General features: G+C 32.8%; 47 protein-coding genes (1 of these 47 only partly in view). 6 read left to right on the plus strand and 41 right to left on the minus strand.

Annotation, left to right across the window (positions count from 1 at the left end):
* From ACODH8_RS07965 to ACODH8_RS08010, 10 genes are all read right to left on the minus strand, one after another.
* Nucleotides 1-263: the 5' end (the start) of a type IV pilus twitching motility protein PilT gene (locus tag ACODH8_RS07965; RefSeq protein WP_332466291.1), read on the minus strand. Its footprint begins 916 nt before the window's first position; only the first 263 of its 1,179 coding nucleotides appear in the window; its start codon is at nt 261-263; the stop codon falls past the left edge of the window.
* A 25-nt stretch (nt 264-288) separates the two neighbouring features.
* A complete protein-coding gene (locus tag ACODH8_RS07970) occupies nt 289-1,980 on the minus strand; it encodes a GspE/PulE family protein (RefSeq protein ID WP_332466292.1) in 1,692 nt (563 codons plus the stop codon).
* 18 nt (nt 1,981-1,998) lie between these two features.
* The gene (locus tag ACODH8_RS07975; protein ID WP_332466293.1) at nt 1,999-2,580 is read right to left on the minus strand and encodes a hypothetical protein; all 582 of its coding nucleotides are present in this window, start codon (nt 2,578-2,580) and stop codon (nt 1,999-2,001) included.
* A gap of 1 nt (nt 2,581) precedes the next feature.
* Nucleotides 2,582-3,178: a hypothetical protein gene (locus tag ACODH8_RS07980; protein ID WP_332466294.1), complete on the minus strand. Its 597-nt coding sequence runs from the start codon at nt 3,176-3,178 to the stop codon at nt 2,582-2,584.
* Complete coding sequence (gene pilM, locus ACODH8_RS07985) at nt 3,175-4,215, minus strand: hypothetical protein (RefSeq protein ID WP_332466295.1); 1,041 nt, start codon at nt 4,213-4,215, stop codon at nt 3,175-3,177. The genes ACODH8_RS07980 and pilM overlap by 4 nt, the downstream gene beginning before the upstream one ends.
* A 15-nt stretch (nt 4,216-4,230) precedes the next feature.
* The gene (locus tag ACODH8_RS07990; protein ID WP_332466296.1) at nt 4,231-5,004 is read right to left on the minus strand and encodes a prepilin peptidase; all 774 of its coding nucleotides are present in this window, start codon (nt 5,002-5,004) and stop codon (nt 4,231-4,233) included.
* An 80-nt stretch (nt 5,005-5,084) separates the two neighbouring features.
* The gene (locus ACODH8_RS07995; RefSeq protein ID WP_332466297.1) at nt 5,085-5,549 is read right to left on the minus strand and encodes a pilus assembly FimT family protein; all 465 of its coding nucleotides are present in this window, start codon (nt 5,547-5,549) and stop codon (nt 5,085-5,087) included.
* A gap of 498 nt (nt 5,550-6,047) precedes the next feature.
* On the minus strand, nt 6,048-6,629 hold the full coding sequence (gene yihA, locus ACODH8_RS08000) for a ribosome biogenesis GTP-binding protein YihA/YsxC (RefSeq protein WP_332466298.1): 582 nt from the start codon (nt 6,627-6,629) through the stop codon (nt 6,048-6,050).
* 93 nt (nt 6,630-6,722) lie between these two features.
* On the minus strand, nt 6,723-8,333 hold the full coding sequence (locus ACODH8_RS08005; protein WP_332466299.1) for a glucosaminidase domain-containing protein: 1,611 nt from the start codon (nt 8,331-8,333) through the stop codon (nt 6,723-6,725).
* Nucleotides 8,334-8,537: 204 nt separating this feature from the next.
* Nucleotides 8,538-10,343, minus strand: coding sequence for a glycerophosphodiester phosphodiesterase (locus ACODH8_RS08010; RefSeq protein WP_332466300.1), 1,806 nt, complete (start codon nt 10,341-10,343; stop codon nt 8,538-8,540).
* Between the two features lie 335 nt (nt 10,344-10,678).
* Between ACODH8_RS08010 and ACODH8_RS08015 the strand changes: the two genes are divergently transcribed.
* Nucleotides 10,679-12,016: an FAD-dependent oxidoreductase gene (locus tag ACODH8_RS08015; protein ID WP_332466301.1), complete on the plus strand. Its 1,338-nt coding sequence runs from the start codon at nt 10,679-10,681 to the stop codon at nt 12,014-12,016.
* Nucleotides 12,017-12,049: 33 nt separating this feature from the next.
* Here the strand turns inward: ACODH8_RS08015 and ACODH8_RS08020 are convergent, their stop codons facing one another.
* On the minus strand, nt 12,050-12,904 hold the full coding sequence (locus ACODH8_RS08020) for a VOC family protein (protein WP_332466302.1): 855 nt from the start codon (nt 12,902-12,904) through the stop codon (nt 12,050-12,052).
* Nucleotides 12,905-13,043: 139 nt separating this feature from the next.
* The gene (locus tag ACODH8_RS08025) at nt 13,044-13,877 is read right to left on the minus strand and encodes a hypothetical protein (protein WP_332466303.1); all 834 of its coding nucleotides are present in this window, start codon (nt 13,875-13,877) and stop codon (nt 13,044-13,046) included.
* Nucleotides 13,878-14,395: 518 nt separating this feature from the next.
* Here ACODH8_RS08025 and ACODH8_RS08030 point away from each other — a divergent pair.
* Nucleotides 14,396-14,968 (plus strand): LysM domain-containing protein, encoded by a 573-nt coding sequence (locus ACODH8_RS08030; protein ID WP_332466304.1) that lies wholly within the window; start codon nt 14,396-14,398, stop codon nt 14,966-14,968.
* 454 nt (nt 14,969-15,422) lie between these two features.
* On the opposite strand, the gene ACODH8_RS08035 is transcribed toward ACODH8_RS08030, so the two are convergent.
* The 21 genes from ACODH8_RS08035 to ACODH8_RS08135 all read right to left on the minus strand — a co-directional run bounded on the left by ACODH8_RS08035 (nt 15,423) and on the right by ACODH8_RS08135 (nt 43,488).
* Complete coding sequence (locus ACODH8_RS08035) at nt 15,423-16,004, minus strand: hypothetical protein (protein ID WP_332466305.1); 582 nt, start codon at nt 16,002-16,004, stop codon at nt 15,423-15,425.
* 167 nt (nt 16,005-16,171) lie between these two features.
* Complete coding sequence (locus ACODH8_RS08040; protein ID WP_332466306.1) at nt 16,172-18,631, minus strand: heavy metal translocating P-type ATPase; 2,460 nt, start codon at nt 18,629-18,631, stop codon at nt 16,172-16,174.
* A gap of 20 nt (nt 18,632-18,651) precedes the next feature.
* The gene (locus ACODH8_RS08045) at nt 18,652-19,077 is read right to left on the minus strand and encodes a CopY/TcrY family copper transport repressor (protein ID WP_332466307.1); all 426 of its coding nucleotides are present in this window, start codon (nt 19,075-19,077) and stop codon (nt 18,652-18,654) included.
* Between the two features lie 126 nt (nt 19,078-19,203).
* Nucleotides 19,204-20,949, minus strand: a complete 1,746-nt coding sequence (locus tag ACODH8_RS08050) for a sensor histidine kinase (RefSeq protein WP_332466308.1) — start codon at nt 20,947-20,949, stop codon at nt 19,204-19,206.
* Nucleotides 20,946-21,653: a response regulator transcription factor gene (locus ACODH8_RS08055; RefSeq protein ID WP_332466309.1), complete on the minus strand. Its 708-nt coding sequence runs from the start codon at nt 21,651-21,653 to the stop codon at nt 20,946-20,948. Before ACODH8_RS08055 ends, ACODH8_RS08050 begins: the two co-directional genes overlap by 4 nt.
* A gap of 81 nt (nt 21,654-21,734) precedes the next feature.
* Nucleotides 21,735-22,637 carry a phosphate ABC transporter substrate-binding protein PstS family protein gene (locus ACODH8_RS08060; protein ID WP_332466310.1) on the minus strand — a complete coding sequence of 301 codons (903 nt, stop codon included), beginning with the start codon at nt 22,635-22,637 and terminating at the stop codon, nt 21,735-21,737.
* Between the two features lie 253 nt (nt 22,638-22,890).
* Nucleotides 22,891-24,138 (minus strand): ATP-dependent Clp protease ATP-binding subunit ClpX, encoded by a 1,248-nt coding sequence (gene clpX, locus ACODH8_RS08065; protein ID WP_332466311.1) that lies wholly within the window; start codon nt 24,136-24,138, stop codon nt 22,891-22,893.
* 170 nt (nt 24,139-24,308) lie between these two features.
* Entirely contained in the window at nt 24,309-25,592 is a 1,284-nt protein-coding gene (gene tig / locus ACODH8_RS08070; protein WP_332466312.1) for a trigger factor, read from the minus strand.
* A 105-nt stretch (nt 25,593-25,697) separates the two neighbouring features.
* Complete coding sequence (locus ACODH8_RS08075; protein WP_332466313.1) at nt 25,698-26,618, minus strand: tetratricopeptide repeat protein; 921 nt, start codon at nt 26,616-26,618, stop codon at nt 25,698-25,700.
* A gap of 82 nt (nt 26,619-26,700) precedes the next feature.
* Nucleotides 26,701-26,934: a YkuJ family protein gene (locus tag ACODH8_RS08080; RefSeq protein ID WP_332466314.1), complete on the minus strand. Its 234-nt coding sequence runs from the start codon at nt 26,932-26,934 to the stop codon at nt 26,701-26,703.
* 99 nt (nt 26,935-27,033) lie between these two features.
* Nucleotides 27,034-27,900, minus strand: coding sequence for an NAD(P)-dependent oxidoreductase (locus ACODH8_RS08085; protein WP_332466315.1), 867 nt, complete (start codon nt 27,898-27,900; stop codon nt 27,034-27,036).
* 104 nt (nt 27,901-28,004) lie between these two features.
* The gene (locus tag ACODH8_RS08090) at nt 28,005-30,881 is read right to left on the minus strand and encodes a SpaA isopeptide-forming pilin-related protein (RefSeq protein WP_420517661.1); all 2,877 of its coding nucleotides are present in this window, start codon (nt 30,879-30,881) and stop codon (nt 28,005-28,007) included.
* Between the two features lie 150 nt (nt 30,882-31,031).
* Nucleotides 31,032-32,942 carry a SpaH/EbpB family LPXTG-anchored major pilin gene (locus tag ACODH8_RS08095; RefSeq protein ID WP_332466318.1) on the minus strand — a complete coding sequence of 637 codons (1,911 nt, stop codon included), beginning with the start codon at nt 32,940-32,942 and terminating at the stop codon, nt 31,032-31,034.
* Nucleotides 32,929-34,434, minus strand: coding sequence for a SpaH/EbpB family LPXTG-anchored major pilin (locus ACODH8_RS08100; protein ID WP_332466319.1), 1,506 nt, complete (start codon nt 34,432-34,434; stop codon nt 32,929-32,931). Before ACODH8_RS08100 ends, ACODH8_RS08095 begins: the two co-directional genes overlap by 14 nt.
* Before the next feature lie 3 nt (nt 34,435-34,437).
* On the minus strand, nt 34,438-37,260 hold the full coding sequence (locus ACODH8_RS08105; RefSeq protein ID WP_332466320.1) for a SpaA isopeptide-forming pilin-related protein: 2,823 nt from the start codon (nt 37,258-37,260) through the stop codon (nt 34,438-34,440).
* A gap of 403 nt (nt 37,261-37,663) precedes the next feature.
* A complete protein-coding gene (locus tag ACODH8_RS08110) occupies nt 37,664-38,686 on the minus strand; it encodes a lysylphosphatidylglycerol synthase transmembrane domain-containing protein (protein WP_332466321.1) in 1,023 nt (340 codons plus the stop codon).
* Between the two features lie 14 nt (nt 38,687-38,700).
* Nucleotides 38,701-39,909 (minus strand): glycosyltransferase family 4 protein, encoded by a 1,209-nt coding sequence (locus tag ACODH8_RS08115; RefSeq protein ID WP_332466322.1) that lies wholly within the window; start codon nt 39,907-39,909, stop codon nt 38,701-38,703.
* A 15-nt stretch (nt 39,910-39,924) separates the two neighbouring features.
* On the minus strand, nt 39,925-40,947 hold the full coding sequence (locus tag ACODH8_RS08120; RefSeq protein ID WP_332466323.1) for a glycosyltransferase family 4 protein: 1,023 nt from the start codon (nt 40,945-40,947) through the stop codon (nt 39,925-39,927).
* 202 nt (nt 40,948-41,149) lie between these two features.
* Nucleotides 41,150-42,871 (minus strand): phosphoenolpyruvate--protein phosphotransferase, encoded by a 1,722-nt coding sequence (ptsP, locus tag ACODH8_RS08125; protein WP_332466324.1) that lies wholly within the window; start codon nt 42,869-42,871, stop codon nt 41,150-41,152.
* Nucleotides 42,871-43,137, minus strand: a complete 267-nt coding sequence (locus ACODH8_RS08130; protein ID WP_332466325.1) for a phosphocarrier protein HPr — start codon at nt 43,135-43,137, stop codon at nt 42,871-42,873. Before ACODH8_RS08130 ends, ptsP begins: the two co-directional genes overlap by 1 nt.
* A gap of 171 nt (nt 43,138-43,308) precedes the next feature.
* Complete coding sequence (locus ACODH8_RS08135; RefSeq protein WP_332466326.1) at nt 43,309-43,488, minus strand: hypothetical protein; 180 nt, start codon at nt 43,486-43,488, stop codon at nt 43,309-43,311.
* 186 nt (nt 43,489-43,674) lie between these two features.
* Here ACODH8_RS08135 and ACODH8_RS08140 point away from each other — a divergent pair, with 186 nt between their 5' ends.
* Nucleotides 43,675-45,861, plus strand: a complete 2,187-nt coding sequence (locus ACODH8_RS08140; RefSeq protein WP_332466327.1) for an ATP-dependent Clp protease ATP-binding subunit — start codon at nt 43,675-43,677, stop codon at nt 45,859-45,861.
* Nucleotides 45,862-46,021: 160 nt separating this feature from the next.
* Nucleotides 46,022-46,327, plus strand: a complete 306-nt coding sequence (locus tag ACODH8_RS08145; RefSeq protein ID WP_332466328.1) for a DUF1827 family protein — start codon at nt 46,022-46,024, stop codon at nt 46,325-46,327.
* A gap of 40 nt (nt 46,328-46,367) precedes the next feature.
* Here ACODH8_RS08145 and ACODH8_RS08150 read toward each other — a convergent pair whose 3' ends face one another.
* From ACODH8_RS08150 to ACODH8_RS08160, 3 genes are all read right to left on the minus strand, one after another.
* Nucleotides 46,368-47,945: a peptide chain release factor 3 gene (locus ACODH8_RS08150; protein WP_332466329.1), complete on the minus strand. Its 1,578-nt coding sequence runs from the start codon at nt 47,943-47,945 to the stop codon at nt 46,368-46,370.
* A 179-nt stretch (nt 47,946-48,124) separates the two neighbouring features.
* Entirely contained in the window at nt 48,125-49,501 is a 1,377-nt protein-coding gene (locus tag ACODH8_RS08155; protein ID WP_332466330.1) for a hemolysin family protein, read from the minus strand.
* An 87-nt stretch (nt 49,502-49,588) separates the two neighbouring features.
* Nucleotides 49,589-50,725, minus strand: coding sequence for an AI-2E family transporter (locus ACODH8_RS08160; RefSeq protein WP_332466331.1), 1,137 nt, complete (start codon nt 50,723-50,725; stop codon nt 49,589-49,591).
* A 132-nt stretch (nt 50,726-50,857) separates the two neighbouring features.
* Here ACODH8_RS08160 and ACODH8_RS08165 point away from each other — a divergent pair, with 132 nt between their 5' ends.
* Together ACODH8_RS08165 and ACODH8_RS08170 are read left to right on the plus strand one after the other, a co-directional pair.
* The gene (locus ACODH8_RS08165; protein WP_332466332.1) at nt 50,858-51,289 is read left to right on the plus strand and encodes a GNAT family N-acetyltransferase; all 432 of its coding nucleotides are present in this window, start codon (nt 50,858-50,860) and stop codon (nt 51,287-51,289) included.
* Between the two features lie 16 nt (nt 51,290-51,305).
* A complete protein-coding gene (locus ACODH8_RS08170) occupies nt 51,306-52,430 on the plus strand; it encodes a hypothetical protein (protein ID WP_420517662.1) in 1,125 nt (374 codons plus the stop codon).
* A gap of 73 nt (nt 52,431-52,503) precedes the next feature.
* On the opposite strand, the gene ACODH8_RS08175 is transcribed toward ACODH8_RS08170, so the two are convergent.
* The 5 genes from ACODH8_RS08175 to ACODH8_RS08195 form a co-directional block, all read right to left on the minus strand.
* The gene (locus ACODH8_RS08175) at nt 52,504-53,040 is read right to left on the minus strand and encodes a DUF402 domain-containing protein (RefSeq protein ID WP_332466334.1); all 537 of its coding nucleotides are present in this window, start codon (nt 53,038-53,040) and stop codon (nt 52,504-52,506) included.
* Between the two features lie 102 nt (nt 53,041-53,142).
* A complete protein-coding gene (mutY, locus tag ACODH8_RS08180; protein WP_332466335.1) occupies nt 53,143-54,333 on the minus strand; it encodes an A/G-specific adenine glycosylase in 1,191 nt (396 codons plus the stop codon).
* The gene (gene recX, locus ACODH8_RS08185; RefSeq protein ID WP_332466336.1) at nt 54,326-55,123 is read right to left on the minus strand and encodes a recombination regulator RecX; all 798 of its coding nucleotides are present in this window, start codon (nt 55,121-55,123) and stop codon (nt 54,326-54,328) included. Before recX ends, mutY begins: the two co-directional genes overlap by 8 nt.
* A 114-nt stretch (nt 55,124-55,237) precedes the next feature.
* On the minus strand, nt 55,238-56,140 hold the full coding sequence (gene galU, locus ACODH8_RS08190; protein WP_332466337.1) for a UTP--glucose-1-phosphate uridylyltransferase GalU: 903 nt from the start codon (nt 56,138-56,140) through the stop codon (nt 55,238-55,240).
* Nucleotides 56,141-56,310: 170 nt separating this feature from the next.
* A complete protein-coding gene (locus tag ACODH8_RS08195; RefSeq protein ID WP_332466338.1) occupies nt 56,311-56,850 on the minus strand; it encodes a recombinase family protein in 540 nt (179 codons plus the stop codon).
* Nucleotides 56,851-57,074 lie beyond the last annotated feature (224 nt).

Genomic DNA, 57,074 nt, shown 5'->3' on the forward strand with positions numbered 1-57,074 from the left:
TCTAATTCATCAATTAATTCACCATTAATTCTAAAAACTGGTGACTTATGGACGACTAAATGAATATCTGAAGCTCCTTTTTCAATTCCCCGCTTAAGTAATTCATCAATGCCTTTCACTCTTTGAACGCTCTTTGATTGACGCTCACTCACAAACGCAGGTGTTTCTTTAACTTCTTCTTTCTGAAGTAAACTATCCATTGAATAAGATTCAATAGTTGTGGATTCTAATTCTTGTAAAAGAGATGCTAATTCTTCATTCATAACTTAACCTCATTTCTTTTCTTCACTAAACTTCTTTAACTGATTGAAGGATTTCTGCTACAGTTGTGTGTCCTGCTCTAACTTTTCTTAATCCATCCACTAACATCGTGCTAAAGCCTTGATTTACTGCAACTTCTCGTAATTTACTTAACTCTACTTCACTAGAAATCAAGCTTCTCAAATTATTAGACAGCTTTAAAACTTCTTGAATGGCTAAACGACCATCAAAACCAGTATAGTTACAGTAATTACAACCTGCTCCCACCCACTGATGGTTACAAGAAACACCTTGTCTTTCAAATAGATCTTTTTCTTTTTGAGTTAACTCTTCTTCTTTTTTACAATGTTCACACGTTTTTCTGACTAATCTTTGCGCAACAACTGCTGACAACGCATTGGAAACTAAGAAAGGAGCAACTCCCATATCAATCAAACGAATAATAGAACTGATTGAATCATTGGTATGAAGAGTACTGAAAACTAAATGACCAGTTAGTGACGCTTGAATAGCCATCTCAGCGGTTTCTGCATCTCTAATTTCACCCACCATAACAATATTAGGATCTTGACGTAAAATCGAACGTAACCCAGAGGCAAATGTTAAATCAATTTGTTGATTCACTTGAACCTGATTAATCCCTTCAAGTTGTTGCTCAACAGGGTCTTCAACTGTAATAATATTTGAGCCTGGATGGTTGACCTCACTTAAAATAGAGTATAAAGTAGATGTTTTTCCTGATCCTGTTGGACCTGTAATTAAGACTAATCCATAAGGAGCCTCAATATTTTTTCTTAGCACCGATAAGTTATTTTCTGAGAAACCTAATTTATCCAAGTCTGTCGTACCACCTGATAAATCAATCACACGCATAACAATTTTTTCACCATGAATGGTTGGTAGTGTCGAGATACGTAAATCTAGTAAATGAGACTTTGTCTGAATTCGAACGCGGCCATCTTGAGGTAAACGATTTTCAGAAATATTAAGATCAGACATGATTTTAATACGAGAAATAACCATCGGCATAATAGATAAATTAATTCGCATTAATTCAACTAAGGCCCCATCAATTCTGATTCTAACAACCATCTCGTTATCCAGTGGGTCAAAATGAATATCACTGGCTTTTCTATCAGCTGCTTCTTCAATAATCGAGTTAACTAATTTAACAACGGGACCATCATCTGACGAACTTGTTGTATCTGTGACAATGGTTGTTGCTTTTTTCGTTACATTAGTTGAACGTTGGAAATCAAGTTCTCCTTCTAATTTACGTGAAGTTGAATAATTAGTTAGGATTGCTTTTTTGATATCTTCTCTAACCGCGATGACTGGTTCTACTTTTCGTTGTGTTAATAATCTGACATCATTAAGGACTGTGCTATTTAAAGGATTAAACATAGCTACCTTAATCGTCTCTTCAGATATCTCTACTGGAAAAATCATGTGCTGTTGAACCACTTCTTTTTCAAGAGCTTTGGTAGCTGTTGGATTGGCTTCAACATTTTCTAAGTCAATCAACTCTAAACCAGTATAAATAGCTACTAATTCGGCAAACTGGGCTTCAGTCATGTAGTTTAAATCAATCAAAACTTCTTCCTGTGTTTTATCCATGGTACTCATTTTTTTAGCTTTTTCAATTGCTTCTTTTGGCAAATCCACCATTGATAAAAAGAATTTCTCAAAGGTTACTCGTTTTCTTGTTTTACGTTCCATACACTCACCCATGCCTTTCTAATCTTTTACTTCTGTTGTATCCATATCTACGTAGTACATATAAAAAATGATCGTTGCTGAGGTCGTATCACTAACACCTCTTGTCGCTCGGTAATCAATCGACTTGATTTTAGCCACTCTTTTTTTGTTGTCTTCAACGTCTTTTATAAATTTTTCTAAGTCATCATCAGAATCAGCAATCACATCTAATGTAACGACTTTTCTTCTAATCACTTCATTACTTAATTTTTCATCTCTAAAGTAATCTTCTTCCTCCATGACGATGTTATTCACATCTACATTGATTTTAGAAAATTTCTTTTCAATAGCCGTTAATTCATTAGCAATCTCATCTGAAGTTGTAAAGCCTTTTATTTCTTCAGATTTAACTAACTCTGGCATTTTTTCTAGTTTACTTTTAGTTTTCTTCAGAGCAATACTCGTTGCTTGCTCTTGTCTGATGTCATTTCTAAGTTCTTTTTTAGTGTCGTATCTCTTACCTAAAAAGCCAAACTGACCATAAAGATAAACACCCAAGATAAGACAAACTAAGGTACATAAAATAATGATATGATTTTTTAGAAAACGTATTTCAGTCATTTTATTTACCTCCTAAAGTGGGTAAGTTTTCCACTAATAAATTCATGTAAAGAGTTGAATTATAGATTTCATTGCTTGAGGTCATAACAAATTTAGCGTCATCAATCCACTCAACTTTTCTAAAATCTTCAATACATTCTCCCAGTTTACTTAAGCTACTTTCCTCAGTAGAAAAATCAATTCGCATGATTTCTTGAGCATTTTCATTAAACTCAGGTCCTAAGCTATCATTCGCTAAAGCATCCACACTAGTAAAAGTTAAATCATAACTTAACATATTGATGTCATGCTTTTTCATCGTCGTTGAAAAAGTGTCCATAATCTTATTCACATCATACTGAGAAGATTTAATCACAGTTAATTCTTCTTTTATTGATAATGAACGAGACTTTTCTAGTTTATTTACTTGGGCTGTTAACTTAGCTGTTTGTTGTTTTTCATAAGTCAATGTATTCTCAGCTTGTTTAATTTGCGTCGTTAATACAAAATATTGAATGAAAAAACCTAAAATAGCTACTCCAAATAGAATACTTGTTATAATCACAATGACTAAAGGAGCTTTATTTTTGACATATTTTTTGGGTAGTAAATTTATCATATTAGCTCCTCTTTTTTAAGACCTAAGCCAGCTGCTTTATAAAAGCGTTTAGGAATACTTTTACCACGTTTATCCACAATATTTAAGTTAGCTGGGACAACGGGAACGTCTACATGCTCAGATAAAAAATCTGAAACGCCGTAATCAATTAATGGATTTTCTCCCACTAACATCACATACTTGATGCCTGAACCTGAGGACATATTAGAAAAGGTATTAATCATTCGGTTAATTGAGTCAATGGTTGAAAGTAATTTATTTCTTTCATAAACCTCATCAAATGACCACTCTTCAATCCAAGAACGTTTTGTTTGACTAGCCAGTTCTGTCTTCCAATGATCTGGATTGTACTCAGCGTACTGTGTATAAATTGGTACTCCTTTGTGCATGACTGTCATAACCGCTTCACCACAATTAAGCTCTAATAATAAATACATATTGCGCTTCATTTTTTGTGATGAAAAATGTGAAAATAATCGGTGATAAGCAAGAGCTGACATTTCAACAGCATAGGGAATATTATTTGATTCTGTAATAGCATCTCCTACATAAATCAAATCTTTTTCGTTGGCTACGACAATGTTGGCTTCTTGTTCCACTTTCTCACTTTGTTTGCTTTGTTTCTTTTTAAGTTTACCTTTTTCTTCTGGTTCGCTTACTTGTTTTTCTGTCGCTTTAGCAGACAAAATATCAAAAGTCATTTCTTCAAAGGGAACTGAAATACTTGAACCTAGCTCCATAAAAACAGCTTCTCTGACTTTATCTTTATTTAAACTTTCAATAATTTTGGTATTCTTGATTAATAAATTAAAACCAAAATCACTGTAAATAATATAATCTTGTTTTAGTTTATGTTGATTGAATAAAGCTCGCATTTCATCTTTTAACTGGGTTGGTTGCGTTAAAGATGGTTTATAGAGATTTCCTTCGACAATAACTTCATCGTAATTTGTCACTATTAATTGTTCATCTTGTTTTTTCACTGAAGCAAATCGCAACGTGTTTTTTTTGATATCTAAACCAATGTAATTAGCCATACTTCCTCCTTAAATCTACTTAAATAATTGTAATAGCATAAATAACTGATTGGAAAAGTAGAAATACGTTAACCAACCACCAATCGCTAGAAAAGGACCAAAAGGAATTTTACTCCCTTTCTTCATTGCCGCTCCTGAAAAAATAGCGTAAAACAAACCAATAAAGGCTGCTAAAAATAGAGTGATTAATGCACCAAGTGGACCTATGAAAATACCAATTACCGCAAGTAACTTAATATCTCCTCCACCCATACCACCTTTACTAAAGTAAGCAAGTAAAAACATCACACCAAATCCGACAATTATCCCTAAAAATGGATTAAAGTACCAATTTGTAGTTTGAGATATTAACAATCTTTCAAATAAGCCGATAATAAAGAAAGGTAATAGAACAGCATTTGGAATTTTGTTTTCTTCTAAGTCACTAATAGTGATTGTTAATAACAAGTAATAGAAGGTTATTGCGACAATCGTCTCAGTTGAAAAAGCTAGTAAGTAACATGTAGAAACCATCACAAATCCAGACAAAGCTTCTAATAATATATAGCTGACAGGAATCCGATTTTGACAGGTTCGACACTTACCTCTTAAGTAAACCCATGACAAAATTGGAATGAGTTCATATATTTTCAGCTGAGTCTCACAGTTCGTACAGTGAGAGCCAGGTGAAACAATCGACTGCTTTTTGGCTGTTCTTGACCCTACTAAAATAAAAAATGACCCCAAACAACTTCCCAACATAAACAACAAGCCATAAACGACAACATACTCCCAAATACTTACACTCATGTTTCCCCTCTTTTCTTGAAAAAAAGAGCTTGGTAGTCTTTTTACAGAAACCTACCAAACCCTATTTTAATCTCGACTAATTATTTACTTTCGTTTGCTTTTTTATTATACAAATCATCTCTAGTTAAATTTGCTGCTTGATCTTCAGTTACTGTTATACCTTCATTAGGTTTTTGTCCTGCCATTAATCCTGCCGCTGGGATTACAACACTAATTTCACCTGATTTTACATTTTTCTTAAATTCAAATTCAGCTTCTTTACCTTCAGCTACAAAGCTAGTTGATTTAATAACGCCTTCTTCTTTTAAAGTTGTTAAAGTTGTAGTTGTATCTAAACCATTTTCTTCTTGAATGTCATAAAGATTTGCTGAATCAATCATTTGACGTACATTTGTCACTTGAGCATCTTCACGAGTTCTTTGGATTAATTTTGAAATAGAAACTGCTGCAATACCTGCAATAATCGCCATAATAACGACTACTGCTAATAACTCAACTAATGTTAAACCTTCTTCGTCTTTCATAATTTGTTTCATTTTTTTCATTTTGTTGTTCTCCCTTTCTTTTGCAGGTAAACACTCTTTTCTTTTCCATCATTTTTTGAACAATTAAAAATAATATTTGAAAATTAAGAGTAAACGTTATGTTTTAATAATAAAAATAAAATAACTACAATTATTTTTCTTTTATTATTCGTTTACCAATTCACCTTTTTACACTTGAACGATTCATCGACAATAAAAAATAATAGGCCTATAATTTATGTCTTTTTGACACATTTATGATTATAAAACATTTTTCAGTCCATTACAATATTTATTTAAGGTGTATTATTTAAAATAACTATTTTTTAATATAACATTCAACCTATAACAAGCTTTCACCCCTCATTGTTATTATATTTTCAAAAAAGATAATATTTTTATAAAAATAACGCCATTGTTTTATCATTTTTTAATAACTTAACATTTTTTATTAAAATAGCCATCTAATTCAGAGCAAAATAAAAAACCTGTGAAATAGTGTTCACAAGTTTTAAAGGTTTATAAATATTTTTCAATAGCTGCCCAAGCTTTATCTTTTCCTTCTTTGGTTTCAGAAGAGAAAACAATAAAGTCATCACTTGGATCAAAATCAAGTTTTTTCTTAATTGCTGATTCATGCTTGTTCCATTGATTTTTTTTGATTTTGTCACATTTAGTCGCTACAACAATAACTGGGATATTATAGTATTTTAAAAAGTTATACATTTGGATATCATCAACAGTTGGGTCATGTCTCATATCTACTAAAGAAACAACAGCTTGAAGTTGCTCTCTTTCAGTAATATACGTCTCAATCATCTTTCCCCACTTAGCTCGTTCTGTTTTTGATACTTTGGCATAACCATAACCAGGTACATCCACAAAATGAAGTGCTTCTTCAATTAAGTAAAAGTTTAAAGTCTGTGTTTTACCAGGCTTTCCAGAAGTTCTAGCTAAACTTTTACGATTGATTAATGTATTAATAAATGAAGATTTACCAACATTTGAGCGACCTGCTAAAGCTATCTCAGGTATTTTAGTTTTTGGATATTGCTCAGGCTGAACGGCACTGATTACAATTTCGGCATTGTGTACTTTCATCTTTATCGCCACTTTCTTTCTTTTGTCTTTCCTATCTTAACAAAAAAAAGAAGAAATTCCTACTAAGAGGAAAAATTTCTTCTTTTTAGACTTCTAAAAGGCTAAGTAATTTGTTGGATTCATGTAACCAGACCATAACTCTGTATTAATTCCAAAGTGTAAATGAGGCCCTGTTGAATTTCCAGTTGAACCTACATATCCAATCATTTCACCCATATCAACTGATTGATCTAAGCCAACTGCTGAACGATTTAAATGGAAATAACTTGTATATAGTCCATTGGCATGTTCAATGATAATATAGTTACCCGCTGAAGGATCAAACCCTTTAGCTGCAACTTTCCCTTTTGAACTTGCATAAACTGGTGTATTAGCAGCAATTGCTAAGTCAATTCCATTGTGATGCTCTGCCCCGCGATGACCAAAAGGACTAGAAATACTGTATCCTGTTTTTAAAGGAACAATAAATTCAGCTTCTTGTTTTGTTTTAGCATTTCTAATACGGTAAGATGCTACTTTTTTCTGTCCAACAATCACACGTTGATTGTCTTTTAATTCTTTTACTTTTTCTGCTTTATTCCATTTAATAAAATCATCTTTGCTAATTTCATACTTAGCTACAATTGAATCAACTGTATCGTTTTTATCAACTTGATGATAAACAGATTGAATTTTACCAGCATTTTCTAACTTTTCGTCAAAAAATGTTAAGTCATAAGTTTCAATTAATTTATTTAATTTTTTGTCATATAAGGTATCAGTAGCATATCGACCTGTTAAAAACTTAGTTGCGTCTTTATAAGATGTTGTATTTTTCTTTAATGTCCCAACATAATATTTACCATTACCTTTTTCAGTATCTGTTAAAAGAGTTGCATAGTCTTCAAAAGATTCTTTGTAACTTGGATACTTTCTAAATGAATCTTGAATCGTATAAAGTGACCCTTTGCCATTATCTTCTGACGTTAAAAATGAAACTGATTGACCTTTGTAAGATCCTTTAATACCAAAAAGATTATGATTTGGTGCTTGGCTTAATTGACTACTTCCTGAGCCTGTCTCTAAGATAGCTTGAGCAATCATTACTGAAGCATACAGTCCATACTCTTGACCTACTTCACGTGCTTTGTCGCCAATGCTTTCAATAAATTCATCTGTTGATTGATTTTTAATATAAGTTACTTCAGAACTAACTGAATAGTTTGAGGCACTTTCATTTGAAGCAACCACTTCTTTTACTTTATCTGGTTTAACACTTTCCTTTGGCCCTTTATCTGGTTGAGGTTTTGGTTTTGGTTTTGGTTTTGGTTTTGTTTCTTTAATTGGTTTTTCTTTAGTTTCTGTTGTACTAGTTGATGTTTCTGTTGTACTTGATTCTTCTGTTGATGTGCTTGTTTCAGTACTTGAATCTGTTGTTTCTTCTGTTACTTCAGTAGACGAATCGACTGTTGATTCACTGGTTTCTTCTGTTGTCGAAGTACTTGGTTCTGAGATTACTTCACTGGTTGATGTTTCTTCTGTTGAAGTACTTGATTCAGTACTTTCTTCTAAGATTTCTTCATTACTTGGTTCAGTTTCAACAACTTCTTCACTAATATTCTCATTGTTTACAAGTTGTTCTGTCATCCCATAACTAACAACAGGTGATAACAACCCACTTGTTAATACTGCTAACGCAAAAGTCGTTAATCGTTTATTTTTCATCTGCTTGTCCCCTATTAGTCATAATTTGTTCATAGGAAAATTATATCATTTTATAATTAATTAAACTATTATTTAGCTTAATGTCTTCTAAAAATATTTTAGACGCTGTTAATTACCTTAATATCCATTTTTGTTATTAACCCCTCTTTCATGAACATTACCTCAAAAAAAGAGCTTCTCTTAAATTAAGAGAAACTCTTTTAATCATCCTATTCCAATAACAAAATAAACTAATTTATCTGAATAAGTCACATCATCTTTTTCTGTCATAGTCTCATTTAACAATTCCATTTGATCTGTAATGATACCATCTATGCCGTAAAACATCATACGAGACATTGTATCTGAATCATTCGGTGTCCAAGCGTAGACATCTTTGCCTTGAGCATTGGCTGATTTAATGAAATTAGAGTTAAGAGTTGTATATTCTAAAGTAAAGAAATCCATTTCTCCTTCAGGTGGTCCCACAACACTAAATGGCATAATGTAACCGACAACCATGTCTGGTGCTTTTTGTTTTAACTCTTCTACAATATCAAAAGATAAAGATTGAATCACGTGACCTTTTTCTAAAATCACATCACCATATAAAGCGATAAAATTATCAATCATTTCTGGTGTATCATCTTTTGTTGGTTTAATTTCAATCATTAATTTTTGATTCAAACGATGTGCTTCAGCTAAATAATCATCAAAAGAAGCCACTGGTTGTTCTTGTCCATTATCTTTTGCTGTTAATTTAGTTGCTTCTTCAAGTGTTAGCTGATTTGGTTTAACATTTTCACCTGTTAAAGCCTTCATATTAAAATCATGAAAGACAACAAATTGTTGATCTTTTGTTTCTTGAATATCCATCTCAACATAGTCAGGATGAGTTGCTTCACTCGTTTTTATCAAAGCATCTATTGAGTTTTGAACCCCATTCCCATTATCCACTCCTCGGTGAGATAAGGTAACTGGTTTAACAGATGCCGGATGACTTAGAAACTCTGCATTACTCGTTCCAACAACTACTGTTAATCCCACTAATAAAACAATAATCCCAACTGATTTACTTACTTTAATCAAACTAGACTGCTCTTTTTCTTTTTCTTCTACAAACCAAGACAATGTATTTGGTAAATAGTCTTTACGTCCTAGGTAATCAATTGTCACAAAAAAGATTCCTACAGTTGAAAAGACTAAACTAACTAACCAAACGACTTGAAGTGCTGTCATTAAAAAGATGGCTGACCCTAAAGCGTATTTAGGTGAGTTAACTTCAATTAAATGTTGACCAAAAATAATCAATGACGTTGTTAATCCTGAAATAATGGTAAATGACCCCATTACAATAACAAATTGACTTAAGATACTTAAAAAGTTACCTTTTGTTTCTTCCCAAGAAAACTTAACCGACTCTTTAAAAGAACGGTCTTTTAAAATCATCTCAGGTAAAGCAAAGATAAAACGAATTGCTAAGTAAATCAAAATCAAATAGAAAATAATAAACAAAGCAATAAACACAACTCGATTAGCAAAAATCACATCTAAAATAAATACTGGAATTTGGAACTTGGCTAGTAATTCTGAATTAAACTTAATCCCACTTAAAGGAAGCACTAAGAAAAAGTAAAATAAGAAAAACATTAACGCACCAAAACTAATTTTTTTCAGCTGTAAAAAAGTCCCTTTTAATAACTGTTTCAACGAAATTTTCTGTTGCTTCTTAATAAAATAAACACTAAGTAGCAAGAACGTAAACTCGAAAAATACTGAGGTTACTAAGAGCAATAACATGCCTATTAATCCGATAAAAACAAAAGGATGCTCACTTAAAATCATTCCTAAGTTATCGTAAGAAATATAAGCAATTCCTCCTTGTCTCAAAATAAATTGAGTCATACTAACTAAGAATGGTGTTAAAAAGAACATTAAAAAGCCATGCATTAGCAAGACATCTAAATAAAATGATTTGGCTTCTTTCATAAACTCAAAAGTCTTTTTAAAATTATTAATCAAATACTTCATAACCAACCCTACCTTCACCCATAATAAATAAAATTATAACTACTCTTTATTATATATTAATTTAAGTCTGTGAGCTCTTTATTTAAACTAAAAAAAGTTTATTCTTTATTTCACATACTATAACCCCACTTTCTTTGTTACAAAACTCACTAAACCCTATAAAATAAAGGTTATTCATTTCACAAAGATGAATAATATTATCTATTTAATCACCCTTTTTCATAAGGTGTGACACAAGCATAAGGATAGTCAACTGTTTTTTTCTTTGATATATTCATAAAGTATTACAGAAGAAACATTTGTGATATATATCATTTGAAAGGAAGTAACGTCTTATGAAAGTTGTCGTTATTGGTTGTACCCATGCTGGGACAACAGCAGTTAAAAATATTTTAAAGCATCAACCTGATGCTGAAGTAGTAGTTTACGAAAGAAATAATAATGTTTCTTTTCTTTCATGCGGAATCGCACTATACGTTGGTGGCGTTGTAAAAAATGCTAACGACCTGTTTTACTCAAATCCTGCAGAGTTAGCTTCTCTAGGTGCAGTACTTAAAATGGAGCATGATGTGACATCCATTGATACTGAAAGTAAGTCAATTACAGCTAAAAACTTAAACACAGGAGAAGTTGAATCAACTACTTATGACAAGTTAGTTATGACAACTGGTTCTTGGCCAATTGTTCCTCCTATTTCTGGTATTCAATCAGAGAACATTCTTTTATGTAAAAACTTCAATCAAGCTAATGAGATTATCGCTAAAGCTGACAATGCTAAAAAAATCGTTGTTGTTGGTGGAGGTTACATTGGTATTGAATTAGTTGAGGCTTTTGTTGAGTCAGGTAAAGAAGTGACTTTAATTGATGGGTTAGACCGTATTTTAAATAAATACTTAGACAAAGCATTTACAGATACTTTAGAAGAAGATTTAAAAGATCGCGGGGTTACAATTGCTCTTGGTGAGAATGTTCAATCATTTGATGCAGACGAGACTGGTAAAGTAACAACAGTTCATACACCTAGTCAATCATTTGAAGCTGACATGGTTATTATGTGTGTTGGATTTAGACCAACAACTGAACTCTTAAAAGACAAAGTAGATATGTTACCAAATGGGGCTATCATTGTAGATAAATACATGAAAACAAGCAATCCTGATATTTTTGCTGCTGGGGATAGCGCTGTAGTTCATTACAACCCAACAGATTCTGTAAGTTACATTCCACTTGCAACAAATGCCATTAGACAAGGTATGTTAGTTGGTTTAAATATTAAAGAAGATACTTACGCTTATCGTGGCACTCAAGGAACTTCTGGGCTTTACTTATTCGGTTGGAAAATCGGTTCAACTGGTATGACGATTGAAAATGCACTTAATAGTGGCTTAGATGCTGATTATGTTTACTTAGAAGATAATTACCGTCCAGAATTTATGCCTACAACTGAAAAAGTAATGATGCAATTAGTCTTTGAAAAACAAACAAAACGTATTCTTGGAGCTCAGTTAATGTCACAATACGACATCACTCAATCCGCAAATACGTTATCATTAGCGATTCAAAATAAAATGACAGTCGAAGACTTGGCTATCAGTGACTTCTTCTTCCAACCACACTTCGACCGTCCATGGAATTACCTAAATCTTCTTGCTCAAGAAGCTCTAAATAAATAGATTTCTTAAGAACATAAGTTGGCGCTTATGTTCTTATTTTTTTAATTCCATATGTATCATAATACCATTAGGATCTACTATTTTGAACTCTCCTTCATTGATTATTTCAATTGAATTGTTTTCCTTTTGAGCTTTTTCTAATACTAAATTAAAATCAAGACTACTTTCCCAAATAATGGTGTACTCATTAATTCCTAACGTATGACCTTTTCGATTAGGAATTTGCTCACCTAGCCAATTGTTAACACCTATTTGATGATGATAACCATCCATTCCAAAGAATCTTGCATGTCCGCCTAAATCATCTGTTAAGTTAAAACCTAATATATCACGATAAAAATGTTCATTCTCAGTAAAGTTAGTTCCTGTTAAATGGACATGTCCCATCACAGTTCCTTCTGGCATATTTGGAGTGCTTGTTACACCAGCAGACAACACACCTTCTGCATCCAGTTCGATTGTAATACCTTTGATTTGTCCATTAGGTCGAATATCCCACTCTGCTTCTGCTTTATCACGGTAGATTTCAATGCCGTTTCCTTCTGGATCGTTGAGGTAAAGAGCTTCACTGTAACCATGATCTGCGGCTCCTCCCAATGGCGCTTGGATTTCAATTAAATGTCTTAGCACTTGCCCTAGAGCTTCTCTTGTTGGTAAAAGAAAAGCTAAATGATACAAGCCAGTTACTCTTTCTCTTATTTGAGTAGGATCAAGTTGGACTAAATTAACCAATATATTATTAGAATTTTTGATTCCTAAAGAAACTTTTTGGCTACTTTCTTCTATTATATGTAAGCCAATAATGTTTTGATAGAATTGTTTTTGTTTTTCTAAGTTATTGACGTTTAATGTCACTGCGCCTAATGTGATTGTTTGATTATATGTCATTTTTATACACCTCTTACTTTTTGTTAGTGATAGTATACTACTTATTATTTTTAATTACTAATAATAAGTATCAATAAAAAAATCATTTATGCCAAACCAGTTAGTTGTTTGACGTAAATGATTTTTTATTTGAAATAGATTATCTTCTTTTTTTTACTATTAACTCATCTGGATTAAAAGAAATCCGACGATGCACTTTTTTGAAAGTTGTTTGAGAAAATGACAAACTATTATAGTTCGCTATTTTTTCAGCTACTTCAAACATTAGAATTTCAATTTTTTGAGTAAACTCCTCTAATTGATTCACCTGACATGGTGTGTAGGATTCTAGAAATTCTATTTCTAGATGAGATAGTCTTGTTTTTCTCCCTGCATACTTGGCCCAATCGTTACTAGGGTTCGGAGCGTAACCCTTTGAAATATACCACATGGATACTAAAGTGTGTTTCATCTCTAACGTTAAATGCTCTAAAAAGTTGTACTCTTCTCTTTTCCAACAACGGTAAAGCTCAAAATACTGACCATAGTAACTATGAATTAAATTATCAAAAGTTTCTTGTGTAATTTGATAGCTCAACTCTTGAGACTTAGCAGATAATTCTTCTAATAACCCAAAATCTTTGACGATTTCAATTTGTTTCATCCAAATACTTGGCTCTAACTTGTCTACTGTGTAAATAAATAAATCTAATTTTATAAATGTTGCGTAATGAATAATAGAACTGTCTTCTGTTAACTCTTCAATAAATAGATACTTCCCAATAGCTCTAATAATTTCAACTTGTTTCCTTTTTAAATTCAATCCATCTTTAACAACGATTCTTACATCAATATCTGAATAATAGTCTTCTGTTTTGGTGCCGATAGAACCACTAAAAAAGCACCCTAATATTTCTTCATCTTCTTTAACTAAGCGAACTAATCGATTCTTTAATCGATCTCTGTCAACTGGCAAATTAGAGTCTACTAACATAATCTCTTCTTCCTCTCTTAACTCATCATCTCTTTTAATCAATAAAAAAGAGTTTTTTTAAGAATTTTGACACTTTTTTTAATATTCTACTTGTTTTTTTCACAAATTTCTTACGATTTTTCAATACAATCATGTGTCTCTTTGAATACAAGAGTAAAACTTGTAATAAATGAATAACTAATTCAGTTAAAAGATAACCGGTTTCTTTTATCTTTTAATGGGTAAAAAATAAAAATAGACCTAAAACATTCATCTATTTATTCGTTATAACCGATTTTATCATACATTTACTATTCGTGTGTACTCTTAAAATAAGATTATCAAAATTATTTTTTAGGAAACAAATCTTTATTATTAAATATTTCTAATTGAGATAGAATGTTACAAAATCAATGTTTCTGTAATCAAATTAATCAATTACTTTCACCTACGAAATATTTATCGATGTTAAAGTATGTTCTGTCGTCAGATACAACAAGACGAAAATTAATTAAAACAGAAGGAGATTTTTTAATCTTATGAAATCAATACACAAATTATTATTTGGAACTACTATGGCATTAGGCTTTGGAATTTTTGGTACAACTGTACTTGCTGATACTTTATACACTGTAAAATCAGGAGACACTTTATCAACTATCTCTCATAACTTTAAAGGTGACAACAGCTTAATCAATACAATCGCTAAAGACAACAACATTAAAGACGTTAACTTAATCCATGTAGGTCAAGAATTAACTATTAAAACTGATGGACAAGCTGTCTATACAGAACCACAAGCACAAGTAACTTACCAAGAAGAAGTTTATACTGAACCTGTATACGAAGAAACTTATGTAGCACCAGCTGCACAACCTTCATACAGTGGAGACTCTTCAAGTGCTAAAGAATGGATTGCTCAAAGAGAATCTAGTGGTAGCTATTCAGCAACAAATGGTCAATACATTGGTCGTTACCAATTATCTTCAAGCTATTTAAACGGTGACTACTCACCAGAAAACCAAGAAAGAGTTGCAGATCAATATGTAGCTGATCGTTATGGTTCATGGGAAAATGCTCAATCATTCTGGATGAACAACGGTTGGTACTAAGATAAACACTAAAGAAACTGGAAATCCAGTTTCTTTTTCACTTTAAAGATGTAAACGCTTGCATAACTTTTGATAATATGGTATAAATAAGGTGTAAGGAGCATATAGATTCCTAAAGTTGAATTAGGCAACAGTTATCTATCAACAAGTGAATCAGTTTATATGTATCTAGGCAGTTTAGTGTAAAAGAAGTAGGAATTTAATTCTCCTTACTCTTTACCAATAAGGTTAGCGATTTATGCAATAGCACGTTTCATCAATTAGTGTTTCATATTTTCAAGTTCTAAAAAACTAGAGGAAGAAAAAGATTAACTATTAATTGTTACATTTAAACGCAGCATAAAGAAAAAAGCTCAACTTTACTCAATTAACAATCTATACTCGTATTATACGATTTAAGAAGTAACAACTCTCCCTCGCTAACCTTATTATTTTAATTAAAACAGCTAATTCTTTAAAGAATTAGCTGTTTTTTTGTCTCTTTTATTTTTATTATGATACAGGCAACAATAAAAACCAAAATATCTAATAAAAAAATCTGTCCAAAGGTTCTTAAACCATCAATAAAAGTATAGTACGCTAATACCAGTAAGATACAAACAGATAAAAATAAACTAAATTTATTTTTAAGATTTACGTACCAACATAGATACGCTAAAACAGGTGATAACAAAGTGAACCATAACCAGTAAATAATTTTACTACTAGAAAAAATACCCAAAACAACAGCTGAGTACCAATAATAACTACCTATTAGTCCTGAAAAAAATAAGAAGACACTAATACTCGCTTTTAATGGCGTTCTACTATACAGGGCGATAGTTAAAGCTAAACATAACCAAATCGGCATTCTACTCATTAATCGATCAATCCTCAAATTTTCAACTAAGATAGGTAAATAGCCTTCTGGTAAACTATCTATATACTTTGAAAATAACCCTAGCAACACCCCTGCAATCAATAGCAGACAAATCATAACTAAGTCATTTAGGCGTTGTCTCTTTTCTTGGTGAGATATCTGTTCTAAATAAGTCACTACGCTCCACTCCCTCATCATCTTTTCTTATTCTAACAACTAAATCCTTAAATAATTGAAAAAGATTCTGAAGAAATTATTAATAAAGAAAAATCAAAAGTTCTTTGGATACAAAAATAGAGGTTCTCCAAAATGGAAACCTCTATTTTCAAATATAATGTTAACTCTTATTTACTCGGTTTAAATCTTTTAAGTCTTAAAGCATTTAGAAGAACTGATACAGAACTAAAGCTCATAGCCGCTCCAGCTATCATCGGGTTAAGTAATGGTCCTCCAAAGAGATACAAGACACCCATTGCTACTGGGATTCCTAACGTATTGTATAAGAATGCCCAGAAAAGATTTTCTTTAATATTTTTAATAGTAGCATGACTTAACTCAATCGCTGTTGGTACATCCATTAAATCACTTCTCATTAACACAATATCAGCTGACTCCATGGCAACGTCTGTCCCTGATCCAATCGCAATTCCAATGTCTGCTTGAGCTAAAGCAGGTGCATCATTAATACCGTCTCCTACCATCGCTGTCTTTTTGCCTTCTTTTTGAAGTTTCTTCACTTCATTAGCTTTATCTTCTGGTAAGACTTCACTTAACACGCGATCAATACCAACTTGCTTAGCAATCGCTTCAGCTGTTCTTTTATTGTCACCTGTTAACATAACGACTTCAAGCCCCATTTTATGAAGCTTTTGAATAGCTCTTAAACTACTTTCTTTAATGGTATCTGCTACTGCAATAATTCCGAGTAACTCTGAGTCACTAGCAACATACATCGGTGTTTTGCCTTCTTGTGCTAATTGATTTGATTTTTCTTCAAACGCTGATAAAGCAATTTGTTTTTCAACCATTAACTTTTTATTTCCTAACACGTATTTACTGCCATCTATCACAACTTCAATACCGTGACCAGGAATCGCTTCAAAGGCTTCAATTTCTTTAAAACTAAATCCTTTTTCTTCTGCGGCAAGAACTATTGCTTCACCTAATGGGTGTTCAGATCCTTTTTCTGCAGAAGCTGATAATAATAAAAGTTCATCAGCTGATAACACTCCTGTTACCACAATATCCGTTACAACTGGTTTTCCTTCAGTAATTGTTCCTGTTTTATCAAATACAATCGTTTCAATTTTATGAGTTGTTTCAAGAGCGTCACCACTCTTAATTAGTACCCCATTTTCAGCACCCTTACCTGTTCCAACCATAATCGCTGTTGGCGTTGCTAAACCAAGAGCACAAGGACAGGCAATAACAAGGACTGAAATCGTAATTGTTAAAGCGAAAATCCAAGATTCTTGTCCTAAAAAGAACCATGCTAAACCTGAGAATATAGCTAACACAATAACTATCGGTACAAAGACACCTGAAACTTTATCTGCTAATTGAGCAATGGGTGCTTTTGATCCTTGAGCATCTTCTACCAATTTAATAATTTGTGATAAAGTTGTATCCTTACCAACTTTAGTGGCTTCAAATTGGAACGAACCATTTTTATTAATACTTGCTCCAATAACTGTATCTCCTGCTTTTTTCTCAACAGGAATACTCTCACCTGTTAACATCGACTCATCAACTGCACTTGTTCCTGACACAATCAGACCATCTACTGGAATTTTTTCTCCTGGCTTAACAACAATGATATCTCCTAGTTGAACATCATCTACAGAAATTTCTTGTTCCACACCATCTTTAATAATGATAGCTGTTTTTGGAGCTAATCCCATTAACTTTTTAATCGCTTCTGAGGTTTTCCCTTTAGAAACAGCTTCAAAATATTTTCCTAATGTAATTAAAGTTAAAATAACTGCTGCTGACTCATAGTAAAGATTCATAGCAAAATGATGATCTCCTAAAAGGACCATAATTGTGCCGTAAAAACTATACAAGGCCGCATCACTGGTACCTAAGGCAACAAGAGAATCCATATTAGGATGTCCTTTAAACAGCGCCTTAAATCCAACTGTAAAGAAAGGACGTCCAATAATCAAAACTGGTATCGTTAAAATAAGCTGTAAAATCGCAAATCGTTCTGGATGAACCATAGGATGAATCAATTCTGGAATTGGTAATCCAACCATTTCTCCCATTGCAATATAAAGGAGTGGCACTGTAAATACCGCTGATTGCCAAAATCTAGCCCACATTTTTTTGATGTGTTTTTCTTTTTTTTCTTTATCTAAATCTGCTTGATTTTCTTGGGATAAACTTTCCAGTGCTTTATATCCTGCATCCTCTACAGCAGTCATAATATCCGTTGAAGAAACTTGATGACTATCAAAATCAACTGTCATTTTTTCAGTTCCCAAGTTAACAACAGCTTTTGATACACCATCTAATTTATTAACAACTTTTTCTACAGTCTGAACACATGACGCACAAGTCATTCCCTCAATGCTATATTGAATATGTTCCATTGGCATAGCAACCTTATAGCCAGCTTTTTCAACTGCTGAAATAATATCAGCTTCATTAAGCTCTCCTTGTTTCGTTTGTACTGTTAATTTTTCAGTTGCTAAGTTTACAGTTGCTTCTTCAACTTCTGGAAGCTTACTCACTACTTTTTCAACGGTTTGAGCACATGAGGCACAAGTCATTCCTTCTATTGTAAAGTTTTTATTGTCTGACATTTAATCTCCTCCTATCTATCCTAACAATCACACTGCCCCGGTATACAATTACACGCTACTTCTAGAGGTGCTTTTGTTTTTTTCTCTTTTAATAAGCTTTCCAAAATTTTAATATCCCATAAAGACAGTTCTTTTTCTTTAATAATATCTATTAATACTGTTCCAACTTTTTTATCGCAAATTTTATCCAATAGCTCACTACTGGCTTCTTTGATAGCTTCATTTTCTTGAACAGAAGCTTGATAAATAAATTGTTTTCCTTCTTTACGTGTAAATAAATAATCTTTAGCTACTAATCTTGAAAGAAGCGTTTTAACGGTAGATGGCTTCCATTCTGTTTTATTTTCTAACACTTGAATAATCTCTGTACTAGTTGTTTCTTCTTTAGTCCAAACCACTCTCATTATTTCCCATTCAGCATCTGTGATCATTTCTATTTGTTTCATTATATATTCCTCCTCTAATCAATTACGGTTGTAAATTATAAACCTATCATAACTTTATAAACTACATTTGTCAACTGATAAAGAAAAAGAAAACAACTTGTTAAATGCAAGCTGTCTTCTCTTTACTTATTTGGACTTTAAAGGAATCCTAACAATCACTGTTGTTCCTTCACCTAAATCACTTATTAGTTTAATCGTCCCACCTAAAATTTCAGTATAATGTTGGACAATTGATAAACCTAATCCAGAACCACCTGTATTACGTTGTCTTGATTGACTCACCCTGTAAAATCTTTCAAAAATCCGTTCCTTATCTTCATCAGCAATCCCAATTCCAGTATCTTCAACTGTTAAAATTAATTCTTGGTTTTGTTCTTTCAGATAAATAAAGATAGCGTCACCTTGTCCTGTATATTCAATGGCGTTTTCTAATAGATTTTTGACAATTAATTGAAAGGCATTTCCAGGGAGTTCAGTTTCTTGAGAAATGGAGCAGTCGAAAGTCACTTGAATATCTTTTTTAGATATTTTATAAAGATAACGTTCTAGCTCTTCCTCAACAACTGTTTCTGGATGACTCACAACAGTATCTAACATATAAATGTCTTTTTCAGTTTTTAGAAGCATCATAATATTTTGAATCAAGCCAAGTAATCTTTTTCCTTCACTTTCAATAATTTGAATAAACTCTTCTGAAGCATCTGCATCATCTTTAGCTCCAGCTAATAAAGTTTCAGCAAATCCAATAATGGAAGTGGTTGGCGTTTTTAATTCATGAGATATATTACTAATAAAGTCCTCATGAACTTTTTCAATTTGTTTCATCTCAGTCACATCATAAATAATCCCCACGTATTCAGTTGAACTTGATTCTAGAATACGGATAATCACATTTAAATCATGATTTTTCGGTTGATTTAAATGAATATCCCCTTGGACTTGTTGTTTGTTCGTTACGGCTTCTTCTATTAATTGGTTCATCTTAGAGTGATTAAACCAGCTCTTATAGTTCACGCCAATTTTAGCCCCATCAAATAATTTTTCTGTGACTCCATTAGCTAAAACTAAGTCTAACTCTTCATTTAGTATAAAAATACCAATATCTAGATTTTCAAATAAAAAAGCTAATTTTTCTTCATTTTGTAACTGCTTATAATAAAGTAGCTTCGTTTCGTCCATTAATTCATACATAGTTTGATACAACTCCTGCCATTCACTTGGTGCGTCAAGAACACCTTGATTCTTCTCTGGGTTTTTGATGGCATTTCGTAAAATAGGAAGGATAAATTGAATAGGTTTTTGGCTTTGTTTTAAGATATAAAAATACATGGATAAGATGATAACACTAATAAAACATAAGGCCAATAAGACATACCACTGAAATTGTCGTAAATGCTTCGAGACACCTTGATACGCTTCTGACAATCTCACTATACCTACTAATTGATTATCCACATAAATACCTTTAGCCACATAAATGAGTTTTTCATCTAAGGTTTGGCTATCTCGAACAGCAAAACCTTCTTTAACATTTCCTTCAATAATCCCTTGAACTTCTGAACGATTTTCTCTAGTGCCTTGAGCTTCTTTTTTATGAGATGAATCGTATTGAATCACCCCTTTTTCGTCTAATACGGTTAAGCGTCCTGTATTAACTAAACTTTGATCTAACTTGTCCTGATCAAAGCTCAAAGAGTCACCTTCAAAAATATAAGGCACCAATACATCAATCTCACTGCTCAGCTTTTCTTTTTGTTGATTAAGTACTTCTTGCTTAAAAAAGTAGGTAGTGTACAAGCCACCACCTACTAATAGGGTAATTACTAAGATTACAATCATTTTAGGTGTTAGTTGTCGGTGTAATTTACTCATCCTTCTAACTCCTGAAATTTGTAGCCAAAGCCACGAACTGTTTTAATGTATTTTGGTTTTTTAGGGTCATCTTCAATTTTTTCTCTCAGATGACTAATATGAATATCAACTGTTCTAGATAAATGATACATATCGTCTTGCCAAATTGATGTCATAAGCTCGTCTCGACTAATAATTCGATTTTGACGTTCCATTAAATAAATTAGCAATTCAAATTCTTTTTTCGTAAAGTTTAACTCTTCATCCTTTTTAGTCACACGATAGTCTTTCGGGTAAGCAACCAAGTCTCCCACAGCGATGAACTCTTTTTGACTTGATTCGGGAATTTTGTCACCAGATAAATCTAAACGTCTTTCTACTGCACGAATACGTGCGATTAGTTCTCTTGGACTAAAAGGTTTCGTTAAATAATCATCTGCCCCAATTTCAAGGCCGATAATTTTATCAACTGTTTCATCTTTTGCTGTTAGCATCAGAATCGGAGTTGCTATTTTTTCTTTACGCAATTTTTTAGTAACATCAAAGCCATTTACTTTTGGTAACATCAAATCTAATATAATAAAATCATATCGATTGGTTAAGGCTGCATTAATTGCGTCCTCTCCGTCATGGCAAACATCTACCTCAAAATTTTCTTTTTCAAGGTTATATTTTAACAGAGTTGTAATAGATGGTTCATCATCTACCACTAGGATTTTTTTCATTAAAAAGCACGCCCTTTCTTAAATGTTTAATCATTTAATACACTATACCACAGAATGGACACGCTTTTAAATGGATAACTTTTACTTAATATTACCTTCCATATCACGTTCAACTTTCATGTCTGCCATACTAATGTAACCTAATTCCTTAATAACATTCTCTTGTACATCATCACTCTTCATGTAGTCAACAAATGCTAACACTTCTTTTTTAGCATCTTTTTGAGTATACATATGCTCATATGCCCAAATTGTCCAAGAGTTGTCTGCAACATTCTCATCTTTTGGTTCAACGCCATCAATACTTAAACCTTGTAGAGAATCATCAATGTAAGAAAATGCTAAGTAGCTGATTGCTCCTGGTGTTTCAGCAACGATTTTTTTAACTGTTCCTGAAGAATCTTGCTCTTGCCCTTTAGCTGGTTTTTCACCTTCTAAAGCCCATTTTTCAAAGGTTGCACGAGTTCCACTTCCTTCAGCACGGTTAACTAATTCAATCTTTTGGTCTTTACCGCCAACTTCTTTCCAGTTAGTGATTTCCCCTGTGAAAATATCTTTTAATTGATCTTTTGTGATGTCAGTTACACCAGCTTCTTTATTAACAACTGGCGCAATACCTACTACAGCGATTAAATGATCTTCTAAGTTTGAAGAATCAATTCCTTCTTTTTCTTCAGCATAAACATCTGAGTTACCAATATCCACAGCTCCTGTTGATACTTGTGTTAAACCAGTTCCACTTCCCCCACCTTGTACAGTGATTGAGTAGTTTGGATTGTCTGTCATATAAATTTCAGCTACTTTTTCAGCTAATGGTTGAATGGCTGTTGAACCTACTGATGTAATAGCAACTTGTTCTGTTTTTGATCCTGATTCTTTTGAAGCACTTCCAGCAGCTGAATCTTTTGTTGATCCACTTCCGCCACATGCTGCTAATGTAAATAAAATCCCTACTGTTGTTAAAGATAACATAATTTTTTTCATGGTTGTAATAAGCTCCTTTGGTTTTTGATTACACACAGAGTGTAACAACTGAATGTAAAATCTAAACCCTGTTATTTGTAAAAGTTTCGTAAAAATAACTTTTGTTTTAACTTTTTAGCTTATTTTTCTATTTTTTAAGTAAAAATTATCTCATGAATATGTTAAGTATCTCAAAATTGTAAACTAGAAAGATATATTGAATAGACAAAAAAACAACCTTCAAAACTAACTTGAAGGTTGTTTTTAACTTGTATTAAACTGCTTTTGTTTGTAATTCTGGTTCGCCTTCACCTGTAACTGCTTCTTTAGTGATGACAACTTTTTTAACATCTTCTCTAGTTGGAATCTCATACATCACATTCATCATGACATGCTCAATAATTGAACGTAACCCACGAGCTCCTGTATCTCTTTCAATTGCTTGGTTAGCAATCGAATTAAGCGCTCCAGGTGTAAACTCTAAAGCTACTTCATCTAAAGATAGAAGTTTTTTGTATTGTTTAGTTAATGCATTTTTAGGTTCTGTTAAGATACGAACTAAGTCTGCTTCTGTTAATTTTTCAAGAGAAGCAATGACTGGTAATCGACCAATAAACTCTGGGATTAAACCAAATTTTAATAAGTCTTCTGGAATAATTTGTGACATGATACTTGCTTCTTCGTCACGGTTTTTATTTGTTGTTCCAAAACCAATAATTTTTTCACCCAAACGCTCTTTTACAATGTTTTCAATTCCTGCAAACGCACCACCAACAATAAATAAAATTTCAGTTGTATCAATCTGAATCAACTCTTGTTGTGGGTGTTTACGTCCTCCTTGAGGTGGCACACTAGCTACTGTTCCTTCTAATATTTTAAGAAGTGCTTGCTGTACCCCTTCACCAGAAACGTCACGAGTAATTGAAACATTTTCACTCTTACGAGCAATTTTATCAATTTCATCAATGTAGATAATACCACGTTGGGCTTTTTCTACATTATAGTCAGCTGCTTGAAGTAATTTCAGTAAGATATTTTCAACATCTTCCCCAACATAACCAGCCTCTGTTAAACTCGTTGCATCAGCAATAGCAAATGGCACATTTAAGGTTTTAGCTAGAGTTTGAGCTAAAAATGTTTTACCAGATCCAGTAGGTCCGATTAAACAGATGTTACTCTTTTGAAGTTCAACTTCATCTTGAATATCGTCTTCTTCTTCAAGAGCCATTTGTTGCACACGTTTGTAATGGTTATAAACAGCTACTGCTAAGACGCGTTTAGCTCGTTCTTGACCAATCACATATTCATTTAAGATTTCTAAAATTTCTTTAGGTTTTAATACATTGATTAAATCTGATGCTATTTCATCTTGAATTTCTTCATCTATAATTTCTTTACATAAATCAATACATTCATTACAAATATAGACACCAGGGCCTGCTACTAATTTTTTTACTTCGTCTTGTGATTTACCACAAAAGGAACAACGCACATCGTTATTCTCATCTGTATTGTCGTACATAGACATCCCTCCTGTTAAACAAATAAGTCACAAACTTATTTGCTATTCATCCCGTATATTCTAACACAACACTTAAATGGATGCATTAAAAAGGTGTTTCCTTAATAGTTCCTTACAAATAAAAGGAGACCAACTCTGATGAGTCAGCCTCCTTTTTAAAGATCTTAAAATTAAGCTTCTTCTTTAGCAGATGAAACAATTGCATCAACCGCACGTTTCATTTTAATGTCATGAGCTAACATGTCATTGTTTAAAGCGCCACGTACAGCACTTTCTTCCATGTTGTATTGAGCAGCTAAATCTTTGATTTCAGCATCAATATCAGCATCTGTTACTTCGTAGTTTTCAGCTTCAACGATAGCTTCAATTACTAAGTTAGTTTTTGTTCTAGCTTCAGCTTCACCTTCAAATTGAACGTGTAAGTCTTGCTCAGTTGTACCAGTCATTTGGTAGTATAATTCTGGTGAGATTCCTTGACGTTGCATGTTACCTAAGAATTCATTCATTCCACGGTGAACTTCGTCATGAACCATTACGTGTGGTAATTCAACGATTTCAGCATTTTCTACTGCTTGAGCAATAGCTGCTTCTTCGATTGCATTTTTAGCAGCTTCTTCTTTAGCAGCTGTTAATTCTTCTTTGATTTTAGCTTTTAATTCTTCTAAAGTTTCAACTTCATCGTCTACATCTTTAGCGAATTCATCGTCTAATGCTGGTAATTCTTTAGATTTAACTTCGTGAACTGTTACTTTGAAAACAGCTTCTTGTCCAGCTAAGTCTTCAGCTTGGTATTCTTCTGGGAAAGTTACTTTAACGTCTAAAGCATCTCCAGCTTTTGTTCCTACTAATTGATCTTCAAATCCAGGAATGAATGAACCTGAACCTAATTCTAATGAGTAGTTTTCACCTTTTCCACCTTCAAAAGCTTCTTCGCCTTTGAAACCTTCGAAGTCGATAACAACAGTGTCGCCGTTTACAGCAGCTTCTTCTTTGATTACTAATTCAGCTTGGCTAGCTTGTTTTTGCTCTAAGTTAGCTTCTACATCAGCATCAGTTACTTCACGGTCTTGAGCTGGTACTGTTAAGTTTTTGTACTCACCTAATTTTACTTCAGGTTTTACAGTTACTTCAGCAGTGATAACCCATGCTTGACCTTTTTCCATGCTTTTAACATCGATGTTTGGTTGAGTAACTGGCTCAATTCCAGCTTCATCAAGTGCAGCACTATAAGTTTCAGGTAATACGTGATTTAAAGCATCTTCAAAAAGAGCTTCTTCTCCGTACATTTTGTTAAACATTTGACGAGTAATTTTTCCTTTACGGAATCCTGGTGCACTGATATCTTTTTTTACTTTGTTAAATGCAGCAGTTAAACCTTCTTGGATTTTTTCTTGAGCGATTTCGAAAGTTAAAGTACCTTCGTTAGTTCCAGTTTTTTCCCATTTTGCAGACATTAATATGTACCTCCACATTATCTATTTGTAATTTTTTACTTACTAACATACCCTACAATCTTACACTAAAGGTTAGTGATTGTAAACATTTTTCCATTACCTTATCTAATCAAAAGACATTAATTTCAATACTTCCTCATCCAGTCTCTCTTGAATATTCTGAACCTTTGAATCTGTTATTGAATGACTTCCTTGCCCGTACTTTTCTAAGTATTCTTCTACCCAAGATTGAACTGGTTTCATTACTTCATCTTGAAACGGATACAAGCAGCCAATATGAATTTTTATTGTGCTCAAGACTTCTTTTTTAAGACTTGGATTATGTTGTTCAAAATAGTCACTTACTTCTTTTAATACCTGATTATTTTGATAAGCCTCATTTAATGTTAAAGTCTCACTCCCTACAAAGGAAACAACTTTATTATCATACGTCAATACCTCCACTGGTTCTGTCAAGCGAAGTTGAACCAGATGTTGTACAAGCTCATTTTTAGAAAATAAAGATACATCTGGATTCACTAGTAATTCTTTAGCTAGTGATATTACGATCTCTTTCGGTAAAAAAATTAATTTTTTTAGATATTTACCTTGTTGAAAAGATGGATAATCAACAAGTGATGTAACCTCTATTTCAAGTTTTTTGAATTTTTCTTTGTACACCATCAAATGATAATCTTTAGCAATCCTATAAGCCTTCTCAAAATCTTGTTGATTCACTAAAGATTTTTGAGCTAATAATTTTTCGATTTCTAAAAAATAAGTTAATTGAAGTAACACTTCAAAATAAACAGATTGATTTGACTTTTCTTCTATATATATTCTTTTATTTTCAAGAATGATGGCATAAGCACTTTTAAATTCTTTTAGCTTAGTTAAACTTCTGACTAAAGAAAGATTTGCTAAGGGATCGTTCTTTAATGAATAAGCTTCTTCAAAACAATCTCTAGCTTCTTCGTACTCTTCATTTTCAAAAGCTGCCTCACCAAGTTTCATGTAGCGCTCAAACATATCTGGCATCTCTAACAAGTCATCACTTCCTTTTCTATAACCTAACAAAAAAAGAGGCGGACAATAGTGTCACACCCTCTTTTTTATCTTCTTATCCTAATTAATCTTGTAATAATTCAAAGATTTCCAATGCTACTAAATCAATGTCATCGAATTGATACACTTGTTGAGAACCTGTTTCAGTTAACTCAAACATGTCAGTGCTACTGTCAAATGTTACGATGCATCGCTCTTGTCCTTCTTGTTCAAAACGACGAACTTGCACCTCTGTATCGTTTGCTTCTACCATAGCGCTCAATCTTTTAATGATTGCCGTTAGCTTAGAATTTTTCATAGAGCTAGCCTCCTTAAAATTTCTTCTGCTTTATTGTAACAGAAACACGCTTAACATGCATTTAAAATAGATAACTTTTTTTATTATTATTGAAAATAATTAATCTTCCCACCAAAGTTTAATTAAAGCTTGGGTGCCATCATTTTCAAAACCCTTATCTATCAACTGATTGTATAGATTTCTTGCTTCTTTTGTAGCTGGAAGATCGATGTCCATTTTTTCAGCTTCAGCTAAAGCAATATTTAAATCTTTAACAAAATGCTTAACAAAAAAGCCAGGTGTATAATCTTGTCTTAAAATTCTTGGCGAATAATTCGTTAGGGACCAGTTAGCTGCACTTCCCCCACCTACAGTATCAATTACTTTTTCAACATCAAGCTTAGCTGCTTTTGCATAAACTAATAATTCTGTCATCCCAGTCATAGTTCCAGCAATCATAATTTGGTTAGCCATTTTAGTGTGTTGACCACTACCAGCTGCTCCTTGTAAATTAACTTTCCCGCTAAAAACTTCTAAAACAGCTTTAATTTCTTCATAGATTTCTTCCTCGCCACCAACCATAGTTGTGAGCGTTCCATTTTTAGCACCTAAATCCCCACCTGACACTGGAGCATCCAAGGCAAAACCATGACGAAACTTCGCATCTCTTGCTATTTTTTGTGCTAACGACGGTGTACTGGTCGTCATATCAACTAAAATTTTCCCTGCAATGTCGGTTTGGAAGATACCTTCTGAACCATAATATATTTCTTCCACGTCTTCTGGAAAACCAACCATACTAAATATTAACTCACTAGAAGCTGCCACTTTTTCTGGCGTTTCTCCCCACGTAGCACCTAATTCAATTAATTCATCTGTTTTTGATTGCGTTCTATTGTAAACCATTACCTCATAATTTGCTTTCAGTAAATGCTTGACAATTGAAGCACCCATAACGCCTGTTCCAATAAAGCCTATTTTTTTCATTTGGTTCACCTCTTTAACTTAATAAGTCTATTATAAACAAGTATAAAGAAAGATGAAAGCATTGCTTTATTGGTCATTTTCAAATGGTAATGAACTCTTTCTAATTAAATTAATTTAACTGTTCTTCTATAGAAGTAATACATACCACCAACAAATGATATTCCGCCTAACAATAATGGTACTAGCCGACCTATACCACCTGTCTGGGGTAACATTTTTTTCTGTTCGTTATAGATAATAATTGACAACTGATTCTTATCCTTATTCCAAGAAACGTCTTTTAGTTCTTTACCTGATTCTTTTTCTGTTACTAGCCATTTATCCTGATTCTCGTCAAAACTCAGCTTTATATCTTGATCTAGTAAAATGTAGTCATTAGGAGCTTTGGTTTCTCTGATATAGTAAGTTTCTTTGACATTTAGCTCTGAAACAGTGAACTTTCCATCTTTATCAGTGGTATATTCTGTGGCGTTAGAAATTTCTTCGCCCTCTTTAAAGACTTTAAAAGAGACATCTTTAATCGGTTTCTTTGTGTCTTGATCTTGTTTAATAACTTCTAGCTCTGTTTTTGAACGAGCATTTACTATTCCCAACTCAACATCACCTGACACTTTATTATGTTTACTTGCTTCTTCTATAAATTCTACTTTTAACTCATGTTTCTCTACATTACCATCTATTAGAAAAGCAGATCGACCATCTTCAGACATTTCAACTTTATAGACAGTATCAATCTTGTCATACCCTTCAGGAGCTTTCGTTTCACGTAACTCATATGTTTGACCTTTAAACATAGGTCCAGCAAGAAAAATAACTTCTCCATCTGCATTAGAGGTTGCTACTCTAGGTTCCTCTAAATCCCCTCCTGATAACTCAAATGTCGCCCCTTTTAGAGGTTTCTTGTTTTCATCTATTTTGTTAAGCCAAAGATTATATCTTTTTTCATTAACAATTTTCCCATCTAATCCATCTGGCCAAATAACTTGTAAGTCCTCGTCAACTATAAGGACTACATCTTCATGAGGAATGTATTGCCCCGTCGCCTTACTTTCTTCCAGTACATATTGTCCTGGAGTAAAATTATAATTAAATCTCACTTTACCTTTTGAATCAGATGTTTTTGTATCTAATAATTTCCCCTTATTATCTTTTTGACCATCATCATATTCATAAATTTTAAAGACAGTGTTTGGTAATGCTTTATCATCTTGATTAACTTTATCAAATTCTATTTTAGTACTTCTTAATTTAGTCGCAACATGATTAGAAAATTGAGTAACTGATTCTTTCGACGGCTGATCTTGACCTCCAAAATAACTAAAAGTCGTTGAAGCTTGATTGATAGACAATTTATCCATAGGAACATCCTCTGTGGCTTTTACCTTCACTCTTAAACTAAAATCTTCTCCGTAATATTCATGTTGTGCTGCAAGATAATTTATCTGCTCTACTTGATAAGCAGTTAAATCCAGTGAAAATGATTGTTGATTTTCGTAATCATTGCGATCTAACTCACCTAAAGATAACGTTGACCCATTTAAATTATATAAGGTAAACGGCTTATCAGTTAAAACAATTCCATCAGGTAACTCATCTTCTACTTGATAATCAGTGGGTAAGATAATCCCGTCTGAACCAATGTTTACTGTTTTTTGATTAATAAAGTAATAAAATTCTTGCTCTTTTTCAATAAATCTTTCTTCACGTTTAGGGACACCAGGGGCTAGTTCATCAGGTTTATCTAAGTCATGTCCCTCAACCCGGTAATAACCGGGTACCTCAGAGTTCCCATCTGATGTTTGATAAACATCTAAGTCATTATAATAACGTTGTGAAAACCCAGATTGATTCCCAGTTGGATGATTAGCCTTATCTCCTTCTTGATACTGATTCAAAGGTTGAACTGTCTTTATTGGGATTCGGTGACGATAAGGAGCATCAATTTTAGCGCTTGAGATCGAGAACCAAACTTGTTGCTTATGATAAAGAGTCCCAGCTAAAAATTCATTACTAGTTCCCATTAAAGGAAATTGGACTGAAGCTTTATGAAAAGTATTCCCTCCTAGATAATCAGTAAACGTATTATGAGTTCCATAGTAAATATTTTCATACTTCAAAGACGCCTTTGGGTCCTCTTTCCATGATCTTTCTCTGTCACCTCTTTTAACTAACGTTTCCCTCGCTAAAATACCATCTCGATCATGTATTTCTTTTGCAAATTCGGGATTGTCACCTTTACTCGACCCGTTATCAGAATGACCATTCAATGAATTAAATGACATAGCAGATTCCCCGTATCCATCCTCATAAGATTTAAAATTAACTAATTCCATATATTTGGAATCATCCGGATTAGAATAAAAATACTCAAACTTCAATCTGGTTGAATGAACCCCAATATAAGAGATACCTGAAAATAAATTGGAAGCTAAATCAATAGAAGATATTTCATGTCCATATCCTTCTAAATTAACAGGTCCCTTCTCAATTTCTGAAATCGTTAGATAAGCTCCAATTTGCCTTCTTTCTAAGTCATCATTTTCCATATAACCTATTTGTGGATACATCACCCTAATTTGAGTATTTAAAAGTTTTTCTCTTGATGCCATATAAGGAAATTCAATATTTATCTTCCCTGATGTTTTAACATAGCTTGGGAAAATTTGATTTCTATCATATTCATAACTACCTTCACCAATATTCGGGTGTTCTTTTTTATACTGATCGTTGTGTTCTCTTGTAACAATATTAATACTTGCTTCTTTAGCGTAGTCACCTGTAATCTCAACTTTTAAATCATTTGGGTCGTTGACAACATCTTCACTAATAATTAACCCACTAAAACTATCTATTTCTAGTTTACTTTCATCTGCACGGGCTCTATTTTCACCAAATATGCCTAGTATCATTATCATTAATAATACGCCAAATAATTTAGAGAATTTATGATTAACTTTTATTTTTTTAAAATACGTTAACACTAATCGTTTCACTCCTTTCAAAAAATCTAACTCTAAAAAAAGATCTAGGAAACAATTGTTTTCTAGATCTTTTCTTCTCTCAGTCCTTACTCACTACATTGAGGCTTAAGTAATCGTTAGAAGTGGGTTTCCGTCCTCTAATTTTTTATCTTATTTTGATTCAGAAAGACGTTTTTTGAAGTAGAATGCTGCAAATCCGAATGCTGATACACCAGCTACTACAAAGACAATCGAACCAATACCACCTGTCATTGGTAATGAACCTTTGTGTTTATTGACAATCTCTACAGTTTGTTTATTGTCATATGAATTTTCATCTACTTTAAATTCAATTGGATTTTTTAATAAGACATAACCATCTGGTGCTTCAGTTTCCACTAAGTAGTATGTTCCAAACTCAAGACCAATTACTTCAAATTCACCATTTTTACCTGATGTGAAGATAGTTCCTTGATTTTTATCAATTGTCCAAGTGACTTCTTTAGTTGTTTCATTAACTACTGCATATTTATCTTTCTCTTCATTTTGAACAACAAATTTAGCATTTGCTAATGCTGTTTTTTTGTTATCTTGGTCAACTTTTTGGAACATTGCTCCACCTGTTTTAATAGTAACAGGATCTGTTTCATCAGTTAAGTCACCAGTTTCAACATTTGCTGTGTTTGTGTAGTCTTTACCTGGTACAGCTTTTTCATTTAAAAACATAAAATAATCAAAAGTTAAATGATTATTTGGTGTTAACTCTGTTAAGTAATCAGCGTTAATCTCTAATGTAAAACCTTTTTTATCTGCATCTTCTGTAATCGTATAGTTTTTTGTTGGGATTACTTTGCTTCCATCTTTTAATTCATAACCAAATTCTTTGTTTGCTACTTTTGACTCATTAACAAATGTTAATTCTTCACTATGTTTATCAATTAATTTATAGCTAGTATAGCGACGAGTTCCATCATCAAATGTATCTTGAATCCCTTGAGGAATTGTTGATTCAATGTTGTATTTAATTTTTTGACCAATTTCAACAGATTGATTATCTTTGTCAGATGACTTATCAACTTTTACTTTATCATTGATAACATCAACGTTAACAGTCGCAGCTTCTTCAGTAATCGTCACTTTATGATCTATCTCATCATTAATCATACTTGCATTGCTTGGTGCTTCAACCTCTGTAACAGTATAAGTGCCATAAGCTATTTCATTAATGACAATTTCACCTGTTCCTGCTTCTCCCACTTCAATCGTCTTATCTCCTGGTTGATAACTGTTACCGGTCACAAATTTAAAAGCTTTTGTTTCATCTGTAGACCACTCATAGATTCCGTCTTTAGCCCCAGAAATATAGAAAGTACGTGTTACTTCTTTTCCTTCTTCTTTATCTGTCACATCTTTAGAAACAATAAATTTAGCGCCATCTAAGGTTTCATTATGATCATAAGATGCTCTTTTTGTTATTTTTAATACTCCGCTATTAGAAATGACATTTTTAGGATATAAGTGAACCGTATCTAACTCTGTATCTGTATAATTTCCTTTGCTATCCATTTGATAGACTGGAAAAGCAACTACTAAGTTAGCTCCTTCTACAACTCCTGGAGTTTCTGATTCAATAATCAAATAAACAGCATCTTTTCCATTAATTTCTTTTTCTACGGGAAAAGTTAATTTTCCTTCAAAATCTGTTTTACCAGTTTTTAGAGCCTCACGACCATCAAGATCACTAAGTTCAAAACTTTGAATTCTTCTAATAGCTTCTTCTGATGTCATGCCTTTTCCTTTATTACCATTCGCTCTTAAATCATAAAATTCTGCCGTTGCGTCATAAATTTTAAACTCAATGTTTTCAAGAGCTTGATAATTGTCCTCAAACTCTTTCATAACATTCCCTGTATTTTGAATTTTGTCTGATGGTGATACCAACATTTGCTTCTTATGTAAAACAATTTCTGCTTTTCCCTCTGCTGCTTGAACCTGATTTCCTGGTATTAAAATACTGCAAATTCCTAATACCAATGTGGTGATACTCATAAATAGTAATGATAATGTTTTAGTTTTCTTCATGTTTTCTTTCTCCTTTAATTTTAATAATGACAATCGCAATCAACATCAGACTTCCTACTAAAAACAAGTAACTATCTTTAATCTCATTTGTTTTAGGTAAGTTACCTCCTGTTGACGGTTTATTAGGTGGAGTTGGTTGCTCTGGTTTTTCAGTTATTTTGTTTACAATTTTTAAGGGATAGTTCGACGTTTCTTGTAAACTATCTTTAGTTACTTCAAAAGAAACTGGTTGTTGATTTAGGATATATCCTGTTGGTGCTTGCGTCTCAATCAGTGAGTAATCACCATATCTTAAACCACTAACTACTAGCTCTCCTTGTTCATTTGAAATAAATTCAGTTGCCTGTGTTTTATCTTTTACCCATATTTTTTGTTTCTCTTTATTTTCTTTTAAATAGTATTTCTCTTTGTTCATAACAACAAACTTAGCATCAGCTAATTTTTTACTACTTTGATTCATATCGACTTTTACAAAGTGATAACCACCTGTTTCGATTTTCTCTTTGTCTTTTAACTTAAATCGATTGTCTGCTGTTAGCTCTACTATATTAACAAATTCACCTTGATTAGAATTTGCTTGATTTCCTCTTAATTCCATTTCATACGTAATACTAATCGTTTCTCCCACAAAATCACCTAGTTTTTGTGGATCAAATTGGATAGTAAAACCATGATCTCTTAATTCAGTAATGTCATAATAATCTGTTTGTGTTGCACCCTTAAGTGAAACTTTAATCGTTTCTTCTTTGCTACCTTTATCAACTAACCACAACGCTGGATCTGCTTCATCTTCTAGTTCGTAACTTTCGTATTGCAAGATGTCTTGTGGGATTGTTGTTTGAATGTTATAAGTGATTACCTCACCATAAGAATAACTTTCCTCTTTTTTTTCAATACTTTTCTCAAGAGTTGGCACGTCAGGAGTTTCTCGGTCATTTTTTATGTATAAATGAATACTTTCTAATTCTTGCTCTTCATCTCCAGACATCGGTAAAACAACAACCACTGGAAGTGAGTTCTCTTTTACATTACTTGGTCTATTGGTTTCTTTAATTAAATAAACGGCATCTTTTCCTTGCTGCTTTTTAGGTACTGTTACTGACAAAATCCCATCTTCTGAGTCAATCGTTTTAGTAATCCCTTTTACTACTAACTCTCTATCCTCTTTCAATTGACTCAGAAGACTTTGGCTTTCTTCAACAGTCTTACCAGAAGCTCTTAATTCATAAAAATCATCAGTCACATCATAAATTGAAAATTCAACCTCATTTAATCCAACTTGATTTTGTAATAATTCAAGTCCATCTGGATGGATACTCCCGTCATTTTCAATAATCAGCTCACTTGATGTATGACTATCCCCTAATAGTAATTTATGAATCACTAAATTAACTTCATTATCACTATTTTCTGCGCTAACCTGTAAGGTATCCATCTTAATGCTTAAGAGAAAAGCACACAAAAACGTAATAACTAATACATATTTTTTCATCTACTACACCTCACTCCTTTTAAATCTAATAAAGTAACTAAGTGAACCTAAACCTGTTAAACTACTTATTACTAGTGGAATAATAACTCCAGAACCACCTGTTTGAGGTAACATTTTTTTCTGTTCATTAAAAACAGTTACTGATAAGAGATTATTCTGACTATCCCACTTAACTTCATCTAGTTCTTTTCCAGTGTCCTTCTCAGTTACTAACCATTTATTCTGTTTGGTATCAAAACTTAAAACAATGTCTTGATCTAAAAGAATGTAGTCATTTGGTGCTTTTGTTTCTCTAATAAAGTAAGTTTCTTTAGTATCTAAATTAGGCACTGTAAACTTACCTTGTTCATCAGTTGTGTATTCAATTGCCTTATCTGGATTTTCTCCCTCTTTAAAGACTTTAAAAGAAACATCCTTAATAGCTTTCTTAGAATCTTTATCTTCTTTGATAACTTCCAATGTTGATTTAGTTCGTGGATTGACAATCCCTATCTCAATTCCACCTGATACTTTGTTATGTTTACTCACATCTTCTATTAATTCTACTTTTAGCGGGGATTTATTTCCCTCTCCATCAATTAAGTTAGCTGATAAACCGTCATCTGACATTTCTATTTTGTAAACAGTATCAACTTTATCATAGCCTGCTGGAGCTTCTAACTCACGTAGCTCATAAGTTTGTCCTTTAAACATGGGACCTGCACGAAAAATAATTTCACCATCTTTATCTGATGTTTCTATTCTCGGCTCATCTAAATCTCCACCAGATAATTCAAACTTCGCTCCTTTTAACGGATTACGATGCTCATCTACTTTGAAAAGCCACAAATTATATCTTTTTTCATTAACAATTTTTCCATCTAAACCATCAGGCCAAATCACTTGTAGATTGTCATCAACTTCAATAACAACATCTTCATGAAGCATGTATTGTCCTGGAGCATGAAATTCTTCTAGCACATACTTTCCAGGTGGAAAATCATAATTGAAAGTCACTTTTCCTTTAGAGTCTGATGTTTTAGTATCAAGTAGTTTCCCCTTATTTTCTGATTTGTTTTCATCATATTCATAAATCTTAAAAACTGCATTAGGCAGCGCCTTCTCATCTTGATTGACTTTATCAAACTCTATTTTTGTCGTATTAATTTTTGTTTTCACTGCTACATGGTTAGATTTCTGAGAAACTGTATCATCTGGATCATCACTATCAAAATAAGTAAAACTAGTTGAGGCCTGATTTATGACAAGTTGATTTGATTTAATATCTTCTGTTGCTTTTACTCTAACTCTTAGACTAAAATCTTCACCGTAATACTCTGTTCTTTTAGCTAACTCATTAATTTTTCTTGTTTGATTATCAGATAATCTCAGTGAAAATGACTCTTTGCCACTATAGTCATCTCTATCTAAATTTTCTAAGTCAATATGACTTCCATCTAAATTGTATAAGGTAAAAGGATGATCCGTTAGTACTACTCCCTCTGGTAATTTATCTTCAATTCTGTAACCAGTTGGTGAAATAACCCCATCGGCTCCAATATGAATTGTTTTTTGATTAATAAAATAATAAAATTCTTGACCTTTTTCGATATGTCTTTCTTCACGATTTGGTACACCTGATGTTAATTCATTAGCTCTATCTGGATCGTGGCCTTCCACCCGGTAGATATCTGGCACTTCAGATTGACCATTATCGATTTGGTAAATATCTAAATCATTATAATAACGTTGATTAAATCCTGATTCTTCACCAGTCGGATTGGCTGGTACATCGGTACTTGTATATTGTTGAATAGGTTGAACTGTTTTAATAGGAATTTTATGTTTATAAGGAGCATCTATTTTCGCACTGGAAAAAGCAAACCAAGCAACATTCCAATTTTTAGCTGTTCCAACTTTAAAAGTATTATCTGTTCCTGATAAATCATATTGAGCACTGGAGATATGAAAGTTATTTGAACCTAACCAGTCATCAAAATCATTATGACTTCCATAGTAGACATCGGAGTATGTTCTTTGTCGAATGTTATTATAATACTCGGTTGCATTTCCACGTTTAATCATCGTATCTCTACTGAGAAAAGCATCTTTCCCTGTTTCTTCCCTAACAAACTCTGGAGCTAGCCTATTATTGTAAGTATGACCGTTTAAAGAATTAAACGTCATCACAGATTCATATGCCTCATCGAAATTAACAAGTTCTCCTGTATCAGTGTAAAAAAACTCAAAATGCCAATCTGCTGCCGAGATGTTATTGTATACCATTCCAGAAAACAAAGTCGTAGAAATATCAATTATTGGAATACTATCCCAACTCCCTAATTTGGATCCTATAAGAGTACTTTTATCGATTGAATCAATTGTGACATTAGCTCCAATCTCATGTCTTTCTAAATCATCGTTTTCTATATATCCTACAACTGGATATTCAATTTTGACCACATAATCTAATAATCCATCCAGATCATTTGTTTCAGGAAATTCCATTAATATTTTGCCAGTTCCCTCTCCCTTTAAATAGTGATGAAAAAAACTGGTTCGAATGTCATCATTTCCTTGATATTGTGTTGATCTTCCATTCCAACGTAATCTTGTAATAGGAACATCCGCTCTTCTATCACGACCTTCCTTATCAGTTATCATAATTTTAATATCATCTACATCATTTCTTGCATCTTCGCTAATAACTAATCCGCTAAAACTATCTATGTCCAACTCCTCTTTTTCAGCATGCACAATTATTTCTGATGGTAAGATTATTAACATTGCCGTAAAAATGATTCCTATCAAATACTTAAAACCTTTCACCACATTTTCTTTTTGCATAAACTTACTTCACTCCTCTCATAAATCAAATAATTATTCATTCATTTTTTTATTACTGTTGAACCTATTCCGTTAAAATTATTTTTTGTTCATAAAAAACTTCTTTTTAATATCTTATTTATTAATTGTTTAACAAGTTATTTTTAACTAATTACAAGTAAAACAATGTTTATTGTTTATTAGAATGAAGTAAAAAACTAAAAATAATGAACTAGTTAATTAATTCGTAATTTAATAGTATCTATTTTTTATTATTTCGACAGTTCATTTTTTCTGCCATTGTTAAAAAATATGACCTAAGCTTTATGATCACTATTTTTTTAGCAACAAAAAAATAATTTTTTTGTTTTTTTTATTAATCAATATAATAAAAAAAGAGATAAATCTTCTCAGATTTATCTCTCTAAATTATTTTATTTTTCGATTGTAATGGATTAATAGTCAAAGCAACTAACCCTAATATAATACCAATATAATAAGTTACTATACGCCATAAAAAGATAGCTAATACAAGCTTTCCTTGGGCAAGGACAAAAGTACCAAACAATAAACTAAAACTATATTCTGCTCCACCAGTCCCTCCAGGAATCGGGAACAGAGATATAATCATAATAATAAAGGCATGAAATACAATTACTTTAAATGGATTTACTCCTTCAATATGTAAAGCTAACAATATAAAATACGGTACGATGTAATACACCAATAACTGCAATATCGTCATCAAACTTGTTTGTAACATTAATCTAGGAGAAGCTTTCATCACTTTACTTTGTTCGTAAAAGTTCTCTAATTTTTCCATGACTGTCACTTCATACTTAACAAGTTTCTTCCCTAGTTTGCCTTTTTTTAGAAGATTGAACGTTCCTAACACAATTTTTCTAGCTAGACTGTGCCAATACATCACTAAAAGCAAACAAAAAACTACGATAAAGTGAACGATAAAACCTAAGATTATCAAGTAAGATAATTTTTGAAAGTTCCCTGAGACCCAGTGAAAGCCAAATACTAAACAAATAACAAAATTCAGAACAACCCACACTTGATACACTACAAATTTCATTAACGAGACTGAAGCAGCAACACCATAATCAACACCAGATTTTCCTAAAGCCACAATTTGGGCTGGTTGTCCTCCTGTTGAAAAAGGTGTAATAGCATTAAATAGGTGCTGAATTAATGGAATCCGGTAAGCACTTTTAAAAGAGTATTCTGGGTTAGTTTTTCTTAAAAATAATTGGGTGATTTTGCCTTCAATTCCCCAGTGAATTAGCATAAATAGAATAGCTACGATTAGCCAAAACCAATTTACATGGGTAACTTCTAACAAAAATTCATTTAAATCTACCTGGCGTAGTTCATTCCAAATGACAAAAAAGCCAAGTAAAAAAACTAACACCAAAGAGATACTATTTTTTTTATTCATCATCTACCTCGTCGCTATTTTCTAAAAATTCGTAAAGAATCAAAAGCCTCATCTTCTGTTTCTTCCTCTTTTTCACTTACTTCATAAGTGCCAATTACGTCAGAATACAATTTTTCAACACTTAAACCAAACGCTTCACTTGAAATTTCAAATAACTTTTTATTTAATAATTCCTCGTTATGAGGATGATCTTCTTTTAAATAATTAACTAAACAACTTGAAAAATCCTCATCTGATTCAAAAGTGACACCTAAACTCAAATCATTAAATAATGGATTTAAATAATCATTTCCTTTAGCAACCACTTTTGTTTTCGCTGCCATAGCTTCTGTGTATGTCAGTCCTTGTGTTTCAGAAGATGAGGCACTAACAAAAACATCTGCAGCTTGATAGATAGGAGAAATTTCTTCATTAGGAATTTCTCCTGTGAAGATAACATATTTTCCTAAGTCTAATACTTCAGCTAATTCTTCCAAATCCTTTTTGTAAGGACCATTCCCAACAATTAACAACTTAACATTTGGACAGTCTTTAACAACCTCTGGCATACCGTTTAAAATAGCTTGAATGTTTTTTTCATAGGAAATACGACTGACAGACAATAAAAAGGTTTCATCCTCTTGAATGCCGTATTTTTCTCTCACCCATTCACTAGTTACAGACTCTTCTGGAATAAACTTAGACACGTCTATTCCTGTTGGGATTATATACTTCGGCGCTTCAATGTCATATTCTTCTAACTTATCTACAACTCTTTGACTAGGACAAACAATGGCATTCATATGAGCCATATAAAGTTTTGAAAATTGTTTAACATGCACAGGTCGAATTAACTTACCATTAGCAATGTAGTGTAAATAATCCTCATACATTGTATGGAAAGTATGAATACAAGGGATTTTTAAAGCTTTTGACACTTGCTTTCCTAAAAAACCAAGGCCAAATTCGGTGTGAGTATGAATAATATCTAATTCTAAATCCTTTGCCACGTAATAGGCGTAGAGCATACCACGAATAATAATTCGGCGTTCTTTAAAAGATATAAACGGCACACTAGGCATTCTAATAATGCGATTTTCTAACTCACGTACATTGGGATCTGTCGTTGTGAAAATATAAACCTCATGACCTAAGGCTTCTAACTCTTCTTTTAATGTTCTAATTGATGTTGAAACCCCACTGACCTGAGGAAAATAGGTATCTGTAAAAAAACCAATCTTCACAACTCTCGCCTCCCTTTATTTTTTACTGTATTTATTGTAATAATCATACCAAATTTTTGATACATTTTCTTTTGAATAATAAGCTCCAGCATCTCTCGATTTCTGACGATAAGGTTCTAATAAAGTTTTATCTATCTCAAATTCTCGAAGTGCTTTCTCCATATCCTCTTTATTATCTGTACTTATATATTTATCAGCAATGATTGAGTGATACAATTCTAAATCTCTTAGCATGATTGGTGTACCACTGTTAAACCCTTCTAAAATAGACATTGGGAATAACTCATTAAAAGATGGTAGTAAAAAGATATCTGCTATATTGTAATACTTAGCTAACTCGCTACGTTCAATGATACCAGTAAATTTTAAATTAGCTGGTGGGTTATCGTATACTTTTTTATAACGTTCATACCCATCAGTAATTTTACCAAATGAAAATCCTCCTGCCCATATAAATTCAATAGACGGATTATCTTGTGCTAGTTGAATAAAATCATCTAATCCTTTTCTTTGCTGAATCTGTCCAGCTCCAAGAACCACTAATTTTTTCTCATCAAATCCCGCTTCTTCACGAAGCTTTAACCTCTCAGCTAATGTGGCTTCATCAAAATCTTCTTTAGCTACAAAATTAGGAATATAAGTTACTTTACTTGTATCAATACCTGCTTCACCTAATTTTTCGATAAAAGAAGGATTAACCACAACTAATTGATCCATACGTTTATAAAAAGAAATAACGTAACGGTTAAATATCTTTTGAAAAGGACCAAATAAAGAAATACTACCTTCTAATGTCTCTGGTAAAAAATGAACGTACCCTATTCTAGTTCCACGTTTCTTTTTAAAAAAAGTAGATAGATAAAAAAGAGGATCCACTGTATGATAATGAGAAATATCAGCTTTTTTATATTTATTGATGCTTACGTCAAAGTCATTTTTAAATTCTTCTTGTAACATCTTTATTAATTCGTTATAGGCACTTCCTACTCCTTGGCCTTTAACTTTATCAGCAGAAGAAAACATATTAATCTTCAGCAATGACTTCACTCCTTCTTTATCACTATACTCGAAAAAAATGAGGGATACCTCCTACCTTAGTCCGAGTTTACAATATTTTATTATAGCATAAAACGACTAATTAAAAAATAAAAATACAAGTCAAAATTTAAAAGGATAACTTCTTATAAAAAACAAAAAAAGAAGCTAATCTAAAAAGATTAACTTCTTCAAACTTTAATAGTTATTTTGTGTACTCTTCTACTAATGCAACAACTTCTTCAGCTGTATCACATTCAGAAATAGCTTTGTTAGCTAACTCAGCCATCTTAGTAGTATCTAGACGTTTCATTAAGCTTCTAGTACGTAAAATACTAGTTGCACTCATTGAGAATTCATCTAAACCTAAACCAACTAATAATGGAACAGCAGTTTGATCTCCTGCCATCTCTCCACACATACCAGCCCATTTACCTTCAGCGTGAGCTGAATCAATAACGTTTTTAATTAAACGTAAGATTGCAGGATTATATGGTTGGTACAGGTAAGAAACGCGTTCGTTCATACGGTCTGCAGCCATTGTGTATTGGATTAAGTCGTTTGTTCCGATACTGAAGAAGTCCACTTCTTTAGCAAATCTGTCAGCAATAACTGCTGCAGCTGGAATTTCAATCATGATACCAACTTGGATATCTTCTGAAACTTCAACACCTTCAGCTACTAATTTAGCTTTTTCTTCTAATAACATTGCTTTAGCATCACGGAATTCTTGTAATGTTGCAATCATAGGGAACATAATACGTAAGTTACCGTATACTGATGCACGTAAAAGCGCACGCAATTGTGTACGGAACATAGCATCTTCTGCTAAACAGATACGAATAGCACGGTAACCTAAGAATGGGTTCATTTCTTCAGGGAATTTTAAGTATGGTAACTCTTTATCTCCACCGATATCCATAGTACGAACCACAACTGGTTTACCATTCATGCCTTCTAATACTGCTTTATAAGCTTCAAATTGATCATCTTCACTTGGGAAGTCTGGTGAATCCATGTAAAGGAATTCAGTACGGTATAAACCAACTGCTTCTCCACCATTGCCATTAACACCCTCTAAATCTTTAGGAGTACCAATGTTAGCTGCAAGTTCAATATGTTTACCATCAGCAGTTACTGTTTGAGCATTTTTTAATTTTTCCCATTCAGCTTTTAAATCAGCAAAAGCTTTAGCTTTTGCTTCAAAACTAGCAATTTCTTCAGATGTTGGATTAACAATTACATCACCTTCGCTACCATCTAAAGCTAAGAAATCACCTTCAGATACTAACTCAGTAATATTTTTTGTTCCAACAACAGCTGGGATTTCTAATGAACGAGCCATGATAGCTGAGTGAGATGTACGTCCACCAATGTTTGTTACAAAGGCACGAACGAAATTACGGTCTAACTGAGCTGTATCACTTGGAGTTAAATCTTCAGCAACAATGATAACTTCTTCGTTAATCATTGATAAATCTGGTAATTTAACACCTACTAAGTGACTCATCACACGTTTTGTTACGTCTTTAATATCAGCAGCTCTTTCTTGCATGTAAGGATTATCTTCCATGCTTTCGAACATACCGATAAACATATCTGTTACTTCTTTTAATGCAGATTCAGCGTTTACATTGTTATCCTTAATGTTTCCTTCTACAGCTCCAACTAATTCTGGATCTGAAAGAACCATTAAATGAGCATCAAATACTTGCGCTTCTTCTTCACCTAAACTTTTAGCAGCTTTATCACGAATTGCTTGTAATTCAACTGTTGATTGTCCAAGTGCATCAGTAAGACGGGCAACTTCTTGATCGACATTTTCAATTGATTTTTTTTCAAATGAAAGGTCTGGCTCAACTAAAAGATAAGCTTTTGCAACTGCAATCCCATCACTTACGGCAATACCTTTTAATTGCTTTGTCATTATTCTGATAAACCTTCTTTTTTCATTGTTTCTTCGATAGCTGCGATTGCTTCTACTTCGTCAGCACCTTCAGCTGAGATTGTTACGTCTGCTCCTTGGCCTACACCTAAAGACATAACGCCCATGATTGATTTTAAGTTCACTGATTTACCTTTGTATTCTAAGTTAATGTCAGAACTAAATTTACTTGCTGTTTGCACCAATAAAGTTGCTGGACGCGCGTGAATACCTGTATCTGCTACTACGTGAAAATCTTTTTTCTCCATAATAAATCATTCTCCTCTGTAATCGAATTTGATTTGAGGACCACTTAAATTAAAAGAATATTACCTTTTAAAAAAATGACCCTTTCAATGATAAAGAATACCATGTTTTTATTCACGAGACAACTTTTTTCATTCCAGAAAACGTTATCAGCTCGAACTTTATCATTATGTTCACTGGATCTTTCGATAAACAACTTTCCCACCTAATCCTGCTTCACCAACAATCTTGTTTTTTTCAGGATGATTTAGCCAAACTTCTCTAAATAATAAAAAATCTTGTTTTTCCACAAGAATTTCTTTTTCTTCTTCTTTTAAAAGAAGCTCTATTTTTTCAATATAAGGATTTTCCATTTCTCTACACTCCCTTTGACTCTTCTCATCTATTATATCACGACAACGATTTTAACAACATAATTTACTAACTAAAAAGAAGGTTAATTTCTTGAACTCCCACCATATTTTAAGCTATAATCTAGTTAAGGTCAAAAAAGGTCAATTAGATTTGAACCGAAAAAAATTTATAAGGAGCGTGAATGTATGCTGTGCCAAAATTGTCAAACTAACGAAGCTACAATTCATTTACACACAAGTGTTCAAGGTCAAAAGAGGCAAATCGATCTTTGTCAACAATGTTATAGACAAATCAAACAACAAGAAGATTTGGCGAACAGAGAACGCATGAGCCAAGACCCCTTTGGATTTGGTTCCCTAAATGATTTATTCCGTCAACTTCAAGAACAAAATAGACAACAACAACAAAATCAATCACAAACACCACCAACTCAATCAGGTAGAATGGGACCACCCTTGCCTCCAAATAATAATGGTTCTTCGCTGTTACAAGAATTTGGTGAGGACTTAACACAAGCTGCTAGGGATGGAAAAATTGACCCTGTTATCGGTCGGGACGAAGAGACAACTCGCGTGATTGAAATTTTAAATAGAAGAACTAAAAATAACCCCGTTCTTATTGGTGAACCTGGAGTTGGTAAAACAGCTGTCGTTGAAGGTTTAGCCCTAAGAATTGTAGAAGGTAATGTCCCCCAAAAACTTTTAAACAAAGAAGTTATTCGTTTAGATGTGGCTTCTCTTGTTCAAGGAACTGGAATCCGCGGGCAATTTGAAGAACGTATGCAACAATTAATCACTGAATTAAAAGAAAATACACATATCATTCTCTTCATTGATGAAGTTCATGAAATTGTTGGTGCTGGTAACGCTGGTGACGGAAATATGGACGCTGGAAACATTTTAAAACCTGCTCTTGCTCGTGGGGAGCTTCAAATGGTTGGAGCAACAACTTTATCGGAGTACCGTATTATTGAAAAAGATGCCGCTCTTGAAAGACGTATGCAACCTGTTCGAGTGGATGAACCTTCTGAGGAAGAAACGATTACAATTCTTAAAGGCATCCAAAAGAGATACGAAGACTTCCACCATGTCACTTATACAGATGAAGCTATCGCTGGAGCTGTGAAGTTATCTAATCGTTTTATTCAAGATAGATACTTGCCAGATAAAGCCATTGATTTATTAGATGAAACGGGTTCTAAAAAAAATTTAACCATTCAAGCCTTAGATCCTAAAGTCATAGAAGAACGACTTAAACATGCAGAACAACAAAAAGAAGCTGCTTCAAAAGAAGAAGACTTTGAAAAAGCCGCTTATTACCGAGATCAAGTCAAAAAATTAACTGACTTAAAAGAAAAACAAGTGGCCGATGAAGACATTCCGACTGTTACTATTCAAGACATGGAACAAGTCGTTGAAACAATGACTGGTATTCCAGTTGGTGAATTAAAAGAAAAAGAACAAACCCAAATGAAACATCTAGATTCAGATATCAAACAACATGTCATTGGGCAAGATGAAGCAGTTGATAAAGTAACTCGTGCTATTCGTCGTAATCGTATTGGTTTAAACAAAAAGAATCGTCCTATTGGTTCATTTTTATTTGTTGGCCCTACCGGTGTTGGAAAAACTGAGTTAGCGAAGCAACTTAGCTTTGAATTGTTTGGAGACAAAGACGCTATGATTCGTTTTGACATGAGTGAGTACATGGAAAAACACAGCGTTTCTAAACTAATTGGTTCTCCTCCAGGTTATGTAGGATATGAAGAAGCAGGACAATTAACTGAAAGAGTTAGAAGAAATCCATATAGTTTAATCCTTTTAGATGAAATTGAAAAAGCTCATCCAGATGTTTTACATATGTTCTTACAAATTTTAGATGATGGTCGTTTAACTGACGCTAAGGGACGCACAGTTAGTTTTAAAGATACCTTGATCATTATGACTAGTAATGCTGGAACTGGTGCTATTGAGGCTAGTGTAGGCTTTGGAGCAACAGTAGATGGTACGAGTCAGTCTGTTTTAGGGCAGTTAAAAGATTTCTTTAAACCAGAATTCCTAAACCGTTTTGACGGTATTATTGAATTTAAAGCTCTATCAAAAGAAAATCTACTTGAAATTGTGTCATTGATGTTAGCTGATGTTAATAACTTACTAAAAGATCAAAATATCTCGATTGAAGCAACTGATGACGTTAAAGAAAAATTAGTTGATTTAGGTTATGACCCTAAAATGGGAGCTCGTCCACTACGTCGAGTTATTCAAGAGCAAATTGAAGACCGAATAGCTGACCACTATTTAGACAATCCTAAGGAAAATGAATTAATCGCTATTTTAGAAGATGACACTATTTTAGTAAAAAACAATCAATAAATTTACAAATAATTTATTTTATATACAATTAATGAACAAAAAGAACTTTTTAGTTTCTAATCCTAAAATAAAAAACGTTATCTCACTTATTCCTGTTTTATTATGGTATAATTAAGGTGAGGAAAGAAACACAACTTAATAACGGTGAGAGGTGATTAGAATGAAATTAATCGATGTGACAAACAGTTATGCGACTCTTGTCTCAAAACAGTTAGAGAATACAGATGCTACTTACGTTAAAGTTTATTCTTTAGGAAAAACTTTGGTAGTTCATAGTATTGCTAAGACTCATATTGAAGTAGTCATTGTCAATAAAACACGAGAAGTTAAAGATTCTGAAGTTAAGCATGTTTTAGATGTCATTCTTAGCCGAGGTATTGACAGCTCCGATTTAAATATCATTCGAAGCAAAGGCCTCGTAGAGATTTCTATGGCAGTACCCGTTATCAAAAAAACTGTAGTATAGAAAAAAGAGTAAATCACTAGTGATTTACTCTTTTTCTATTTTATAATAATGTTTTTAACTCTACTTCAGGATACTTATCCGCAAACCAACGCATTGCAAATTGGTTTTCAAATAAGAATAACGGTTGATCAAAACGGTCTTTCGCTAAAATATTACGGCTAGAACTCATTTTTTCATCTAATTGCTCTGGCTCAATCCATCTAGCAATTTTAGATCCCATCGGCTCCATAATCACTTCTGTATTGTACTCACCTTGCATACGATGTTTGAATACCTCAAACTGTAATTGTCCTACAGCTCCAATGATAAAATCTTCTGTTAAATAAGTTTTGTATAACTGAATAGCTCCTTCTTGAACTAATTGATATAACCCTTTATAGAATGATTTTTGTTTCATCACGTTTTTAGCTGTAACACGCATAAATAATTCAGGTGTAAATGATGGTAATTCTTCAAATTCAATTTTATCTTTACCTGTAAAGATAGTATCTCCAATTTGATAGTTACCAGTATCATATAATCCAATAATATCCCCTGCAACAGCTTCCTCAACTTGTTCACGTGAGTCTGCCATAAATTGAGTTGAATTATTTAATTTTATTTTTTTGTTATCACGAGATAATTTAACATCCATACCACGCTCAAATGAACCTGAACAAATTCTAACAAAAGCAATTCTATCACGGTGAGCTGGGTTCATGTTAGCTTGAATTTTAAAGACAAATCCTGAAAAATCTTCGCTATATGGACTTACTGCCCCTTCATCTTTTGTTTTGTGAGCAGATGGAGCAGGTGCAAATTGTAAGAAAGTCTCTAAGAATGTTTCTACTCCAAAGTTAGTTAAAGCTGATCCAAAGAATACCGGTGTTAGCTCACCTTTAGCAATCTTTTCTTCAGAGAACTCATTACCAGCTTCTAATAATAACTCAGCATCACCTTGTACTTGGTCAAAGATTGATAACTGTTTTAAAGGATGATCGATTTCTAATTCCATATCATCATTTAAAGGTAAGTATCTCTCTCCGTCATATCTTTCAGGACGGTGGATTTCAACTCGTTTATTATAGATATCATATAAACCTTCGAATCCTTTTCCCATACCAATCGGCCAGTTCATTGGATAAGATTCAATTTCTAATACTTCTTCTAATTCTTCTAATAAATCTAAAGGTTCACGACCATCTCTATCTAATTTGTTAATAAATGTGAAAATTGGAATACCGCGCATACGACAAACTTGGAATAGTTTTTTCGTTTGTGCTTCAATCCCTTTAGCACTATCAATTACCATCACGGCACTATCCACAGCCATTAACGTACGATAAGTATCTTCCGAGAAATCCTCATGTCCAGGTGTATCTAAGATGTTGACACGTTTGTCATCAAAATCAAATTGCATCACTGAACTCGTTACTGAAATCCCTCTTTGTTTTTCAATATCCATCCAGTCAGATTTAGCAAAGTTCCCTGTTTTTTTCCCTTTTACAGTACCAGCACTACGAATCGCTCCACCAAATAAAAGTAATTGTTCTGTTATAGTTGTTTTCCCTGCATCCGGATGGGAAATAATCGCAAAGGTTCTTCTACGATCCACTTCATGTTGTTGATTAAAACTCATAATATTCTCCTCGTTCTAATAATTTATTTACTTAAGACTATGCTGTCAAAACTTTGCTTAGTATATCATGATTTACTAAACTATAAAAGTATTCCATTGTTGTTCTAACAATCTTTAAAACAGCATTTTAATTAATAAACACCTAAAAAAGAGAGCATTTATGCTCTCTTTAAAAAATTCTATGCTTCTTCTTTATCTTTATCGTTTAAGCCTTTCAAACGACGGTACTTTTCTTCTTCTGGTTCTTCTGGTTTTTCGTTTACTTTTACCTTGATTTCAAGAAGACGAGTGCCTTCTACTTTGTGAGTGGTTAAAGTGATGTGTTCCACATCAATAGATAAAGTTTCACCAATTTCTGGAATGACTCCTAAAGCAGTTATCACATATCCTGCCATTGTATCCACATCATTCATATCAAGTGAAGTTTCAAAAATATCATTAAAATCATCGATTGCCATCTTAGCTTTAATAATATATTCATTCTCACCAATGGTTTCATATAGCTCTTCAACTGTTGATTCATCTGACTCATCATCAATTTCACCAACAATTTCTTCTAGTAAATCTTCTAAAGTAACTAAACCAACTACACCACCATACTCATCTAATAAAATAGCCATATGGTTTTGAGTTCTTTTTAATTCAATCATTAAGTCATCAATAAAAATTGTTTCAGGAACAAACAACGGTTCATGAATGACTTTTAATAAATCTAAGTTTTCAAATCCTGATTTTCTTGCTTCTTTAAGCAGGTTTTTCAAATGTAAAATACCGATTACGCGGTCTTTATCATCATCATATACAGGAATACGTGAGAAATTATCGGATAAAACTTTATCGATATTTTCTGAAGCGTCATTATGGATGTTAATCATAAAAGCCTCAGTACGAGGAACCATGACTTCACGAGCCAAAGTGGTATCCATATCGAAAATACCTTTAACCATTCCTAACTCATCTTGATCTAACACACCTTCATTAGTCAAGATATAGGCCATTTCTTCACGAGTCATTTTTTCATTTTCATCGTCAAATTTCATTGGTGTGATACGGCTAATAAAGTTTGTTGAAGCCGATAACAACCAAACAAATGGTTTCATTATGATACTCAATAAACGAATCGGTCCCATTACAATCTTGGCTACCTCTTCTGGTTTATTAAGAGCAATTCGTTTTGGATATAGTTCTCCAAATACAATAGATATGTAAGTCAATAATATCAAAACAATTAACTGTGATGCTTGTTTGGCCCAAGTAACATCACCAAAAAGTGGTGCTAACTTTCTTGCAAATGAATTTGCTAAGGAAGCCCCTTGTAAAAGGGTTACTAAGGTAATACCAACTTGAATCGTTGATAAAAACATACCAGAATCATTGATAAGTCTAAGTAATTTAATTGAGGTTTTATCTCCCTCATCGGCTTTTGCCTCTACTCGACTTTTATTGACCGAAACAACGGACATTTCTGCTGCTGCAAAGAATGCATTTAACAGCGTTAATACTACTAATATAATCACATTGATTAAAATAGACTGACTATCAGGGTCAGCGTTCATAAGCTTGTTCTCTCCTAACATAAATTTAAAGTTATTGTCCTTAAACAATTACTCTGAAATCGTATCATAAAACTAGGGTTTTGACAATTACTCAGACTCTATTTTTTCGTCTGGTAAAGTTTCTGAAATTTGCTGTTTACTTGTCTTACTTAATTGATACATATCAAAGACATAAACAAAGATTGTCTTACATACTGCATAAAAAGGCACCCCTAAAATCATTCCTAAAAGACCAGCAATATTTCCTGCGACTAACAAAATAATGATAATTGTTAATGGATGGATATCTAAACTCTTACCAATAACATTTGGATAAATAATATTGCCATCAATTTGTTGAACAATTAATACGACAATACAAGCGAAAACTGCTTGCCAAGGATCAGTAAATACTGTTACTAATACTGCTGGTGCTAAACCGATATATGGTCCGATGTAGGGAATCATATTCGTTAATCCCGCCATAACACCAAAAAGGAAAGCATAATCAATACCAATAATCATATATCCAACACTTGTACCAACAGCAACGAATAAACACTCAATCATTTGACCACTAATATACTTTTCAATAGTTTCACTCATTTTTTTAAGTAAGCCAACCATCTCTCCCTTATGCTTAGCAGGGAAATAACGCTCAATAGCAGGGACTAATTTATGACCATCTTTTAACATATAAAATAGAATGAAAGGAACTGTTACAACTAACATCACAATTCCAGCAACTGAAGAAACAATTGAACCAATACCTGAGCTTAGTCCGTTAATAGTTGTCTGAACCACATTACCTATTGAGATGTTCCATTTGTCTAGATAAGACTGAAAATCAATGTTTTGTAACATTGGATGACGACTCATCTCATTCGCCCATCCTTCTACTTCTTTAATAAAAGCAGGAGTTGCTTTAGTTAATGAGACAAGCTGTTTAATCAAACTAGGGATAATAGAGGAAATCGAAACTACAATAATCCCAACTAATAATAGAAGAACAATTGTTGATCCCCATGTTTTACTAATCCCTTTTTTCTCTAAGAACGTGACGATAGGCTTAAAACAATAAAATAGAAAGCCTGAAATTAATATAGGTGAAAACATGGTTGTAAACATTGTGCCTATAGGTTTGAAAATAAAACTTATTTGAGTTCCTACTAATATAAGAGCTGCAATAACTAATAGCTCTATTGACCAAAATAGTAGCTTAGAATCTTTAAATCGATTGTACATGTCATTCCTCCAACAATTCTTTTTCCAAAAAATATATTTGGTTTATCTAATTACTCTATAGTATAATATAATCTAACAAAAATTGCTTTTGTTATATAAATATTTATCATTTTTTTATTAGGAGTGTTGCAGATGATCACTATAGAAGAAACTGTTGATTTATCCTCATCAATCTATGATGATGCTATAACTTTAAGAAAAGAAGTGTTTGTTTTAGAGCAACGAGTCCCAATTGAACTTGAGCTAGAAAGCGAAGAAAAATGTATTCATTTTGTTTTATATGCGAATAAGGAACCACTTGCAACTGTCAGACTATTTCCTAAATCAAATGGGCTTTATAAAGTACAACGTATGGCTGTTAAACATGAAGCTCGTAAAAAAGGATTTGGTCGCGATATTATGATTTACGTTGAAGAATTTGTTAAAAAAAATAATGGCACTGAGTTAGTATTAGGGGCACAAACTCACGCTATCCCATTCTATCAACGTTTAGGTTATGAGACTTTTGGAGATGAGTACTTAGATGCTGGCATCCAGCACTTTGACATGAAAAAATTGGTATAAATAAAGGAGAAAAGAAATGAAAAAAAGGTTAGGAACATTAGTTGGGGTAACATGTGCTTTATTTGTGTTAACAAGTTGTGGTAGTACTCCTCAAGATGAATTTGTTAAATACATGGAAGGGCAACAAAAACAAACAGAAGGCACTTATGACTTCAAATTTGCTATTAAAGAACTTGATTTAGCTTCAAGTCCTGAAACGGCTAATAACCCAATGATGGGCATGATCGCTACTCAATTAAAAGACATGTCAGTGACAGGTACGATGAAATCAAATACTAAACAAGATAATGCTTTTTCAATGGACATGAAAATTAACGCTCTAGGCATGGAAATCCCTGTTAATATGATGGGAAGTTTTGGTAAAGAACCTAAAATGTACATGGCAACAGACATCATGGAATACTTTATGACAATCGTCAGTTCAATGTCAGGAATGGACATGACTGCAGGTACTGATTATAGTAAATTAAAAGGTAAATACATGGATGTTTACGCAATGGATGACACAATGGATCAAGCTGCTTGGGCTGATATGGTAAAAGATCTTGAAAAAGCTCAAAAAGACCAAGAAAAGTTAAATAAAAAAGTCATTGAATTTATGAAAGGCTTAGACAAAAAGTCATTCACTAAAGAAAAAGACGTTATTTCTCACACATTTACAGACAATGAAATTGTTGAATTATTAAAAGTCGTTAGTGAAGATTCAGAAGCTGATATGACAGATGTTAAAGATGCTTTTAAAGAATTTGATAAAGTAGCTATTAAAGTTGATTTAGATACTAAAGCTGATAAAACAAGCATGGTAATTGACATGGCTCCTAAAGCAGCTGTTGCTGAAACAGCTGGCTTCAAATCTATCTCTTTATTATTTGAAGGTACTTTAAAAGATAAAAAAGCTGAGATTGTATTCCCTAAAAAAGAAGACATCTTAACTCAAAAACAAATGGAAGAAATCTTCCCAGAAGCACCTGTTACAGGACTTCCAACAGCTATTACTGACGAAGAATTTACAGAATTAAAATCTGCTTTAGAAGAAGCTAAAGGCTCAATTGATGAAGCAACTAAAAAAGAATTATTAGCAACATATAAAGATTTCTTAACAGAAGCACAATACAAGGAAATTGAAGCCTTACTAAAATAATAAAAAAAGAGACTGACCTTAGTGGCCAGCCTCTTTTTTTATTATTTTTTCTTACGTGCATGACTAGATAACATTACTGTCTTCTTGATAATTGTTGATAACGCTTATGCCAGACTTCAATATATTCGTCTGAAAACGGTCCCTTTTTATTGTTAATCCAATCTACCAATATTTTGACATTTTCCTTCAATACATAGTCGATTTCATCTGGATATTCCATCTCTTTACTGTGGGCTTCATACTCATCCACATCTAAAAGACGTTTTTCCCCATCAGGAAAAACTTTGATATCCAAATCGTAATCAATGTATTTCAGTGCTTCTTCATCTAAAACATAAGGTGAAGCCAGATTACAATAATAAGAAACGCCTTTATCGCGAATCATTGCAATTATATTGAACCAATATTTTGTATGGAAATACAAAATCGCTGGTTCTCGCGTCACCCAACGTCTACCATCGGATTCTGTCACTAAAGTGTGATCATTCATGCCGATAATTGAGCATTCACTGGTTTTTAAAACCATTGTGTCACGCCAAGTACGATGTAAACTCCCGTCATGCTTGTAACTTTGGATCGTTATAAACTCTCCTTCTTTAGGTACACGCATTCTTGTTACCCTACTTTCTTTGGTTTGAAACCAATTTTTTCGCTAGGGTGTTCATTACACCAATATCACAATTATTATAGCATAACTAAATCACGTTGATAACTATTTCTTTACTAAATCTCCTAAGAGATTGACCATCTTTTGTTGTGGCTTTGGAAAAACAAGTGTTTCGAAATCTGCAAAACTAACCCACTCTTGATTCTCTTTCAATACATAATCCTCATCAGCTGTTAAAAAACCATAAGCTAATAAGATATGCCATTTACGGTGGCTAAAAATATGAGTTACTTCTCCTAATGGTTGTTTCTGCCAAACAACTTTTGGAGAGCTTATAATTAAATTATCTAAGAAAATACCTGATAATAATTCGTTACCTTCAGCAACAAAATCAAATAAATTCCATTCTTTTTTATCTTCTTTATAAGCTTCCCATTCTTGATTCATAGCCTCATAAACTTTTTTATCTGCTTCAACTAAGGGGAAAGTCCACATATTAGCTAAAAGTCCCTCACTTGGCCTTTTTTCTAATAGAAATTCACCCCTAGTATTTCTAATAGCTAAACCTAAATAATGGAGATGAACGGTTTTTATTTTCTTTTTCTTTACTGGAAACTCTTCTAAGCGACCTTGCTTGTAAGCTTCATATAAATCTTTTAAAGGATCTATTTCAATTTTCGGTGACGTTGGCGTACAAATAGTTGCTCCTAAATCCATCAGTGCTTGATTAAAATCCCCTGGTCGTTCATGACAAATTGTTTCTCTTACCTTTTGTTCAAATATTTTGCGTGATTTTGGATCTGCAATATCATCTTCAATACAAAACAAACGACTATAAACCCGCATCACATTTCCATCAACAGCTGGCTCTGGTAGATTAAAAGCAATACTAGCAATCGCACCAGCCGTATACGGTCCGATTCCTTTTAAGCTTAATAAATCTTTTAAATTATCTGGCATTTGTCCGTCAAATTTCTCCACCATTGTTTTTGCTGCTTCTTGCATATTGCGAACTCTCGAATAATAACCTAGACCTTCCCAAGCTTTCAACAACTTATCTTCTTCAGCTTCTGCTAAATCTTGAATCGTTGGAAACCACTCTAAAAATCGGTGAAAATACGGTATAACTGTAACGACTTGAGTTTGCTGTAACATAATCTCTGATACCCAAATTCGGTAAGGATCTTTATTTTCACGCCAAGGAAGAAGTCGTTTCTCTTGGTCGTACCAAGCTAGTAACTTATCACGCATTTCTTGTTTTTTCTCTTCAGGCCATTTAATAACTTCTTTACTCATCTTCCATCTCTTTCTCTTCTATATAACGATTAATTAAATCAAAATCAAATCCTTTTTGAAATAAGGATTGTTTCATTTTTTGATTTCTTTTACTTCTATCTAGTCTTTGATGTTTACGCCATAGTTTATCCCCTTGAGCAACTATCAAATCCCACTCTTCATCATCATCTTTTTCAACTTCTAAATTAGACATCACTAAATTAATCACATCACCGCTATAACCTTTAGCAAATAAATGTTGTCTGACCTTTTGAAGTTGTTCTTTGTGACTTTTACTTTGATATTTTCTAAGAGCCTTTTCTGCTAATCTATTAGCTGCTTCTTCTTGATCATCAAAAACAAACAAACCTAAGGCTTTCTCAATGTTTTCTTCTGAAATGCCTTTTTTAAAAAGCCCTTGTTTAATCTGTTGCGGCCCCTTATCTTGGGTCTTCATCACTGTTCGGACGTAACTCTCAGCAAATACTAAATCATTTAATAAATTTAACTCTCTTAATTTAGGAATCACATAATTAATTCCTTCTTGAGAAATTTCTTTTTTCTTTAAATGATCTTTAATTTCTTTTTCAGAGCGAAGTTGAAAATTTAAGAATGACAAAGCCATTTGATAACCAATATCTAACTCAGCTTCTTTTTCAATCTCTCTTAAAGCTTCAGAACTAATTTCTTCTCCTTTAAGTAATCTATGTCGAACTAAAGTATCTTCTGAAACTCTAATTTTAGTACCACTCTCAGTAATTAAAGAGTAATAGCTATTTTTTAATTTACGTATTGATTTAATCTTTTCCATCTATATTCACCCTCTATTTCTGAATCGTCTTTACTATATCATATTACTATTTTTTCATCTAAAGAAAGGTAATCAAAAAGAGAATGACTCAACAACAGCCATTCTCAATTTCTTTTATTTTTTCTTTTTTGTCTCTTCTTCTTTACGAATGCGGTCGCTTAAATCTAAGATGAGCTCTTTCATCTCGTCTTTAATTTGAGGATGTTTTAAACTATACTCAATACTCGTCTTCATAAAGCCAAATTTATCTCCAACATCATATCTTGTCCCTGTAAATCTATGGGCAAATACGCGTTGTGTTTTATTAAGAGTATCAATGGCATCTGTTAGTTGGATTTCATTCCCTGCACCTGGTTTTTGATTTTCTAAGATATCAAAAATTTCAGGTGTTAACAGATAACGTCCAATAATAGCCATATCACTTGGTGCATCTTCAACTTTTGGTTTTTCAACAAAATTTAATACGTTGAATAAATCTTTCTTAACTTCGCCACCTGGATTAATGATGCCGTATTTATCCACATCTTCATGAGGAACATCCATCACAGCAATCGTTGACGCATGTGTTTTTTCGTAATTATTAATTAATTGTTTTGACAATGGAATTTTATCTTCCATTAAATCGTCACCCAACATAACAATAAAAGGTTCACTACCCACAAATGATTTTGCTTGAAGTACTGCATGTCCTAAACCTAATGGATGTGACTGACGAATAAAATGTAAATTAAGTCCTGTTGTTTCAGTCACTAATTTTAGTAAATCTTCTTTGCCTTTTTCTTTTAAATTCATTTCAAGCTCTAAATTTGAATCAAAATGATCTTCAATTGGGCGTTTAGCTTTCCCAGTAACAATTAATATATCTTCAATCCCTGAAGCAATGGCTTCTTCTACAATAAATTGAATAGTAGGCTTATCTACAATTGGTAACATCTCTTTAGCCATAGCTTTAGTTGCTGGTAAAAATCTTGTCCCTAGTCCTGCTGCTGGAATAACTGCTTTTCTTACTTTCTTCATACGAGCCTCCCAATAAAGGTAATATTTATTTAATAAATTGCTTAATATAACAATGAAACTGCATTTAGTTTAACATACATCCCCTATTTTGATAAGTATACAACACACAAAATAGGCTATAAAATAAAAAGAGAATGACCTTAAATGTCACTCTCCCTTTTATAGCTATCTTATTTTTGACAATCAGCGTATTTATAAACTGTCCCAACAGACACACCACATAACTCAGCTGTATCTTTAAGGGTATAATTTTTATCTAAACGAAGATGTCTCATTTTCTGGATATTATCTTGCCCAGTTTTAGGTCTACCCGCTTTTTTAGAATAAACATCTGACTTGATTTTTTTATCTCTGACGACAGATTGATTTTCATTATTGATATCAAAAATAAATTCCATAAACTCTTCGCTAGTCAAAGAATTAAAAATTTCTTCTTTATTTAGAATAATTAAATCTATGCTTTTTTCTTTTATTTTTTTAAAAAATGTAGCTAATTCTGAAAGCGTTCTATACAAATTGGATAAACTATAAACGATTAATCTATCACCAAAAGTTAAATCTTCTACTATATGGTTAAGAGAACGTGATATATTCTCACCACTTCTATCTCCACTAGGTACATCAATTAAAATACTTGTTACATTTTTTTTAATTAAATCTCTATATTGTTCCGTTGTAATATCACCATTAATATAAGCTAAAGTATGCATAAATAAAACTCCTCTCATTACTTTTTATCTTTTTATTATATGCGTTGTTTTTATAAATTTACTTTTATATTCATCAGTAATTAATTTATATACTTATACCTGAATAATTCATAGCTTTAATTCTTTGGTACATTTTATTGAAATATGTATCACTAATATCCCTATCAACTGATTTTGACTAAAAAGTTACTTCAAACATTCACTGTTCAAAAATATTGAGGAAT

It is taken from the genome of Vagococcus fluvialis, assembly GCF_048815235.1.
Taxonomy (GTDB): domain Bacteria; phylum Bacillota; class Bacilli; order Lactobacillales; family Vagococcaceae; genus Vagococcus.

Bases quoted from the DNA above. Each gene is read 5' to 3' on its own strand.
- ACODH8_RS07970 (WP_332466292.1), bottom strand. From the start codon at position 1,980: ATGGAACGTAAAACAAGAAAACGAGTAACCTTTGAGAAATTCTTTTTA.
- ACODH8_RS07975 (WP_332466293.1), bottom strand. From the start codon at position 2,580: ATGACTGAAATACGTTTTCTAAAAAATCATATCATTATTTTATGTACC.
- ACODH8_RS07980 (WP_332466294.1), bottom strand. From the start codon at position 3,178: ATGATAAATTTACTACCCAAAAAATATGTCAAAAATAAAGCTCCTTTA.
- pilM (WP_332466295.1), bottom strand. From the start codon at position 4,215: ATGGCTAATTACATTGGTTTAGATATCAAAAAAAACACGTTGCGATTT.
- ACODH8_RS07990 (WP_332466296.1), bottom strand. From the start codon at position 5,004: ATGAGTGTAAGTATTTGGGAGTATGTTGTCGTTTATGGCTTGTTGTTT.
- ACODH8_RS07995 (WP_332466297.1), bottom strand. From the start codon at position 5,549: ATGAAAAAAATGAAACAAATTATGAAAGACGAAGAAGGTTTAACATTA.
- yihA (WP_332466298.1), bottom strand. From the start codon at position 6,629: ATGAAAGTACACAATGCCGAAATTGTAATCAGTGCCGTTCAGCCTGAG.
- ACODH8_RS08005 (WP_332466299.1), bottom strand. From the start codon at position 8,333: ATGAAAAATAAACGATTAACGACTTTTGCGTTAGCAGTATTAACAAGT.
- ACODH8_RS08010 (WP_332466300.1), bottom strand. From the start codon at position 10,343: ATGAAGTATTTGATTAATAATTTTAAAAAGACTTTTGAGTTTATGAAA.
- ACODH8_RS08015 (WP_332466301.1), top strand. From the start codon at position 10,679: ATGAAAGTTGTCGTTATTGGTTGTACCCATGCTGGGACAACAGCAGTT.
- ACODH8_RS08020 (WP_332466302.1), bottom strand. From the start codon at position 12,904: ATGACATATAATCAAACAATCACATTAGGCGCAGTGACATTAAACGTC.
- ACODH8_RS08025 (WP_332466303.1), bottom strand. From the start codon at position 13,877: ATGTTAGTAGACTCTAATTTGCCAGTTGACAGAGATCGATTAAAGAAT.
- ACODH8_RS08030 (WP_332466304.1), top strand. From the start codon at position 14,396: ATGAAATCAATACACAAATTATTATTTGGAACTACTATGGCATTAGGC.
- ACODH8_RS08040 (WP_332466306.1), bottom strand. From the start codon at position 18,631: ATGTCAGACAATAAAAACTTTACAATAGAAGGAATGACTTGTGCCTCA.
- ACODH8_RS08045 (WP_332466307.1), bottom strand. From the start codon at position 19,077: ATGAAACAAATAGAAATGATCACAGATGCTGAATGGGAAATAATGAGA.
- ACODH8_RS08050 (WP_332466308.1), bottom strand. From the start codon at position 20,949: ATGAGTAAATTACACCGACAACTAACACCTAAAATGATTGTAATCTTA.
- ACODH8_RS08055 (WP_332466309.1), bottom strand. From the start codon at position 21,653: ATGAAAAAAATCCTAGTGGTAGATGATGAACCATCTATTACAACTCTG.
- ACODH8_RS08060 (WP_332466310.1), bottom strand. From the start codon at position 22,637: ATGAAAAAAATTATGTTATCTTTAACAACAGTAGGGATTTTATTTACA.
- clpX (WP_332466311.1), bottom strand. From the start codon at position 24,138: ATGTACGACAATACAGATGAGAATAACGATGTGCGTTGTTCCTTTTGT.
- tig (WP_332466312.1), bottom strand. From the start codon at position 25,592: ATGTCTGCAAAATGGGAAAAAACTGGAACTAACGAAGGTACTTTAACT.
- ACODH8_RS08080 (WP_332466314.1), bottom strand. From the start codon at position 26,934: ATGAAAAATTCTAAGCTAACGGCAATCATTAAAAGATTGAGCGCTATG.
- ACODH8_RS08085 (WP_332466315.1), bottom strand. From the start codon at position 27,900: ATGAAAAAAATAGGCTTTATTGGAACAGGCGTTATGGGTGCTTCAATT.
- ACODH8_RS08095 (WP_332466318.1), bottom strand. From the start codon at position 32,942: ATGAAGAAAACTAAAACATTATCATTACTATTTATGAGTATCACCACA.
- ACODH8_RS08100 (WP_332466319.1), bottom strand. From the start codon at position 34,434: ATGAAAAAATATGTATTAGTTATTACGTTTTTGTGTGCTTTTCTCTTA.
- ACODH8_RS08105 (WP_332466320.1), bottom strand. From the start codon at position 37,260: ATGCAAAAAGAAAATGTGGTGAAAGGTTTTAAGTATTTGATAGGAATC.
- ACODH8_RS08110 (WP_332466321.1), bottom strand. From the start codon at position 38,686: ATGAATAAAAAAAATAGTATCTCTTTGGTGTTAGTTTTTTTACTTGGC.
- ptsP (WP_332466324.1), bottom strand. From the start codon at position 42,871: ATGACAAAGCAATTAAAAGGTATTGCCGTAAGTGATGGGATTGCAGTT.
- ACODH8_RS08130 (WP_332466325.1), bottom strand. From the start codon at position 43,137: ATGGAGAAAAAAGATTTTCACGTAGTAGCAGATACAGGTATTCACGCG.
- ACODH8_RS08135 (WP_332466326.1), bottom strand. From the start codon at position 43,488: ATGGAAAATCCTTATATTGAAAAAATAGAGCTTCTTTTAAAAGAAGAA.
- ACODH8_RS08140 (WP_332466327.1), top strand. From the start codon at position 43,675: ATGCTGTGCCAAAATTGTCAAACTAACGAAGCTACAATTCATTTACAC.
- ACODH8_RS08145 (WP_332466328.1), top strand. From the start codon at position 46,022: ATGAAATTAATCGATGTGACAAACAGTTATGCGACTCTTGTCTCAAAA.
- ACODH8_RS08150 (WP_332466329.1), bottom strand. From the start codon at position 47,945: ATGAGTTTTAATCAACAACATGAAGTGGATCGTAGAAGAACCTTTGCG.
- ACODH8_RS08155 (WP_332466330.1), bottom strand. From the start codon at position 49,501: ATGAACGCTGACCCTGATAGTCAGTCTATTTTAATCAATGTGATTATA.
- ACODH8_RS08160 (WP_332466331.1), bottom strand. From the start codon at position 50,725: ATGTACAATCGATTTAAAGATTCTAAGCTACTATTTTGGTCAATAGAG.
- ACODH8_RS08165 (WP_332466332.1), top strand. From the start codon at position 50,858: ATGATCACTATAGAAGAAACTGTTGATTTATCCTCATCAATCTATGAT.
- ACODH8_RS08170 (WP_420517662.1), top strand. From the start codon at position 51,306: ATGAAAAAAAGGTTAGGAACATTAGTTGGGGTAACATGTGCTTTATTT.
- ACODH8_RS08175 (WP_332466334.1), bottom strand. From the start codon at position 53,040: ATGCGTGTACCTAAAGAAGGAGAGTTTATAACGATCCAAAGTTACAAG.
- mutY (WP_332466335.1), bottom strand. From the start codon at position 54,333: ATGAGTAAAGAAGTTATTAAATGGCCTGAAGAGAAAAAACAAGAAATG.
- recX (WP_332466336.1), bottom strand. From the start codon at position 55,123: ATGGAAAAGATTAAATCAATACGTAAATTAAAAAATAGCTATTACTCT.
- galU (WP_332466337.1), bottom strand. From the start codon at position 56,140: ATGAAGAAAGTAAGAAAAGCAGTTATTCCAGCAGCAGGACTAGGGACA.
- ACODH8_RS08195 (WP_332466338.1), bottom strand. From the start codon at position 56,850: ATGCATACTTTAGCTTATATTAATGGTGATATTACAACGGAACAATAT.